The sequence below is a fragment of the Blattabacterium cuenoti genome (genome assembly GCF_014251795.1).
GTDB lineage: Bacteria > Bacteroidota > Bacteroidia > Flavobacteriales > Blattabacteriaceae > Blattabacterium > Blattabacterium cuenoti_AB.
The window spans coordinates 402,972-460,642 of record NZ_CP059201.1 but is presented as its reverse complement, the minus strand read 5'-3'; the positions used below and the strand labels follow the sequence as shown (position 1 = coordinate 460,642).

General features: G+C 25.7%; 58 protein-coding genes, 1 tRNA gene, 1 other RNA gene and 1 pseudogene (2 of these 61 cut by a window edge). 36 read left to right on the top strand and 25 right to left on the bottom strand.

The window, feature by feature from the left end:
• Together rpoB and rpoC are read left to right on the top strand one after the other, a co-directional pair.
• On the top strand, window positions 1-25 hold the 3' portion of the coding sequence (gene rpoB, locus H0H55_RS02275) for a DNA-directed RNA polymerase subunit beta (protein ID WP_185861140.1). Its footprint begins 3,791 nt before the window's first position; 25 of the gene's 3,816 nt are visible here — the last part of the coding sequence; its start codon lies beyond the left edge, outside the window; its stop codon occupies window positions 23-25.
• Window positions 26-52: 27 nt separating this feature from the next.
• Window positions 53-4,276, top strand: a complete 4,224-nt coding sequence (gene rpoC / locus H0H55_RS02270; RefSeq protein ID WP_185861139.1) for a DNA-directed RNA polymerase subunit beta' — start codon at window positions 53-55, stop codon at window positions 4,274-4,276.
• A 10-nt stretch (window positions 4,277-4,286) separates the two neighbouring features.
• On the opposite strand, the gene glnS is transcribed toward rpoC, so the two are convergent.
• On the bottom strand, window positions 4,287-5,936 hold the full coding sequence (glnS, locus tag H0H55_RS02265) for a glutamine--tRNA ligase (RefSeq protein WP_238784185.1): 1,650 nt from the start codon (window positions 5,934-5,936) through the stop codon (window positions 4,287-4,289).
• 108 nt (window positions 5,937-6,044) lie between these two features.
• Between glnS and H0H55_RS02260 the strand changes: the two genes are divergently transcribed.
• The gene (locus tag H0H55_RS02260; RefSeq protein ID WP_185861138.1) at window positions 6,045-7,301 is read left to right on the top strand and encodes a bifunctional folylpolyglutamate synthase/dihydrofolate synthase; all 1,257 of its coding nucleotides are present in this window, start codon (window positions 6,045-6,047) and stop codon (window positions 7,299-7,301) included.
• A gap of 41 nt (window positions 7,302-7,342) precedes the next feature.
• Window positions 7,343-7,418 (top strand) — tRNA-Val (locus H0H55_RS02255).
• Here H0H55_RS02255 and miaA read toward each other — a convergent pair.
• The 7 genes and pseudogenes from miaA to H0H55_RS02220 form a co-directional block, all read right to left on the bottom strand.
• Window positions 7,378-8,309 (bottom strand): annotated as a pseudogene (gene miaA / locus H0H55_RS02250) (tRNA (adenosine(37)-N6)-dimethylallyltransferase MiaA). The gene H0H55_RS02255 and the pseudogene miaA overlap by 41 nt on opposite strands.
• Window positions 8,306-9,391 (bottom strand): chorismate synthase, encoded by a 1,086-nt coding sequence (gene aroC, locus H0H55_RS02245; protein ID WP_185861137.1) that lies wholly within the window; start codon window positions 9,389-9,391, stop codon window positions 8,306-8,308. The pseudogene miaA and the gene aroC overlap by 4 nt, the downstream one beginning before the upstream one ends.
• Window positions 9,392-9,397: 6 nt before the next feature.
• Complete coding sequence (locus H0H55_RS02240) at window positions 9,398-11,014, bottom strand: DEAD/DEAH box helicase (protein ID WP_185861136.1); 1,617 nt, start codon at window positions 11,012-11,014, stop codon at window positions 9,398-9,400.
• Between the two features lie 97 nt (window positions 11,015-11,111).
• Window positions 11,112-12,365, bottom strand: a complete 1,254-nt coding sequence (locus H0H55_RS02235; RefSeq protein WP_238784184.1) for an MATE family efflux transporter — start codon at window positions 12,363-12,365, stop codon at window positions 11,112-11,114.
• Between the two features lie 146 nt (window positions 12,366-12,511).
• Window positions 12,512-13,630 (bottom strand): glycine cleavage system aminomethyltransferase GcvT, encoded by a 1,119-nt coding sequence (gene gcvT / locus H0H55_RS02230; RefSeq protein WP_185861135.1) that lies wholly within the window; start codon window positions 13,628-13,630, stop codon window positions 12,512-12,514.
• Complete coding sequence (locus tag H0H55_RS02225; protein ID WP_185861134.1) at window positions 13,614-14,027, bottom strand: 6-pyruvoyl trahydropterin synthase family protein; 414 nt, start codon at window positions 14,025-14,027, stop codon at window positions 13,614-13,616. Before H0H55_RS02225 ends, gcvT begins: the two co-directional genes overlap by 17 nt.
• Window positions 14,024-14,560: an isopentenyl-diphosphate Delta-isomerase gene (locus H0H55_RS02220; protein WP_185861133.1), complete on the bottom strand. Its 537-nt coding sequence runs from the start codon at window positions 14,558-14,560 to the stop codon at window positions 14,024-14,026. The genes H0H55_RS02225 and H0H55_RS02220 overlap by 4 nt, the downstream gene beginning before the upstream one ends.
• 80 nt (window positions 14,561-14,640) lie before the next feature.
• Between H0H55_RS02220 and H0H55_RS02215 the strand changes: the two genes are divergently transcribed.
• Both H0H55_RS02215 and H0H55_RS02210 read left to right on the top strand, forming a co-directional pair.
• A complete protein-coding gene (locus H0H55_RS02215) occupies window positions 14,641-15,078 on the top strand; it encodes a PaaI family thioesterase (RefSeq protein ID WP_185861132.1) in 438 nt (145 codons plus the stop codon).
• Window positions 15,079-15,080: 2 nt separating this feature from the next.
• Entirely contained in the window at window positions 15,081-16,133 is a 1,053-nt protein-coding gene (locus H0H55_RS02210; RefSeq protein ID WP_185861131.1) for a chorismate-binding protein, read from the top strand.
• Here the strand turns inward: H0H55_RS02210 and H0H55_RS02205 are convergent.
• Window positions 16,126-17,415 carry an NAD(P)/FAD-dependent oxidoreductase gene (locus H0H55_RS02205; RefSeq protein ID WP_185861130.1) on the bottom strand — a complete coding sequence of 430 codons (1,290 nt, stop codon included), beginning with the start codon at window positions 17,413-17,415 and terminating at the stop codon, window positions 16,126-16,128. The genes H0H55_RS02210 and H0H55_RS02205 overlap by 8 nt on opposite strands.
• An 86-nt stretch (window positions 17,416-17,501) precedes the next feature.
• Here H0H55_RS02205 and H0H55_RS02200 point away from each other — a divergent pair, with 86 nt between their 5' ends.
• Entirely contained in the window at window positions 17,502-18,200 is a 699-nt protein-coding gene (locus tag H0H55_RS02200) for a zinc metallopeptidase (RefSeq protein ID WP_185861129.1), read from the top strand.
• A 4-nt stretch (window positions 18,201-18,204) separates the two neighbouring features.
• On the opposite strand, the gene H0H55_RS02195 is transcribed toward H0H55_RS02200, so the two are convergent.
• The 4 genes from H0H55_RS02195 to nusB are packed head-to-tail and all read right to left on the bottom strand — an operon-like array spanning window position 18,205 to window position 20,203.
• Complete coding sequence (locus tag H0H55_RS02195; protein ID WP_185861128.1) at window positions 18,205-18,318, bottom strand: 30S ribosomal protein THX; 114 nt, start codon at window positions 18,316-18,318, stop codon at window positions 18,205-18,207.
• A 10-nt stretch (window positions 18,319-18,328) separates the two neighbouring features.
• A complete protein-coding gene (coaE, locus tag H0H55_RS02190) occupies window positions 18,329-18,952 on the bottom strand; it encodes a dephospho-CoA kinase (RefSeq protein WP_185861127.1) in 624 nt (207 codons plus the stop codon).
• Window positions 18,930-19,253 carry a preprotein translocase subunit YajC gene (gene yajC, locus H0H55_RS02185; protein ID WP_185861126.1) on the bottom strand — a complete coding sequence of 108 codons (324 nt, stop codon included), beginning with the start codon at window positions 19,251-19,253 and terminating at the stop codon, window positions 18,930-18,932. Before yajC ends, coaE begins: the two co-directional genes overlap by 23 nt.
• A 20-nt stretch (window positions 19,254-19,273) precedes the next feature.
• Window positions 19,274-20,203: a transcription antitermination factor NusB gene (nusB, locus tag H0H55_RS02180; RefSeq protein WP_185861125.1), complete on the bottom strand. Its 930-nt coding sequence runs from the start codon at window positions 20,201-20,203 to the stop codon at window positions 19,274-19,276.
• 106 nt (window positions 20,204-20,309) lie between these two features.
• Between nusB and H0H55_RS02175 the strand changes: the two genes are divergently transcribed.
• From H0H55_RS02175 to H0H55_RS02165, 3 genes are all read left to right on the top strand, one after another.
• Entirely contained in the window at window positions 20,310-22,028 is a 1,719-nt protein-coding gene (locus H0H55_RS02175) for an ABC transporter ATP-binding protein (protein ID WP_185861124.1), read from the top strand.
• A gap of 81 nt (window positions 22,029-22,109) precedes the next feature.
• Window positions 22,110-22,502: a DUF3276 family protein gene (locus tag H0H55_RS02170; protein ID WP_185861123.1), complete on the top strand. Its 393-nt coding sequence runs from the start codon at window positions 22,110-22,112 to the stop codon at window positions 22,500-22,502.
• Between the two features lie 127 nt (window positions 22,503-22,629).
• On the top strand, window positions 22,630-23,109 hold the full coding sequence (locus H0H55_RS02165) for a KdsC family phosphatase (RefSeq protein ID WP_394798759.1): 480 nt from the start codon (window positions 22,630-22,632) through the stop codon (window positions 23,107-23,109).
• Window positions 23,110-23,166: 57 nt separating this feature from the next.
• Here the strand turns inward: H0H55_RS02165 and groL are convergent, their stop codons facing one another.
• The 7 genes from groL to pncB form a co-directional block, all read right to left on the bottom strand.
• The gene (gene groL / locus H0H55_RS02160; protein ID WP_185861121.1) at window positions 23,167-24,810 is read right to left on the bottom strand and encodes a chaperonin GroEL; all 1,644 of its coding nucleotides are present in this window, start codon (window positions 24,808-24,810) and stop codon (window positions 23,167-23,169) included.
• Between the two features lie 48 nt (window positions 24,811-24,858).
• Window positions 24,859-25,137 (bottom strand): co-chaperone GroES, encoded by a 279-nt coding sequence (locus H0H55_RS02155; RefSeq protein ID WP_185861120.1) that lies wholly within the window; start codon window positions 25,135-25,137, stop codon window positions 24,859-24,861.
• Between the two features lie 96 nt (window positions 25,138-25,233).
• Window positions 25,234-25,422, bottom strand: coding sequence for a preprotein translocase subunit SecG (secG, locus tag H0H55_RS02150; RefSeq protein ID WP_238784148.1), 189 nt, complete (start codon window positions 25,420-25,422; stop codon window positions 25,234-25,236).
• A 76-nt stretch (window positions 25,423-25,498) separates the two neighbouring features.
• Entirely contained in the window at window positions 25,499-25,972 is a 474-nt protein-coding gene (locus tag H0H55_RS02145; RefSeq protein WP_185861118.1) for a hypothetical protein, read from the bottom strand.
• The gene (locus H0H55_RS02140; protein WP_185861117.1) at window positions 25,962-27,212 is read right to left on the bottom strand and encodes a sigma-54 interaction domain-containing protein; all 1,251 of its coding nucleotides are present in this window, start codon (window positions 27,210-27,212) and stop codon (window positions 25,962-25,964) included. Before H0H55_RS02140 ends, H0H55_RS02145 begins: the two co-directional genes overlap by 11 nt.
• Before the next feature lie 16 nt (window positions 27,213-27,228).
• Entirely contained in the window at window positions 27,229-28,593 is a 1,365-nt protein-coding gene (gene miaB / locus H0H55_RS02135; protein WP_185861116.1) for a tRNA (N6-isopentenyl adenosine(37)-C2)-methylthiotransferase MiaB, read from the bottom strand.
• Window positions 28,594-28,650: 57 nt separating this feature from the next.
• Window positions 28,651-29,823 carry a nicotinate phosphoribosyltransferase gene (gene pncB / locus H0H55_RS02130; RefSeq protein WP_185861115.1) on the bottom strand — a complete coding sequence of 391 codons (1,173 nt, stop codon included), beginning with the start codon at window positions 29,821-29,823 and terminating at the stop codon, window positions 28,651-28,653.
• Between the two features lie 181 nt (window positions 29,824-30,004).
• Between pncB and H0H55_RS02125 the strand changes: the two genes are divergently transcribed.
• From H0H55_RS02125 to H0H55_RS02105, 5 genes are all read left to right on the top strand, one after another.
• A complete protein-coding gene (locus H0H55_RS02125) occupies window positions 30,005-30,277 on the top strand; it encodes an RNA recognition motif domain-containing protein (RefSeq protein WP_185861114.1) in 273 nt (90 codons plus the stop codon).
• A gap of 92 nt (window positions 30,278-30,369) precedes the next feature.
• Window positions 30,370-31,242, top strand: a complete 873-nt coding sequence (gene dapA, locus H0H55_RS02120) for a 4-hydroxy-tetrahydrodipicolinate synthase (protein WP_185861113.1) — start codon at window positions 30,370-30,372, stop codon at window positions 31,240-31,242.
• 37 nt (window positions 31,243-31,279) lie between these two features.
• The gene (locus tag H0H55_RS02115) at window positions 31,280-31,783 is read left to right on the top strand and encodes a ferritin (RefSeq protein WP_185861112.1); all 504 of its coding nucleotides are present in this window, start codon (window positions 31,280-31,282) and stop codon (window positions 31,781-31,783) included.
• Window positions 31,780-32,319 (top strand): outer membrane protein assembly factor BamD, encoded by a 540-nt coding sequence (locus H0H55_RS02110; protein ID WP_185861111.1) that lies wholly within the window; start codon window positions 31,780-31,782, stop codon window positions 32,317-32,319. The genes H0H55_RS02115 and H0H55_RS02110 overlap by 4 nt, the downstream gene beginning before the upstream one ends.
• A complete protein-coding gene (locus H0H55_RS02105; protein ID WP_185861110.1) occupies window positions 32,316-32,627 on the top strand; it encodes a hypothetical protein in 312 nt (103 codons plus the stop codon). The genes H0H55_RS02110 and H0H55_RS02105 overlap by 4 nt, the downstream gene beginning before the upstream one ends.
• Here the strand turns inward: H0H55_RS02105 and fsa are convergent.
• Entirely contained in the window at window positions 32,624-33,289 is a 666-nt protein-coding gene (gene fsa / locus H0H55_RS02100) for a fructose-6-phosphate aldolase (protein ID WP_185861109.1), read from the bottom strand. The two genes, H0H55_RS02105 and fsa, sit on opposite strands and share 4 nt — an antisense overlap.
• Window positions 33,290-33,369: 80 nt before the next feature.
• Here fsa and lpdA point away from each other — a divergent pair, with 80 nt between their 5' ends.
• The 3 genes from lpdA to obgE all read left to right on the top strand — a co-directional run bounded on the left by lpdA (window position 33,370) and on the right by obgE (window position 36,538).
• The gene (gene lpdA / locus H0H55_RS02095) at window positions 33,370-34,761 is read left to right on the top strand and encodes a dihydrolipoyl dehydrogenase (protein ID WP_185861573.1); all 1,392 of its coding nucleotides are present in this window, start codon (window positions 33,370-33,372) and stop codon (window positions 34,759-34,761) included.
• 182 nt (window positions 34,762-34,943) lie between these two features.
• Entirely contained in the window at window positions 34,944-35,528 is a 585-nt protein-coding gene (locus H0H55_RS02090; protein WP_185861108.1) for an adenylate kinase family protein, read from the top strand.
• A 17-nt stretch (window positions 35,529-35,545) separates the two neighbouring features.
• Window positions 35,546-36,538 carry a GTPase ObgE gene (obgE, locus tag H0H55_RS02085; protein ID WP_185861107.1) on the top strand — a complete coding sequence of 331 codons (993 nt, stop codon included), beginning with the start codon at window positions 35,546-35,548 and terminating at the stop codon, window positions 36,536-36,538.
• Here obgE and clpX read toward each other — a convergent pair.
• Both clpX and ffs read right to left on the bottom strand, forming a co-directional pair.
• A complete protein-coding gene (clpX, locus tag H0H55_RS02080; protein WP_185861106.1) occupies window positions 36,535-37,788 on the bottom strand; it encodes an ATP-dependent Clp protease ATP-binding subunit ClpX in 1,254 nt (417 codons plus the stop codon). The genes obgE and clpX overlap by 4 nt on opposite strands.
• An 18-nt stretch (window positions 37,789-37,806) precedes the next feature.
• Window positions 37,807-37,907: signal recognition particle sRNA small type (ffs, locus tag H0H55_RS03135), an RNA gene on the bottom strand.
• 117 nt (window positions 37,908-38,024) lie between these two features.
• Between ffs and H0H55_RS02075 the strand changes: the two genes are divergently transcribed.
• Together H0H55_RS02075 and H0H55_RS02070 are read left to right on the top strand one after the other, a co-directional pair.
• Window positions 38,025-39,650, top strand: a complete 1,626-nt coding sequence (locus H0H55_RS02075; protein WP_185861105.1) for a CTP synthase — start codon at window positions 38,025-38,027, stop codon at window positions 39,648-39,650.
• Window positions 39,647-41,410: a YidC/Oxa1 family insertase periplasmic-domain containing protein gene (locus tag H0H55_RS02070; RefSeq protein WP_185861104.1), complete on the top strand. Its 1,764-nt coding sequence runs from the start codon at window positions 39,647-39,649 to the stop codon at window positions 41,408-41,410. The genes H0H55_RS02075 and H0H55_RS02070 overlap by 4 nt, the downstream gene beginning before the upstream one ends.
• Before the next feature lie 11 nt (window positions 41,411-41,421).
• Here the strand turns inward: H0H55_RS02070 and H0H55_RS02065 are convergent, their stop codons facing one another.
• Window positions 41,422-42,186 carry a biotin--[acetyl-CoA-carboxylase] ligase gene (locus tag H0H55_RS02065; protein WP_185861103.1) on the bottom strand — a complete coding sequence of 255 codons (765 nt, stop codon included), beginning with the start codon at window positions 42,184-42,186 and terminating at the stop codon, window positions 41,422-41,424.
• A 117-nt stretch (window positions 42,187-42,303) separates the two neighbouring features.
• Here H0H55_RS02065 and rsfS point away from each other — a divergent pair, with 117 nt between their 5' ends.
• From rsfS to H0H55_RS02045, 4 genes are read left to right on the top strand one after another with little or no spacing between them, the layout of a single operon-like run.
• Window positions 42,304-42,642 carry a ribosome silencing factor gene (rsfS, locus tag H0H55_RS02060; RefSeq protein WP_185861102.1) on the top strand — a complete coding sequence of 113 codons (339 nt, stop codon included), beginning with the start codon at window positions 42,304-42,306 and terminating at the stop codon, window positions 42,640-42,642.
• Window positions 42,643-42,682: 40 nt separating this feature from the next.
• Window positions 42,683-44,623, top strand: coding sequence for an ATP-dependent zinc metalloprotease FtsH (gene ftsH, locus H0H55_RS02055; RefSeq protein ID WP_185861101.1), 1,941 nt, complete (start codon window positions 42,683-42,685; stop codon window positions 44,621-44,623).
• Window positions 44,624-44,639: 16 nt separating this feature from the next.
• Entirely contained in the window at window positions 44,640-45,458 is an 819-nt protein-coding gene (locus H0H55_RS02050) for a phosphatidate cytidylyltransferase (protein ID WP_185861100.1), read from the top strand.
• 29 nt (window positions 45,459-45,487) lie between these two features.
• Window positions 45,488-46,159 carry a phosphatidylserine decarboxylase family protein gene (locus tag H0H55_RS02045; protein ID WP_185861099.1) on the top strand — a complete coding sequence of 224 codons (672 nt, stop codon included), beginning with the start codon at window positions 45,488-45,490 and terminating at the stop codon, window positions 46,157-46,159.
• 22 nt (window positions 46,160-46,181) lie between these two features.
• Here H0H55_RS02045 and dnaK read toward each other — a convergent pair whose 3' ends face one another.
• On the bottom strand, window positions 46,182-48,080 hold the full coding sequence (dnaK, locus tag H0H55_RS02040) for a molecular chaperone DnaK (protein WP_185861098.1): 1,899 nt from the start codon (window positions 48,078-48,080) through the stop codon (window positions 46,182-46,184).
• A gap of 199 nt (window positions 48,081-48,279) precedes the next feature.
• Here dnaK and rplM point away from each other — a divergent pair, with 199 nt between their 5' ends.
• The 12 genes from rplM to rplD form a co-directional block, all read left to right on the top strand.
• On the top strand, window positions 48,280-48,720 hold the full coding sequence (gene rplM / locus H0H55_RS02035) for a 50S ribosomal protein L13 (protein ID WP_185861097.1): 441 nt from the start codon (window positions 48,280-48,282) through the stop codon (window positions 48,718-48,720).
• 17 nt (window positions 48,721-48,737) lie between these two features.
• Window positions 48,738-49,115: a 30S ribosomal protein S9 gene (gene rpsI, locus H0H55_RS02030; RefSeq protein ID WP_185861096.1), complete on the top strand. Its 378-nt coding sequence runs from the start codon at window positions 48,738-48,740 to the stop codon at window positions 49,113-49,115.
• Between the two features lie 13 nt (window positions 49,116-49,128).
• Window positions 49,129-49,854, top strand: a complete 726-nt coding sequence (gene rpsB, locus H0H55_RS02025) for a 30S ribosomal protein S2 (RefSeq protein WP_185861095.1) — start codon at window positions 49,129-49,131, stop codon at window positions 49,852-49,854.
• Window positions 49,851-50,666, top strand: a complete 816-nt coding sequence (tsf, locus tag H0H55_RS02020) for a translation elongation factor Ts (RefSeq protein ID WP_185861094.1) — start codon at window positions 49,851-49,853, stop codon at window positions 50,664-50,666. Before rpsB ends, tsf begins: the two co-directional genes overlap by 4 nt.
• A 12-nt stretch (window positions 50,667-50,678) precedes the next feature.
• Entirely contained in the window at window positions 50,679-52,229 is a 1,551-nt protein-coding gene (gene gpmI / locus H0H55_RS02015; RefSeq protein ID WP_185861093.1) for a 2,3-bisphosphoglycerate-independent phosphoglycerate mutase, read from the top strand.
• A gap of 8 nt (window positions 52,230-52,237) precedes the next feature.
• Window positions 52,238-53,065 carry a type I methionyl aminopeptidase gene (gene map / locus H0H55_RS02010; protein WP_185861092.1) on the top strand — a complete coding sequence of 276 codons (828 nt, stop codon included), beginning with the start codon at window positions 52,238-52,240 and terminating at the stop codon, window positions 53,063-53,065.
• A gap of 76 nt (window positions 53,066-53,141) precedes the next feature.
• Complete coding sequence (rpsL, locus tag H0H55_RS02005; RefSeq protein ID WP_185861091.1) at window positions 53,142-53,519, top strand: 30S ribosomal protein S12; 378 nt, start codon at window positions 53,142-53,144, stop codon at window positions 53,517-53,519.
• Window positions 53,520-53,527: 8 nt separating this feature from the next.
• Entirely contained in the window at window positions 53,528-54,004 is a 477-nt protein-coding gene (gene rpsG, locus H0H55_RS02000) for a 30S ribosomal protein S7 (RefSeq protein WP_185861090.1), read from the top strand.
• Between the two features lie 10 nt (window positions 54,005-54,014).
• On the top strand, window positions 54,015-56,129 hold the full coding sequence (fusA, locus tag H0H55_RS01995) for an elongation factor G (RefSeq protein WP_185861089.1): 2,115 nt from the start codon (window positions 54,015-54,017) through the stop codon (window positions 56,127-56,129).
• Window positions 56,130-56,151: 22 nt separating this feature from the next.
• Window positions 56,152-56,457 (top strand): 30S ribosomal protein S10, encoded by a 306-nt coding sequence (rpsJ, locus tag H0H55_RS01990; RefSeq protein ID WP_015429998.1) that lies wholly within the window; start codon window positions 56,152-56,154, stop codon window positions 56,455-56,457.
• Window positions 56,458-56,466: 9 nt separating this feature from the next.
• On the top strand, window positions 56,467-57,105 hold the full coding sequence (gene rplC / locus H0H55_RS01985) for a 50S ribosomal protein L3 (protein ID WP_185861088.1): 639 nt from the start codon (window positions 56,467-56,469) through the stop codon (window positions 57,103-57,105).
• Window positions 57,096-57,671: the 5' portion of a 50S ribosomal protein L4 gene (gene rplD / locus H0H55_RS01980; RefSeq protein ID WP_185861087.1), read on the top strand. 57 nt of this gene lie beyond the right edge of the window; only the first 576 of its 633 coding nucleotides appear in the window; it begins with the start codon at window positions 57,096-57,098; the stop codon falls past the right edge of the window. Before rplC ends, rplD begins: the two co-directional genes overlap by 10 nt.

The following is a 57,671-nucleotide window of genomic DNA, read 5'->3' as shown; positions in this document are numbered from 1 at the left end:
ATTAGATATACGTTTAGAAGAATAGATTTTAATTATTCCATATTTTTATGAAATGAATAGAAAAAAAAACAACAGATTTAATAAAATAACTATTCGATTAGCTTCTCCGGAAGTCATATTGAAAGAATCTCATGGAGAAGTATTAAAACCAGAAACAATTAATTATAGAACTCACAAACCGGAAAGAGATGGACTTTTTTGTGAAAAAATTTTTGGTCCAGTAAAAGACTATGAATGTGCTTGTGGTAAATATAAAAGAATTCGTTATAAAGGTATTGTTTGTGATAGATGTGGAGTTGAAGTTACTGAAAAAAAAGTAAGGAGAGAACGTATGGGACATATAAGTCTTGTAGTCCCCGTTGCTCATATTTGGTGTTTTCGATCATCTCCTAATAAAATTGGATATTTATTAGGGTTACCTTCTAAAAAACTTGAAATGATTATTTACTATGAACGATATGTTGTTATTCAAGGAGGAGTTGGGGTTCGTTCAGATGGATCTTCATTAGAAAAAGGAGATTTTCTTACTGAAGAAGAATATTTACAAGTTTTAAATAAACTTCCAAAAGATAATCAATTATTAGAAGATTCTGACTCGAATAAATTTATAGCTAAAATGGGAGCAGAATGTATAGAAGATCTTTTAAATCGAGTTGATTTAGATATTCTATCTATAGAATTAAGAAATCAAGCTCATAATGAAACATCTAAACAAAGACGAATTGAAGCATTAAAACGTTTACAAGTTGTTGAATCTTTTAGGGAAGGAAAAAAAAATGGAGGAAATCCATCTTGGATGATTATTCATGTATTATCAGTAATACCTCCTGAATTACGTCCTTTAGTTCCATTAGATGGAGGACGTTATGCTGCTTCTGATATGACTGATTTATATCGTCGCGTATTGATAAGAAATAATCGTTTAAAAAGACTTATAGAAATTAAAGCTCCTGAAGTAATTTTACGAAATGAAAAAAGAATGTTACAAGAAGCAGTGGATTCTCTTTTTGATAATTCAAGAAAAATTTCTGCTGTTAAATCAGAAGCAAATCGTCCTTTAAAATCTTTATCTGATGCATTGAAAGGGAAACAAGGTCGTTTTCGACAAAATCTTCTTGGAAAAAGAGTAGATTATTCAGCTCGATCTGTTATTGTTGTAGGACCACATTTGAAATTACATGAGTGTGGATTACCTAAAGATATGGCTGCAGAGCTTTATAAGCCTTTTATTATACGTAAATTAATTGAAAGAGGAATTGTTAAAACAGTAAAATCTTCAAAAAAAATTATTGATAAAAGAGATCCTATGATATGGGATATTTTAGAAAATGTTTTAAAAGGACATCCTATATTATTGAATAGAGCTCCTACGTTACATAGATTAGGAATTCAAGCTTTTCAACCTAAATTGATAGAAGGAAAGGCTATTCAATTACATCCTTTAGTTTGTGCTGCTTTTAATGCAGATTTTGATGGAGATCAAATGGCAGTTCATTTACCATTATCTCATGGAGCTATATTAGAAGCTCAACTTTTAATGTTAGCTTCTCAAAATATATTAAACCCGGCTAATGGATCTCCTATTACTGTTCCTTCTCAAGATATGGTATTAGGATTATATTATATGACTAAACCTTTATTATCAAATAAAAAAATAAAAGTAAAAGGAGAAGGACTTATTTTTTATTCTCCAGAAGAAGTTGAAATAGCATATAATCAGAGAGTTGTAGATTTACATGCTTCAATTAAAGTTAAAGTTCTTATTCGTGAAGAAAAAAAATTTTTTTCTAAAATCATAGAAACTACTGTAGGAAGAGTATTATTTAATCAAGTAGTACCTAAAAAAGTAGGATTTATTAATGAATCTCTTACAAAAAAATCTCTTAGAGAGATTATAGGAAGAATATTACATCTTACAGATGTACCTACTACTGCTAATTTTTTAGATGACATTAAAGAATTAGGTTTTTATAATGCGTTTAAAGGTGGTTTATCTTTTGGATTAGGAGATATAATTATTCCTGATAATAAAAAAGATATGGTAAATCATGCAATTAAACAAGTAGATAATGTAAAAACGAATTATAATATGGGATTAATTACAAATAATGAACGTTATAATCAAGTAATTGATATATGGACTACTACTAATGCTATGCTTACGGAAAAAGTAATGAAATATATGCGAGAAGATAGAAAAGGATTTAATCCTGTATATATGATGTTAGATTCTGGAGCAAGAGGTTCTAAAGAACAAATACGTCAGCTTTCTGGAATGCGTGGTTTAATGGCAAAACCTAAAAAAGCAGGGTCTTCTGGAGGAGAAATTATTGAAAATCCTATTTTATCCAATTTTAGAGAAGGGCTTTCTATTTTAGAATATTTTATATCTACTCATGGTGCTCGTAAAGGATTAGCGGACACAGCATTAAAAACTGCAGATGCTGGATACCTTACAAGACGTTTAGTAGATGCAGCTCAAGATGTTATTATAAAAGTGGAAGATTGTCAAACTTTAAGAGGATTAGAAATTTCTGCATTAAAAAAAAATGAAGAAATAGTGGAAACCTTATTTAATAGAATTTTAGGACGTACATCTTTAAATGATATTTATAATAAAAAAAATCAATTGATAGTTTCTTCAGGAGAAATAATTGATGAAAAAATAGCAGAAGTTATTGAAAAATCTGGAATAGAAATAGTGGATGTTCGATCTCCTTTAACTTGTGAAGCTAGAATGGGTATTTGTTCTAAATGTTATGGTCGTAATTTATCTACAGGAGAAATTGTTAAAAAAGGCGAAGCAGTTGGAGTAATTGCAGCACAATCTATTGGAGAACCAGGAACTCAATTAACTTTACGTACTTTTCATGTTGGAGGAACAGCAGGAAATATTACAGAGTCATCACAAGTAAAAGCAAAATATGATGGAATAGTAGAATTCGAAGATTTAAAAATTGTGAAAACAAAACGGGATCCAATAGGAATAGTGGTTTCTCGATCTACAGAAATGAAACTTTTCAAGTTTAATAAATCATCTGTTTTAATGATGAATAATATACCTTATGGTGCATCTTTATATGTGAAACATGGGGATCAATTAAAAGCAGGAGATATAATTTGTAAATGGGATTTATATAATGCAGTTATTGTTTCAGAATTTTCTGGTATAATATCTTATCAAAATTTAGAACAAGGTGTTACTTTTCAAATAGAAATTGATGAACAAACTGGATTTCAAGAAAAAGTAGTAATGGAGGTTAGAAATAAAAATTTGATCCCAACGCTAAAAATTATCAATGAACAAGATGAAGAATTAAAAGTATATAATTTACCAGTAGGTGCTCATTTGATGGTAGAAGATGGAGAAAAAATAGATGTAGGAAAAATATTAGTTAAGGTACCAAGAAGAAGTGCTAAATCAGGAGATATAACAGGTGGATTACCCCGTCTTTCTGAATTATTTGAAGCTCGTAATCCATCTAATCCAGCTGTAGTATCAGAAATAGATGGAATAGTGAGTCATGGAAAAATTAAAAGAGGAAATAGAGAAATTATTGTAGAATCTAAAACAGGAGAAATCAGAAAATATCTTGTTAAATTGTCTAGTCAAATATTGGTGCAGGAAAATGATTATGTAAAAGCAGGAATGCCTTTATCAGATGGAGCAGTTACTCCTAATGACATTTTAAATATAAAAGGACCTAGAGCTGTTCAAGAATATTTAATAAAAGAAATACAAGAAGTATACCGTTTACAAGGTGTAAAAATTAATGATAAACATTTTGAGGTCATCGTTTTACAAATGATGAGAAAAGTAGAAGTTATAGATGTAGGGGATACAAAATTTTTAGAAGGTAATATTGAATATAGAGATGATTTTATAGAAGAAAATGATAAAATATCTCAAATGAAAGTAGTTGAAGATCCTGGAGATACTGAAATCTTTAAAAAAGGAGATATTGTTAATTTGAGAGATCTTAGAAATGAAAATGCAGTTTTAAAATATAAAAATAAAAGATTAATAATAATGAGAAATGCAATTGCTGCTACAGCAAGACCTATATTACAAGGTATAACAAAAGCAGCGTTACAAACTAAATCTTTTATATCTGCAGCTTCATTTCAAGAAACAACAAAAGTTTTAAGTGAAGCTGCTATAAGTAGTAAAGTTGATTACTTACATGGATTAAAAGAAAATGTTATTGTAGGACACAAAATACCAGCAGGAACTGGATTAAGAGAGTATGAAAATCTTTCTCCAGATATTTTGTAAAAAGTTTAGTTTATAAAAAATTTTTTATCACTTTTTTCCATTGATTTTTTATAGATACCGTTTTATTGAAAACAATTTCATTTTTTTCATTATCTACATAAAAATAGCCAATTCTTTGGAATTGAAAATGGTCTCCCTTTTTAGCCTTTTTTAAAAAAGGTTCCGCATAAGCTATAATTTGATTTTTTGATTTAGGATTCATATATTTATGAAAAGTATCTATATCTGGATTTTTCTTTAAAAAAAGAGGATTATATAAATTAATTTTTATGGGAAAAAAATGTTTTATAGAGACCCAGTGTAAGGTGCTTTTCACTCTTCCTTTTTCTTCAATTTGATTTTTTTTACCAGATTTACTTTTAGGATCATAAGTACAATGTATTTCTTTTATTTTTCCTTTTGAATTTTTGATGACATAATTCGCTTTTATGATATAAGCATTTTTTAATCTTACTTCTTTTCCAATACAAAGACGAAAAAAATTTTTTTCTTCTTTTTCTAGGAAATCATCTTTTTCAATATATATAAATTTGGAAAATGGAACTTTTCTGCTTCCGTAATTATTATTTTCTGGATTATTTTCTGCTTCTACCCATTCAGTAGTATTTAAATAATTATCAATAATTAATTTAATTGGATGTAAAACTACCATAACTCTAGAAGCTATTTGATTTAAATGTTCTCTAATACAAAATTCAAGAAAAGATATATCAATTATATTGTTTCTTTTTGTTATTCCTATTTTGTGAATAAAATTTTTTAAAGCAATAGAAGTGTATCCTCTACGACGTAACCCTGATATTGTGAGTATACGAGGATCATCCCAAGATTGAATAATATTTTTTTCAATTAAATATTGAATTTTTCTCTTACTAGTTATAGTATGGCTTAAATTTAATCTTGAAAATTCTATTTGTTTGGGGATAATTTGATTTTTTTTATCAATACAAATTTGATCTAAATACCAATTATATAATGGACGTCTGTTTTCAAATTCTAAAGAACATAATGAATGAGATATTTGTTCTATATAATCACATAATCCATGTGTCCAGTCATAAGTAGGGTATATACACCATTTATATCCAGTTTTGTGATGTTTTCTTTGTAAAATTCTATACATAATTGGATCTCGCATATTCATATTTGGAGAACTCATATTGATTTTAGCTCTTAAAACACAAGATCCTTCTTGAAAAAATCCGTTTTTCATTTTTTCGAAAAGAAACAGATTCTCATCTGTAGATCTATTTCTGTAAATACTATTAATACCAATTTCTAAGGGATTTTTCCTTTGTAATTGGATTATATTTTGAGATTGATCATCTACATAAGCTTTATTTTCTATAATTAATTTTATAGCCCATTCATAAAGTTTATGAAAATAATCTGAAGCATAACTTTCATGATCCCAATTGAAACCTAGAAAAAGGATATCTTTTTTTATGGAATCTATAAAATTTTTGTTTTCTACTATAGGATTAGTATCATCAAATCTTAAATTAATTGGAGATTGATATTTTTTACTTAATTCAAAATTTAAACATATAGCTTTTACATGACCAATATGAAGATATCCATTAGGTTCAGGAGGAAAACGAAATTTAATTTTTTTTATAGGAAATCCATTTTTTATATCTTCCTCTATAATTTTTTCAATAAAATGTACATATGATTTTATTACGAATAATAATTATAAATTTGATACGAATATAATTAATTTTTTGAAAAAAATATATTTTTGTTATATTATTTTAATAATTATTATTTGAATTACACAAAAACAATTCAATGGATTTTTGATCGTCTTCCAATTTATCAAAAAATTGGATTGAAATCATATAAGCCAGGATTAGAAAGAATACAAAATTTTTGTTCTTATTTAGGAAATCCACAAAATTATTTTAAAAGCATTCATGTAGGGGGAACAAATGGAAAAGGATCAACAGTGCATATGTTATCTTCTATTTTACAAGAAGAAAAATATAAAATAGGGTTATTTACTTCTCCTCATTTAGTAGATTTTAGAGAAAGAATAACTTATAATGGTATTTTCATAGAAGAGGATTTTATCGTAGACTTTATAAATAAAAATAAAAAATTTATAGAAGAAAAAAAAATTTCATTTTTTGAAATGAATACGGCTTTAGCTTTTCAATATTTTAAAGAAAAAAAGGTAAATATAGCAATTATTGAAGTAGGGATGGGAGGAAGATTAGATTCTACTAATCTGATTATTCCAGAAATATCTGTAATTACAAACATTAGTTTAGATCATACAGAAACACTCGGAAACAATCCATTCAAAATTGCTTTAGAAAAAGCAGGAATTATAAAGAAAAATGTAACAGTAATAATAGGAAGAAAAATATCGAAACATATTCGATTATTCTTTCTTAAAGAAGCTTTAAAAAAAAATGCTCCAATTTATTTCTCTATCAAATCTGAAAAAGATTTTCAATATAAAATGCCTTTTCAAGCAAATTATCAAAATTTAAATAGAAGTATAGTATTAAAAATTATAAATATTTTACATCATAGAAAAAATATAATAATATCTAATGAATCAATAAAAAAAGGATTTAAAAATGTAATAAAAAATACTTCCTTTAAAGGAAGATGGCATATTTTACAAAAAAAAAGACCAAAAATTATTTGTGATATAGCTCATAATGAAGAAGGTATATATTTGATAAATAAACAATTAAAAAAAGAATCATATGATGAATTGCATTTAATTTTAGGTTTTGTGAAAGAAAAAAAAGTGGATCAGTTGTTAAGATATTTTCCTATTGAATCTTTTTACTATTTTTGTCAACCCAATATAGATAGAAAATATTCTATTCATAATTTGAAAAAATTAGTCAATAAAATATTTAAAAATCGTAAAAAAATAAATTTTTTTACTTCTGTCAAAGAAGCTTTTTTGCATGCTAAAAATAAAGCAAATGATAACGATTTAATTTTTATCAGTGGAAGTACATTTGTTGTATCAGAGATACTACTAGATACTAGTATATTATAATTATAAGAATTTTTTTTCTTACATTTGATAAAAAAAAATAGGGGCAATTAGCTCAGTTTGGTTTAGAGCATCTGTTTTACAAGCAGGGGGTCACTGGTTCAAATCCAGTATTGCCCACTATTTTCAAAATGAAGTTTAAAATTTCATATTGATCTTTAGGATCAAACCATGTAATTGACATGTCTTTTTTATACCATGTTAATTGTTTTTTTGCATATTTTCTAGTATTTTTTTTTATTTTTTCTATACTTTCATACAAATTATTTTTTTCAGAAGAAAGAAATTCAAATATTTCTTTATATCCTATGGTTTGTAAACTGTTCAAATTTCTATAATGATAATATAATTTAGCTTCATCTAATAAACCTATTTTTATCATTTTATCTACTCTATTATTAATTCTAGAATAAATCTCGCATCTAGGCATTGTTAACCCTATTTTTATAATGACAAAATTTCTTTTTTTTTTTTGTAAAAAAAAGAAGGATTTTTACCTGTAGATTTAACGATTTCTAAATATCGAATTAATCGTCTAGGATTAAAAATATCTATTAGATCGTCTGATTTTTTTAGTTTAAAAAATTCTTTTTGTAAAAAGGAAATTCCTTTTTTTTTAAAATGATAAATTAAATGATTTCTAAAGTTTAAATTAATTTCAGGAAAATCAGATAATCCTTCTGTTACAGCTTTTTCATACAAACTAGATCCTCCTACCATAATTAATATGGAATATTTATTAAATAATTCTGATATTTTATTCAAAGAATCGGTTTCAAATAATTTAGCATTGTATACCTGATGAATACTTAAATTTCCAATAAAATGATGTGGAATACGAGATAGTTCTTCTACAGTAGGCATAGAAGTCCCTATTTTTAATTCTTTATAAAATTGTCTAGAATCACAAGATAAAATTTCAGTTTTTAATTTTTCAGCTAAAAATAAAGATAAATGAGTTTTACCTATACAGGTAGGACCTAAAATAAAAATGATAAATTTTTGTTTCAATTTGAAACGGAAGAATATTTAGACAATTTATTATACATCCAATAATCTGCTAAAACTAAAGCGGTCATAGACTCAACAATAGGAACGGCACGAGGTAAAACACAAGGATCATGTCTGCCTTTTCCTTCTATAAAAATCAAATTTCCGTTTTGATCTATAGTTTTTTGTTTTTTCATGATTGTAGCTACAGGTTTAAATGCAATTCTAAAATAAATATCCATTCCATTTGAAATTCCTCCTTGTATTCCTCCGGATAAATTTGTTTTTGTAGTTCCATCTGTTTGAAATAAATCATTGTGTTGAGATCCTGTAAGATGAGTTCCATAAAATCCACTTCCATATTCAAATCCTTTTACTGCATTAATTGAAAGCATAGCTTTTCCTAGTTCAGCATGTAATTTTTCAAAAATAGGTTCTCCTATTCCTATAGGAACGTTTTTAACAACACAAGTGATAATTCCTCCTATAGTATCTCCTTGATTTTTTATTTTTTTGATTTTTGATATCATTTTTTCCGCAGTATCTGGATCTGGACATCTTATAGGACTTCTTTCTATTGATTCTCTAGATAAATTTAATTCTTTATAAGATTTTTTGATAGATATATCTCCGACAGATGAAACATAAGACGTTATTGTAATATTTTGTATTAATTGCTTTGCAATTGCACCAGCCACAACTCTACATGTTGTTTCTCTTGCGGAAGAGCGTCCTCCTCCTCTATAATCCCTTATTCCATATTTTTTTTCGTATGTCAAATCTGAATGCGATGGACGATAAACTTCTCGAATATGACTGTAATCATCTGATTTATGATCTTTGTTATAAATAATAAAACCTATAGGAGTTCCTGTGGTTTTATTATTAAATATTCCAGATAAAAAATTGACTTCATCAGATTCATTTCTTTGAGTAACTATAGATGATTGTCCAGGTTTTCTTCTATTTAATTCATACTGAACTTCTTGAAGATTTAATTTTATTCCAGCTGGACATCCATCAATAATTCCACCTAAAGCTGTTCCATGACTTTCACCAAAAGTACTAACTCGAAATAAATTTCCAAAAACATTTCCTGCCATAAAATTTTAGTTTTTAATTTCTATAGAAAAAGGTCTTCCTAAATGATTTATTCGACTCATACCCATTAATATTTTATTTCTATAACGTTTCTCCACTTCAAATAATGAAGAATTTGATAAAATTTCTATATGACCGATGTTGATACGACGTGAGTTCTTCACTGCTTGATTGATTAAATTAATCAAACCTAATTTCGTTAAATTATCTTTAGAACCTATATTTAGAAAAAGTTTTGAAAAAGATTTTTTTTTCTTATAATGATGATTATCTTTATTGGAAATAGGAATAGGATTTAAATCTTTTGAGTTTTTGTAATAATTTATAAAATGATTAAATTCAATCCAATAGAAACGTTTAATTAATTCTTTTTTATCTAAAAATTCTAGATTTTTTTGTATTTCAGGAAGAAATTTCGTCATTAGTTTATCATCTACAACTACTTTTTTTACTTTCTCTATAAAATAGAATAATTGTTTTTCGCATATTTCTTCTCCAGTAGGAAGCATGAGACGATTAAAATTTTTTCCAATTTTTTTTTCAAATTCTCTTAAATTTCGAATTTCTTTAGTTTGAATTATACAAACAGAAATCCCTGTATTTCCAGCTCTTCCAGTTCGTCCGCTTCTATGAACATAGATTTCACTTTCTTTTGGAATACTATAATTAATAACATGTGTTATATTATTTACATCTAATCCACGAGCGGCTACATCTGTAGCAACAAGAAATTGTAAATTTTTATTTCTAAATCTATTCATAACAGATTCACGTTGTGTTTGTGAAAGATCTCCATGTAAAGCATCAGCGTTATAACTATCTTTTATTAAGATTTCAGCTATTTCTTTAGTTTCTTTTTTTGTGCTACAAAATATAATTCCATAAATATCAGGATTTATATCAACAATTCTTTTTAAAGCTAAATATTTTTTATTCAAGTTTTCTATGACATAATAAACATGTTTTACATCATTAGAACCTATATTTTTTTTTCCTATTACAATTTCTACAGGATTTTTTAAATATTTATGGGCTATCACATTCATATATCTTGACATTGTTGCCGAAAACAATAAACTTTGTTTTTTCTTTGGTAATTTTTCTATAATATAATCTAATTCATCTTTGAATCCCATATTCAACATTTCATCTGCTTCATCAAGGACTAAATATTTAATTTTGTTAAAACATAATTTTTTTCTTTTAATTAAATCAATAATTCTTCCCGGAGTTCCTACTATAATATGAGTTTTACTTTTCAAATATTTTATTTGAGTGTTGATATTAGCTCCTCCATATAAAGAAACAATTTTTATAAATGACGAAAATTTTGAAAAACGAAAAAGATCTCGTGTAATTTGTATACATAATTCTCTTGTTGGACATAAAATTAAAGCTTGAGGAAGAATAGATTGAAAATCTATTTTTTGAATAATTGGAAGTCCAAAAGCCGCCGTTTTTCCTGTTCCAGTTTGAGCTAATGCTATAATATCTTCTCCTGAAGATAATAAAAAAGGAATAACTTTTTCTTGTATTGGAGTGGGATATTTAAATCCAATATCTTCTATAGCTTTAATTATATTTTCGTTAAAAAAATTGTATTCTTTAAATGTTTTGTTTTTCATAAACAAATGGTAAAAATACTATTAGAGTTCATATGTTTTATAACAAATATAGATATTTAATATGAACTAGAACATCGTATAATTATTTAATTGAATATTAAGCACTTATTGTATTTTTTTTTATAATTTTTTCGATTATAGTTTTGTATCTTATAAAAAGTAACAGAGCTGATATAGTTAATCCTAAACCTAATCCAATCCATATGCCTACACCTCCCATTTTGATAGTAATAGACAAGAACCATGCTGATGGTATAGCAATAATCCAATAAGAAAAAAAACTAATCCACATAGGAATATGAACATCTTGTAATCCTCTTAAGGCTCCAAGAATAATTCCTTGCAATCCATCAGATAATTGAAAAAAACTAGCAACAACAATCATTTTCTCTGCAAGTTTAATAACCTCTTCATCATTTTGAATATAGATATAAGGAATGTAACTTTTAAATAAAAAAAAGAAAAAACTACAAATTAACATGAAAATAATACCCATAAAAAAAATAGATCTTCCTATTATTTTTAATTCTAAATAATTTTTTAACGCTAATTGGTTTCCTATTCTAATTGTAGCAGCTACAGAAAAACCTGTGCTTAAAAGAAAGGTAGAAGAAACTAAACTAATAACTATTTGATGTGCAGCTAAGACTTTAATTCCGCATTTTCCTGATATAAAAGAAGAAATAGCGAAAGCACTAACTTCAAATAACATATGTAATCCAGAAGGAATTCCTATTTGTAATATTTTTTTTATATATTTTTTTTTGAAAAAAAAACATTTTAATTCATTATAATAATTATGTACTTTTTTATACTTATACAATAAAATAAAAATACCTATAAGCATAATTATACGAGATATTAAAGTTGCATAAGCAACTCCAATAATGCCTAATTTAGGAACGATAAAAACTCCCTTTATAAAAACATAATTTAATATAATATTAATCAATGCAGAGATCCAAGTTATAATAAGACCAGGAAATACTAAGGATAATCCTTCTGAAAATTTTCGAAAAACTTCGAATATCATCCAAGGAATGAAAGAGATTGAAACGATTCTCAAAAAAGAAATAGTTTCATTTAATATTTCTTTAGGTTGCCCTAAATAAGGAAAAATGTAACAAAATATATATGTTAATCCATACATTAATACGGATAAAATCAAGTTTAAAATTAATCCATGATGAAAAATAATAGCTCCTTTTTTGTATTCTTGTCTTGCATCCGTAGATGCAATTAAAGAAGAAATAGCAATGGATATTCCTAATCCAAAAATGATCATAATAAAAAAAACAGCATTAGCTAATGATACTGAAGCTAAAGCTTGTTTCCCTAAAATTCCAACCATCATATTATCAGATAGGCCTATACATATTACTCCCAGTTGAGTAAAAAAAACAGGAACGGCTAATAAAAAATTTTCTTTAATATGTTTTAAATATATTATGCTTTTTTCCTTAAAAAGAAGATATAATTTTTTTAAAATTAATAAATTCAGTTTGATACTTTTATAAAAGGCAATTTTACAATTTGAATAGGGATTTTTTTCTTTCTTATAAGAATAAATACAGAATTTCTTTTATTGTGATTTATTAAATATCCTAATCCAATCCCTTTTTTTAAAACTGGAGAATAAACACCAGAAGTTACATGACCAATATTAATATTATTTTCATCTATAAATAAGTATCCTTTTCTAGGAATTTTGTTTTTATCTTCGATAACAAAGGATATAAATTTCTGATATGTTCCTTCTTTTTTTTGTTTCTGTAATATTTTTTTTGCTATGAATTCTTTATTGAATTTTACTATCCATGATAAATGAGCTTCTATAGGAGTTATTGTTTCGAAAATATCTTGTCCATATAAACGGTATCCCATTTCTAATCTCAAAGAATTTCTACTTGCTATTCCACAAGGAAGTATTTGATCTTTGTCCATTTTTAAAATATCATTCCATATTTTTTCAGCATTTTTATTAGAAACATAAATTTCTATTCCTTTAGATCCTGTATATCCTGTACGAGAAATTAATACATCTTTTATTCCTGAAAATTTACCAATTTGAAAATGATAAAAAGAAATTTTATCTAAAAAAATATCTGTTAATTTTTGGGCATAAAATAAAGATAATGGGCCTTGAATAGCTAAAAGAGAATATTCTAGAGATGTGTCTATCAATTTTAAATCATCATATTTATATTTTTTTATATGATCATTAATCCATTTTTTATTTTTTTCAATATTGGAAGCATTAACTATCAGCAAAAATTCATGATATGAAATTTTATAAATAACTAAATCATCAATAATTCCACCTATATTATTAATGAAACAAGTATATTGAGCTTGTCCTATTTTTACTGTAGATAAATCATTTGTAGTTAGATATTGAATTAATTTTTCAGAATTTTTTCCTTTTAAAATAAATTTTCCCATATGACTGACATCAAAAATACCAGCACTGTTTCTCACAGACATATGTTCAGCTAAAGAAGAATTATATTGAAGAGGCATGTAAAATCCAGAATAATTTACCATTTTAGCACCTAAACAAATATGATTATTATATAAAATTGTTTTTTTAATAAAACTTTTATTGGTTACCGTCATATTCAACAAAATTATTTTTCGTTTCGTACAAAGTCATTTTTAGATCTAAATTAGAAGATATCCTTTTTTTTATTTTTTTCCACATAAAAATAACAATGTTTTCTATAGTGGGATTAATAGATGAAAATTCTTTAATATCTAAATTAATATTTTTATGATCAAAAAGTTTTTCTATTTCATCAGAAAGAATATATTTCAATTTTTGCAAATTGAAAACGAATCCTGTTTCAGGATCTATTTCTCCTGTTAGACTTACAATGTATTTATAATTATGTCCATGATAGTTTAAATGAGCACATTTTCCAAATATATCAATATTTTTTTTATAGTCCCAATGACTGTTGTAAAGTCTATGAGCCGCACTAAAATATCCTTTTCTATTTATAGTAGCTATCATATTCGTTTTAATTGATTTAAATAATCTCTAACAATAATTTTTAACCAAATCGTGTAAGAGTTTGGATAAATATGAATATTCTTAATTAATTCATTTAATGAAATCCATTTCCAATTATCTACTTCTTTGAAATTTATAATTGGAGATTTTTCATAATATCCGACAAATACATGATCTAATTCATTTTCTATTAAACCATTACTTAAAAATCCATGATAAGTAAAGCTAAATTTTTTTTCTAAGAAACAATCAAAACCCATTTCTTCTATCAAACAACGATGTGCTGCTTTTAAAACAGATTCATTTTTTCTAGGATGACTACAACAGGTATTAGTCCAAAGTAAAGAAGAATGATATTTTATTGAAGATCTTTTTTGTAACATTAAATTATTTTCAAAATTAAAAATAAAAACGGAAACAGCACTATGCAATAATCCTTCTGCATGAATTTTTTCTTTTTTTTCAAATCCTATAATTTCATTTTTCTTTCCTACTAAAGGAATAAGATCTTCATAATACTTTTCCCTTTTCATAAATATGAACTAATTTTTGTATTGATTTTGATATAGATAAGATAATATAATGTAAATTTGTGTTGTTTGTTTTTTAATTTATGAAAAAAGAAATTCAAGAATTACTAAATGAATTAAATAATTTAAAAAAAAACACATTGATGAACATGATGAGAATTCAATTTGTTTTTTTATCTCCTCAATTAAATATATTAATAGCAAAAATGCCCATAAACCAAAAAATATTTCAACCTTTTGGATATCTTCATGGAGGAGCTGTTATGACTTTAGCTGAAAGTGTCGGAAGTTCTGTTTCCTTTATCAACATTAAAAACGAAAGAAAAAAAAATTTTAAAATTTTTAGCATTGAAATTTCTGCAAATCATGTTCAATCTATAAGAAAAGGTATTTTATTTGCCAAAGCTCAAATTTTTCACAAAGGAAATACTTTACATTTTATTCAAATTCATATTTATAACGAAAAAAAAAATATCATTAGTTTTTGTAAACTAACTAATATCATAATTATTAAAAATTAATTATGTCAAAAGAAATTAATATTTTCTCTTTATACAAAAAAATCATAAAAAGTTATTACAATAAAAATAGTTTTGTTCTCTTTAGGAAGCCTAACGAAAAAAAAATCTTTTTTTACCTTCATTACAATTCCATAAAAGATGAAACAAAAAAATTTTTTTTAATTAAAAATTTTAATAACAATCATACCATAAAAATACAACCAAAAAAAATTTATAGTACAAATATACAAAAATATAAAGGTAAAATTTTTCCTTCTTTTTGGGAAAAAAATTCATCATTATTGACATATTCTTATAGATATAAAAAACTGATAAAAAAAGCTATTGAAAATATCAAAAAAGGATTTTTTAAAAAAGTTGTTTTATCTAGATCTATCAAAATTCCTTTTCAGAATTTTGATTTTAAAAATACGTTTGTAAAATTAATTTATACTTATCCAAATGCTTTAATTAGTCTTTGGTATGATTTTAAACATGGGTTTTGGATTGGATGTTCTCCAGAATTATTAATGAAATGTCATAATAAACAATTAAAAATTTCAGTTTTAGCAGGAACTCTTTGGAAAGAGACCAGCAAGTGGACAAATAAAGAAATAGCAGAACATAAAATTGTTATAAAATATATTTTGAATATGTTAAAATCTTATAAAGGGTCTATTCGCATAAAGAATACTAAGATCAAGAAAATCGGTCATTTAAAACATTTAGAAACTTCAATTTATTTTTTTTTTGATGAGATTCCTGATTATAATGAAATATTAAATCGTTTACATCCAACTCCTTCTGTATGTGGATATCCAAAAGATCAATCATTAGATTTTATTCATAAGAATGAAGAACACAAAAGAAATTTTTACACAGGATATTTTGGAATAGTTGATAAAACTAATATGGAATTGTATATAAATTTAAGATGTGTAAGAATAAAAGAGGATAAAAAAGAAATGACTTTGTATGCGGGCAGTGGAATCACTGTGGATAGTAATGTCCATCAAGAATGTATAGAAACAGAAAATAAAATAAAAAATATTCTTTCTCAACTCATTTTTAAATAATTTTTTTCTTTCTATGAAATGGCCTTATAATTAAACGTACACTTTTGTGATAATGAAAATATTGAATAATCCAATTGGTTAAAGCAATTACTCGATTTCTAAAACCAACTAAACTAACTAAATGAATAAACATCCAAACAATCCAAGCTAAAAAACCTTTTAATTTCAAATAAGGAAAATCACATACTGCTTTATTTCTACCAATAGTAGCCATTGATCCTAAATTTTTATAGACAAAAGGTTTAATATTTTTATTTTCACATAAAACACAATTTAAATTTTTAGCTAGATAATTTCCTTGTTGTATAGCAGGTTGAGCTGTCATAGGATATCCATTAGGATAATGTTTATTGGAATTCATGTAAGAAACATCTCCTATTGCAAAAATATTTTTATATCTTATAGTTCTAAGATAATCGTTCACTAAAATTCTACTTCCTTCTATATCTTCTTCTGAAAAACCCTTTATAATAGCACCTTTAACTCCTGCAGCCCATATTACATTGGAAGATTCTATTTTTTTATTTTTTTCCATAGAAACTATTTCTCCATTATAATCTTTAACTAGACAATTTAACCAAATAATAACGCCTAATTCTTTTAAATTATCATAAGCTTGTTTAGCTGATTTTTGAGACATCCCATCTAATAATCTAGATGTAGCTTGTAATAAGTGAATATTCATATGTTGAATATCTAAATCAGGATAATCATATGGTAACACATATCTTTTCATTTCTGCTAAAGCACCAGCTAATTCCACTCCAGTAGGTCCTCCTCCAACAATAACAAAAGTCATCAATCTTTTCTTTTCTTTATCATTTTTTGTTAATAAAGCGGATTCAAAATCTTGTAAAATGAGACTTCTTAAATTTAAAGCTTCTGGAATAGATTTCATAGGTAACGCAAATGATTCTATATTCTTATTTCCAAAATAATTGGTAATAGATCCTGTTGCTAAAATTAAATAATCATAGGATAAATTACCTACATTTGTATATATTTTTTGCTCTTTTGTACTTATATAATGAACAAAAGCTAGTCTAAAAAAAAAGTTTTTTGTTTCTTTAATTATATTTCTGATAGAATGTGCTATAGAATCTGGTTCTAAACCTGCTGTAGCTACTTGATATAACAAAGGTTGAAAAGTGTGATAATTATTTTGGTCTATAAGTACCACTTGAAATTTATCTCTTCTCAATTTTTTCGCCACCTGTAATCCAGCAAATCCAGCTCCAATGATTATGACTCTTTTTAAGTTGTTTACTTTTGGTATATTCATAGTCAAAAATTTGACATAATAAGCTAATTTATATATATTTTCATTTTAATTTATAAATTAATAATTTTGTTTAAAAATAGATTTTTATGACTTATTATTTTATTGTGGGAACTACCTTTTTATTAAGCGTTGTTGTTAATACAATGTTAAGAAATAAGTATATATCTTATTCCAAGATTTACATACACTCACGTATGAGTGGAAAAGAAATAGCAGAAAAAATGTTAATGGATCATGGAATTTCAGATGTTCATGTTCTTTCTGTAGAAGGAGAATTAACTGATCATTATAATCCTATCAATCAAACCATTAATTTAAGTGAAAAAGTTTATAATGAGAGTACTGCCGCTTCAGTTGCAATAGCAGCACATGAATGTGGTCATGCTTTACAACATAGATTAGGTTATAATTTATTAAAATTACGGAATCATTTAATCCCTATTTTAAATTTTACTTCTAAGTTTATCAATCTATCGATAATGGCTGGATTAACTATTTTTTACAGTTCAGGAGGAAAAGATTCTTTCATCCTAAAATTAGGAATAGGATTGTTTTTTTTAGTAGTGATATTTTCTGTTCTTACATTACCTATAGAATTTGATGCAAGTAATAGAGCTTTAGTTTGGTTAAAAAATAAGAATGTAGTTAACTATCAAGAATATCATAAAGCAAAAGAATCATTGAATTTAGCAGCTATGACTTACGTTATTTCTGCTTTAGGAAGTTTGTCTCAATTAATATATTTTTTGTCTCTTTTTACAGAGAAAAAAGAGGAAAATCTTTAATTCTTTAATTCTTTATTTTTTTCTTCTTTTTTTTGGTATTTCTAGGATTTGGACGAAGATTTCCGTATGTTTTATTTATTATTTTTCCTCTCCGAGTTTTTTTATCTCCTTTTCCCATATAGTATGATTTATAAAAATTTTTTTAGTAATTCATATGTTCTATTTGCTTCTTCTTGAAAGTGATATGTGGATAAATCATTTTGAATTATGAAATTAGATGCTTTTTCTCTTTTTTTATTAGATATTTGATTTTTTAAACGATCTATAATTTGATTTTCATTCAAATTATCTCTTTTAATTACTCTATTGATCATATTTTCTTCAGATGAAATTATAGTTATAATGAAATTACATTTTTTGTAACTTCCACTTTCAAATAGTATGGCAGATTCCTTTATTGCACACATAATTTTTTTTTTTTGTACAGATGATATCCATTGTTTGAAATCAAGTGATATCCATGGATGAACAATTTTGCATAGCAATTTTAATGCAGTAGGATTTTGAAATACAGTTTCAGATAAATAAAATTTATTTATTTTATTTTTTTTATAAGATTTTTTTCCAAAATATTTTATGATATTTTTTTTTATAATTTCTATTTGATTCATTAATATTTTTCCTCTTTGATCTGAACAGTAAATAGGTATTCCTTTTTTTCTTAGAAAAGAAGAAAATAAACTTTTCCCACATCCCATTTTTCCCGTTACACCTACTAATGTTAATTTTTTATACTTTACTTTTTTGATCATGATCATTATTATTACTGTAACGTAATTGAGTTAATTCTTTTGATATTGTATTTTTTTCAATTTTTATTTTTCCTGAAAGAGTTTCCAATACAAGAAAATGATCTGTAACATCTATAATTTTTCCATGTATTCCTGAATTTGTTACTATATGATTTCCTTTTTTTAAATTTTCCTGAAATTTTTTTTCAATTTTTTGTTTCTTTATTTGAGGACGTATCATAAAAAAATAAAATATAATAAAAATTAGCACAAACATCAAAATAGTGTTTGCTATAGAATTTTGTTGTAATGAAAAAAACATAATAATATTTTTATATAGGTTTACATAAGTCCTTTTCCTATTTTGAATATTTTATTCTTTTTATATAAGAATTTAAATATTTGATCTAATATTCCATTAATAAAAACTTTACTTTTATCCATACAAAAAATTTTTGTAATTTCTATGTATTCATTCATAGTTGCTTTAGGAGGAATATTCGGAAAATATAAAAATTCACAAATAGCCATTTGCAATATAATCAAGTCTATGATTGCTATTCTTTTTATATCCCAATTATCTGATGTCTCTTTAATTAAATCATTAAATTCTTCTCTATGAAAAATAGTGTTTCTATACAAATCAATAATAAATTTTTTATTATCGTTATTTTTATAAATGTTATATAATTTAAAATTTTTAGGTGTAGAATAATTGATAAATTGTAAGGTTTTACATACCATATTATGAGCTAAATATAAATCCTCTTCTCCATTAATATAATATAAATCTTCTATATATTCTATTAATTTTTTATTTGGAATTACAAAACTTTTATAATAGTTAATTAGAAACATTTTTTCTCCTTCAAAAGAAGAAGAGGATTGTCTGAAATCTTTTTTGAAAAAATTTGATTTTTTTTGCATTTCTTTTAATAATATAAAGATATATTCATCTTGTTGATTCCATAATATTTTTTCAGAATTTTTTGTATAGTGATATTCTTTTATTAAATATTTGTTTTTGGATAATATTTTTATCACTGAATTATATGCAAATTTTTGAGTGATTTCTGTTTGATAATAAAAATTTTTCTCCAAAACATTTTCTCTAATTTTTAAAATTAAATAAAGAAGAAAAATATATAAATGATGCAACAATTCAATATTTTGAAGCATTTTTTCTTCAACTTTATTTGAATCCATTTTAGATAAATGTTGAGCATATAAAAATTGTAAACTTCTTATTCTAAAGAGACGTCTTATTGACATTTTTTTATTATAATAATGTTGATTTTATGCACAATAAAATTTTTATAGTATGTATAATTATATAAATAAAAATCAAACTTAAAAAGTTTGTATTTTTGCATGTTATATGAGTGATTTATTTTCGTTTAGTAAACGATATTGCCAAAAATACAAATTACGTTTATGTATAGGATTTTTATTAATATTAATATCAAATTTTCTAACTTTATTTCCTATTCCATATATAGGAAAGTCTGTTAATACTATAAAAGATCTATTTACGAATTTTTCAAATGCATCAGATTCTTTTTCTTTAAAAAAAGATATTTGCATTTGTACCAGTATTATATTAATAATTCCAATTATAGGTGGATTTGTTAAATATCACATGCGACAATGTATAATTACTACATCTAGGATGATAGAATTTGATATAAAAAATGAAATTTTTTCACATTATCAAAAACTGAGTTTATCTTTTTATAAAAAAAATTCTACAGGGGATTTAATGAATCGTCTGACAGAAGATGTTTCTTTTATCAGACAATATATAGGTCCTGGAATGATGTATTTTTTAAATCTTTTTGTTCTTTTTGTCATGGTATTTATGCAAATGTTTCGCATTAATAAAATATTAACTTTTTATGTCATATTACCTATTCCTATTCTTTTTATTTCTATTTATTATATTAGTATTTATATTACTAATAAAAGCGAAGAAGTTCAAAATTTTCAATCTTTTATTTGTTCCTTTATACAAGAAACTTTTTCAGGAATTCACATCATCAAATCATTTGTATCCGAATCTTTTTTTCAAGAAAAACATAGGAAAATTATATTAAAATATCAAAAAAAAAATATAGAATTAGCGAAAATTGATACTATATTATCTTCTATTATTACATTTTTTATAGGAACTTGTCATTTGTTGATTCTTTTCTTTGGAGGAAAAAAATACTTTGATGGAGAAATAAAAGAAATTGGAACTATTGCCGAATTTTTCACATATATAAATATTTTGATTTTTCCTTTTATTATATTAGGATGGGTTGTTTCTATTGTAGAAAGAGCTAAAGTTTCACAGGTTCGTATTAACGAATTTTTAAAAGAAAAACCTGAAATATCAAATAATAATTTGATAAAAACAAAAATTTTTGGAGAGATTCAATTTAAAAATGTAAGTTTTTATTACGACAAAATAAATGATCAAAATCATATAGTTAGTAAAATATCCTTTACTTTAATGAAAGGAAAAACTTTAATTTTAACAGGAGAAACAGGATCAGGGAAAACGACCATAGGAAGATTAATTTCTCGTTTATATGACCCATCTCAAGGAGATATATTAGTAGATAATTTATCTTTAAAAAATCATAATTTATATGATTTTAGGAATCATATTGGTTATGTTCCTCAAGAATCTTTTCTTTTTTCAGATTCTATTTATAATAATATAGCTTTGGGAAGTGTCAATAAAGTAGCTCCGTGTAAAGTATATGATGCTGCTAGAATAGCTATGATAGAAAATGAAATTTTCAATTTTAAAAATGGATATGAAACTGTCATAGGAGAAAGAGGAATTACTTTATCTGGAGGACAAAAACAAAGAATATGTATAGCTAGAGCTATAATAAGAAATCCAAAAATTATTATATTTGATGATAGTTTTTCTTCTATAGACCAAAAAACTAGAAAATTGATTATTCATTATATTAAGAAAAAAATGAAGTATAGTACTATTATTATTATAACTCATGATACTTCTTATATTTCTGATTTTGATTTATTTATTGTTTTAAAAAATGGAAAAATATCAAGAATAGAAAATAAAAAATTTTTTTTGTGAAAATTTATTTCGAATAATTATATAGTACGGACCATTTTTTTTGTTTAGATTTGCTTAATTAGGATTATAATATTTTTTGAAATGGAAGAAAAAGAAAATATCAAAGAGAGAAATGAAATTTGTTCACGAACTCTAAAAACTGGTAGTCGAACTTATTTTTTTGATGCAAGAGAAACAAGAGCTGGTGATTATTATTTGACTATAACTGAAAGTAAAAAAAATTTTTCTGAAACAGGAGAAATAACTTATAAAAAGCATAAAATATATTTGTATAAAGAAGACTTTTCAAAATTCCAGAGTATACTTGATGATATGATTCGATTTATTATTAATGAAAAAGGTAGAGAAGTTATTTCAGAACGTCATCAAAAAGATTTTAAAAATCATACTACATACAATCAAGAAATTAAAGAGGGTCATAAAAAGGCATCAGAAATGAAAAATTTCACAAATATTAATTTTGAGGATATTTAATAAATATATTAGAGATTTGTATGTTGTTTAATTTTCTTTTGTGAATGTGAAGTTGTTTTTCTTGTTTTCAAAACAACGATCGTTTTTATTATGTTTAATGGAATATATGAAAAATTATATAAGTATAATGAATGATATTAATACTTTCATATTTGATGTGGATGGAGTATTGACTAATTGTACTTTAAATCTGTTTCCGGATGGAAATATGGTCCGTCAAATGTTTGCTAAAGATGGTTATGCTATACAATTAGCAAAAAAAAAAGGATATAATTTATGCATTATAACAAGAGGATCTGATCTAATGGTTTTTAAACGTTTGAGAAGATTGAATATTCGTTATATTTATCAAGGAGTAGATGATAAAAAAAAGTATTTAGATAAATATTGTAATATTTTAAATATTACTAAAAAGAAAATTCTTTATATGGGGGACGATATTCCTGATATCGAAATTATGAAATCAGTTGCTTTGCCTTGTTCTCCTATAGATGCGGTTCAAGAAGTTAAAGATATATCCAAATATGTTTCTCCTAAGAAAGGAGGGAGAGGATGTGTTAGAGATGTCATTGAACAAACTTTGAAAATTCAGAAAAATTGGTTTTGATTATATTTTAAAAAAAAATAGTGTCCTTTTACAAGACACTATTTTTTTATTTTTACATCACATCATTCCACCCATTCCTCCTCCTCCAGCTCCTGGCATTGGAGGTGCAACATTAGGTTCCTCTTTTTTTATTTCTGTTACAACACATTCAGTAGTTAATAGCATTCCTGAAACAGATGCAGCGTTTTCTAATGCAACTCTAGCTACTTTAGTTGGGTCTATAATACCTGCTACTATCATATTTTTATACTCACCAATTTTTGCATCATACCCAAAATCACCTTTTCCTTCTGCTACTTTAGCTACAACAACAGATCCTTCCCCTCCTGCATTAGCCACAATTTGACGTAAAGGTTCCTCGAGTGATCTTCTAACTATTTGTATTCCAGTATCTTGATCTACATTATCTCCTTTTTTATTTTCTAAAGATTTAATAGCACGAACTAAAGCTACACCTCCTCCAGCCACAATTCCTTCTTCTACTGCAGCTCTAGTAGCATTTAAGGCATCATCAACACGATCTTTTTTTTCTTTCATTTCTACTTCAGAAGCTGCTCCAACATATAATACAGCTACTCCCCCAGCTAATTTTGCAAGACGTTCTTGTAATTTTTCCTTATCATAATCTGATGTAGTAGATTCAATTTGAGCTTTAATTTGATCAACACGTGCTCTTATATCTTTTTTACTTCCACCTCCATTTACAATAGTAGTGTTATCTTTATCTATAATAACTCTTTCTGCTTTTCCTAACATGTGTAATTTGACGTCTTCTAACTTGCTCCCTGTTTCTTCTGAAATTACAGTTCCTCCTGTTAATATAGCAATATCTTCCAACATAGCTTTTCTTCTGTCCCCAAAACCAGGAGCCTTAATGGCTGCTACTTTTAAAGTTCCTCTAATTTTATTGACTACTAATGTAGCTAATGCTTCTCCTTCCACTTCTTCTGATATAATTAATAAAGGTTTTCCGGATTGTGCTACAGGTTCTAATATAGGCAACAAATCTTTCATTGCTGCTATTTTTTTGTCAGATAACAAAATTTGAGGTTGATCGAATTCTGTTATCATTTTTTCAGTATTTGTAACGAAATAAGGAGATTGATAACCTCTATCAAATTGCATTCCTTCCACTACATCTACAGATGTGTCTGTTCCTTTTGCTTCTTCCACTGTAATAACTCCTTCTTTTCCTACTTTCTCAAAAGCATCAGCAATCAAAGCACCTGTTTTTTCATCATTATTTGCAGAAATAGAAGCTACTTGTTTGATTTTTTCTGTGTTTCCTCCCACTTCTCTAGATTGTCTTTTAAGATCTATGATAACTACTTCTAAAGCTTTATCTATTCCTCTTTTTAAATCCATAGGATTAGCTCCAGCTGCTACATTTTTTAATCCTTCTCTGACAATAGCTTGAGCTAATACAGTTGCAGTTGTAGTTCCATCTCCTGCTACATCATTAGTTTTGGAAGCAACTTCTTTAACCATCTGAGCTCCAAGATTCTCTATAGAATCCTCCAATTCAATTTCTTTAGCAACAGTAACTCCATCTTTAGTGACTTGAGGTCCTCCGAAAGATTTTTGTAACACAACATTACGACCTTTTGGTCCCAAAGTCACTTTAACTGCATTAGCCAATGCATCCACTCCTTTTTTTAATTTATCTCTTGCTTCAATATCGAATTTAATATCTTTTGCCATAATTTTTAAATTTTTAATGAATTTACCTTTTTAATAAAGTTATATGAATCATATAATAGCTATAACATCAGATTCTCGCATAATAAGATATTCTTTACCTTCCCATTTTAATTCTGTTCCAGAATATTTACCGTACAAAACTCGATCTCCTTCTTTTAGACTCATAGGTTCATCTTTTTTTCCCCTTCCTACTGCTATTATAATCCCTTTTTGTGGTTTTTCTTTTGCCGTATCAGGAATAATGATACCTGAAGCAGTTTTGGTTTCAGCAGGATCAGGTTGCACAAGAACGCGATCTGCTAAAGGTTTAATCTTTACTTCCACCATATTATAAATAATTTTAAAGGTTAACGATTCTAATCGTTTAGAGCCAAAAACATGCCAAATGAAGAAAATTTCATATTGAAATCATATTAAATGTCATTATGACATATTCAATTTTAATAAAAAATTAAAAAATAGAGTCAAAAGAAATATCATAATAGATAAAAACCAAGTCACATTTTCCAAAAATGTATTTGTTCTTTTAATTCCAAAAAATCTGAAATTTTTTTCCATAAAAGATTGATGGATACTTTCTCTTTTTGGATTTTGTATTAGAATTACCAACATAAGTAAAAAACATATTATAACAATAAATAAGCTCAACATGATCATAGACGTATTTTTCATTAATATTACCAAAATATTACCAATTGTTATTAGAATCAAATATTTTATTATATACTTTGATTGTTAATTTTTCTATGATTTTATCAATAGTTTCTTTCGGAAAAAGATTTTTTTTATTTTTATAAAATTCTTCAGAAACAACAAAATTTTCTTCCCAATTTTTTTCTGGTTCATATTGATCTTTATAAGATATTCTTGCTGTAACCTTAATTTTTTTTAATGGATAATTTTCCATTGGAATGATTGCATAATTAAGAAACACCCCTTCTAAAACAGAATCACCATTTCTTAAAACTAAATTGGAAGGATTATGTTTCATAATATAATCTTCAACACTTCTTTTAAAATCAAAAGAAATGGATCTTTGAGGAATATTAACTACTTCTGAAAAAGTTCCTATTTCTATTGTTTTTTTTATATCTAAAAAAGAAGAATGATAACAACTAGTTAAAAATAATATGAAAATAAAGATAAAATTTTTATAAGCCATATTGTTTAATTTTTCTATATAATGTTCTTTCCGAAATACCCAATTCTTTTGCTGCTTTTCTTCTCTTTCCATTATTTTTTTTTAAAGCTTTTTGAATAAATTTTATTTCTCTCTCTTCTAAAGAAAAAGAAGATAACTCATTTTTAGATAAATCCTCTTCAACTTCTTCATAATCTAAATCTTCTTCAGATTTAGAAGAATCTTCTAATTGAAAAATTGAATTATCTCTATTATGAATCATTTTTCCAAATACTTTTTTCATAAGTTGTTGATTCTCTTCTATAAATCTAGTATTAGAATTATTTTTAATCAATTGAAAAGTAATATCTTTTAAATTATTCAAATTTTTTTTCATGTCAAATAAAATTTTATAAAGAAAATCTCTTTCTCTTTCATGAAAAGATGTTTGTATAACTTCATTGTCATGATTAGAAAAAGATACAGATGGAATATTTTCTGGAATATATTCTTTTAATTTATCTACAGAGATTTCACGTTTAGTTTCTACCACAGAAATTTGTTCTGTAAGATTTCTTAATTGTCTGATATTACCAGGCCAAGAATAGTTTTCCAAATATTTCAAAGACTCTTCATTAAGTGTTACTGGAGGCATATGATATTTTTCTGCAAAGTCATTGGAAAATTTTTTAAATAAAAATTTAATATCGTTTTTACGAAAACGTAAAGGAGGAACATTAATTTGTACTGTATTTAAACGATAATATAAATCTTCTCTAAACTTTCCTTTTTGTATTGATTCTGTCATATTTAAATTAGTAGCTGCAACAATACGTATGTTTGTTTTTTGGATTTTAGAGGATCCTACTTTAATAAATTCTCCTGATTCTAATATTCTCAGAAGACGAACTTGTGTGGTTAAAGGTAGTTCTCCTACTTCATCTAAAAAAATAGTTCCTCCATTTGCTCCTTCAAAATAACCTTTTCGCATGCTCGTTGCTCCTGTAAAAGATCCTTTTTCGTGTCCAAAAAGTTCACTGTCAATTGTTCCTTCTGGAATAGCTCCACAATTAACTGCAATGTAAGTATGATGTTTTCTAGAAGAATATTGATGTATAATTTTTGGAATAAATTCTTTTCCTACTCCGCTTTCTCCAAGAACTAATACAGAAATATCAGTAGGTGCTACTTGTATTGCCTTTTCTAAGGCTCTATATAAAGTATAATCATATCCAATGATTCCAAATTTTTTTTTTATATTTTGGATAGAAACGGATTCCATGTTTTTATTTTTTACATCATTTGCAATATTTTCCTATTAAAGTTGCAGATGTAGCATCTACTATTTCTACATGAGCTAAATCTCCTATATTTATTGAGGATTTTTTAGGAAAAACTACAGTTAGATTTTGTGTATTTTTTCCATACCAATGTTGACTATCTCTTTTTGATTCTCCTTCTATTAAAACTTCTTCTACATTTCCCAAATGTTCTTGCATTCGATCAAAAGAGTGTTGGGTTTGCAAATCAATAATTTCTTTTAGTCGTCTTTTTTTTGTATTTACAGGAACATTATCTTTTAATTTTCTATATGCATAAGTTCCAGGTCTAGGAGAATAAGAAAACATATATCCATAATTATATTTTATCTCATTCATTAAACTTATAGTTTTTTGGTGATCTTCTTCATTTTCATTACAAAATCCAGTCATAATATCATGAGATATAGAACATTCAGGTATTATATTTTTAATTCTTTTGACTAAAGAAAGATATTTTTCTCGTGTATATTTTCTATTCATTAATTTTAATATTTTATTGCTTCCAGATTGAACAGGCAAATGAATGTGTTTACAAATATTTTCATGTTTAGAAATCACTTCTAATACTTGATTAGACATATCGTGAGGATTAGATGTAGAAAACCTTATTCTCATAGAAGGAATTTCTTTCGCTAAAAGATCTAAAAGTTTTGAAAAATCTACAACATTAATATTTTCATTTTTTTGGTTTTGAATCATTTTTTTTTCTGTCCACAAATAAGAATCAACATTCTGTCCTAAAAGAGTTATTTCTTTGTATCCATTTTGATATAAACGTTTACATTCCTCTATTATAGAATATGGATCACTACTTCTTTCTCTTCCTCTAGTAAAAGGGACGATACAAAATGTACACATATTGTTACAACCTCTTGTTATACTTAAAAAAGTTGTTATTTTTTTATTATTATGTAATATTTGTAATGTTTTTACCAAACTGACATCTGCATAAGTTTCATCTTTTTTCGCATTATAAAAATAATGTTTTCCCATTACAGAATAATCAATAAAATTATGGATTTCTTTATAAGAATCTGGATTAACAAAAAAATCAACTTTTTTTTCTTGTAAAAAAGAATTTTTAATTTTTCTTGAAAAACATCCTATAATTCCAATCCAAATTTTTCTCTTTTTTTTGATAAATTTGAGTTGTTCCAATCTTTTCTTTATAGTTAATTCTGCTTTTTCTCGAATAGAACAAGCATTTAGTAATATTATGTTTGCTTTATTAAATTCAGATAAAATAAAACCATTTTTTAATAAAATTGAAACAATAACATGACTATCTGATATGTTCATTTGACAACCATAATTCTCAATATAAAAACTTTTTTTTTTCATAATACATATTTTTATAAAAAAAAACATAATGTCATTATGACATAAATACATACGAATTTATATACGAAGTATTTTTTTTGCTAAAAAAATCATATTTTTTTTTCCTGTAGATTTTTCTTGGACATTAGAAAGTTTTACTACTGATATCCATTTTTTTTTTGTAAAAGCTTTTACCATTTTTATTACAATATTCATTTTAGGGAAACCTACATCGTTCGTAAAATTGCTTCCTATTCCAAAACAAGCATTTATCTTATTTTTACAAAAAGAAGAAATATAAGAAACTTTATATGGATTTAGATTATCTGAAAATATAATTTTTTTTCTTATGGGATTTATTTTCAATTTTTTATAATGTTTTATAGTTTCCTTAGTAAAATAAATCGGATCTCCACTATCATGTCTGACTCCTTTAAAAATACTTGAAAGTTTTTTATTAAAATTTTTAAAAAAGATAGAAGAAGTGTATGTATCAGATAAAGCTACTCCTAAATTACCATTGTAAATGGTTAACCAATTTTCCATAGCTATACGATCAGCTATATTAAATCCATATTTTGCTGCATGAAACATAATCCATTCATGTCCTTGAGTTCCTATTGGTTTTATTGAAAAAACATGAGATAGATGAACATTACTGCTTCCTATAAAGAAAGGTTTTCCTTCTTTTTTTAAAATTTCCAATACCAATTTATGTATTCTATAAGAAAATCTTCTTCTTGTTCCATATTCTCCAATTTTAACTTGCAATTTTTTATACTTTTTTAATTTTTCTTTTGTTATACTTTGAATTTTCTTTTCCGATATATTTTGAGCTCCTGTTAATTTATAATATAATTCAGATATGATAGCCATTAAAGGTACTTCCCATAATATAGTTCTGCTCCATAATCCTTCTATGTACATTTGTATATTTTTACCTTCTTGAAAAATATTTACTTCTTTTGGGTTGTATTGATATTTATTTAAAAAATCTAGATAGGAGGAATCTAGATAGGGACAATATTGTTCTAAATAAATTCTTTCCTCTTTTGAAAGTTTTAAAAGAGCCATTTTGTTTAAATTTTCTTGAAGAATTTTAGCAAAATTTTTAGGAAAAGTGTGTTTTCCTCTATTTATAAATTCATATTTAGCTTTTGCTAGTGGAAATAGTTTAATTACAGCATTTTGCATTGTGAATTTATAAAAATCATTGTCTAATAATGATGAAACAATAGAAAAATTATTCATTGGTAAGATATTCTTTATAATTTTTAAAAAAACTTTCCAGATTAATATAAAAAATTTTCAATTTTTTAATAATAAAATGCATGATTATTTCAACTTCTTTTAGATTAAGTAGTATATTTTTCTTTATTTAGAAAAAATATTTTTCTAAATTTGCTTTTAATTAAAACAATTAATTTTTAATATGGACAATACGAAATTATACGTAGGTAATTTATCTTATGATATGACAGAACAAGAATTGAAAAAATATTTTGAATCTGTAGGAGAAGTAACTCATGCTAAAATAATTTTTGATGAATCTACATCAAGTAAAAGAAGTAAAGGATTTGGATTTGTAGAAATGTCTAATGAAGAAAATGCAAAACAGGCTATAGAAAAATTAAATGGAACAGAGTTTATGGGTCGAAATATCATTGTATCTGCAGCTAGGCCAAGAACAAAAAAAGATTATTAATCATTTTTTATGCGCTGACATCTGTTATTATTTTTTTAAAGTATATGGTTAATTAACACATACATTGAAGACATAAAATATCAAAATAATCTATGAAAAAATTAGATGGAACAGGTGTAGCGTTAGTTACTCCTTTTAAAAAGGATGGAAAAATTGATTTTAATGGACTTGAAAAACTTGTAAAATATGTTGTGAATAATAATGTTGATTATTTAGTCGCGTTGGGAACAACAGCAGAAACAGCAACATTAAGTTATGAAGAAAAATTGGATGTAGTAAAATGTATTCAAAGTTCGAATTATAAGAAAATTCCTGTAATTCTAGGAATAGGAGGAAATGATACAAAGGATGTTATAAAAAAAATAAATAGCATAAAAAATTTGTCAGATTTTTATGCTATTCTTTCAGTTTCTCCTTATTATAATAGACCCTCTCAGGAGGGGATCTATCAACATTTTAAATCAATTTCCAATTGTACAAAAGCAGATATAATTTTATATAATGTTCCTAAAAGAACAGGATCTAATATTATACCGGATACTGTTTTGCGTTTAGCTCATGATTATAAGAATATAATAGGAATTAAAGAAGCCTCAGGAAATATTTTACAGTGTTATAGGATTTTTGAGAAAAAACCGGAAAATTTTAATGTAATATCAGGAGATGATTTTACAATTTTGCCTTTTATATTAGGTGGAGGAAAAGGTGCAATTTCAGTAATTGCTCAAGGTTTTCCCAAAAAAATCTCTCATATGATATCCTTAGCTAAAAAGGATAATGCAAAAAAAGCCTTTTCTATTTTTTATGATATTATTAAAATAATAGATCTTGTTTATGAAGAAGGAAATCCTACAGGAATCAAAACTTTATTGAACATAATCGGAATATGTGATCCATATGTAAGATTACCATTACTAGAGGGAACTAATTCTTTAAGAGAAAAAATATTACATGCATTAAAATAAAGTAAGTAATTTATAACAATTAAGTTAATTGAATAATATGCTCAGTAAAAAAATACAACTAGGGTTAGTCAAACAATTGAATAGAGAATTGGAATCTTCTTTACTATATTTATCGATGGGTTCTTGGGTTGAAAGAAAAGGTTATGATGGAATATGTGAATTTTTGTATGATCATTCGAATGAAGAAAGAATGCATATGTTAAAATTGATTAGATATCTTAATAGAAGAGGAGGAGAAGTGACTTTAGATAAAATATTGATTGAAAATATAACATATCCGTCTTTAAAAGAATTATTTCTGAAATTATTTGAACATGAAAAAAAAATTTCTGATGAGATAAATTTATTAGTCGAAATTTCTTTGCGAGAAAAAGATTTTTTTACATATAATTTTCTTCAATGGTATGTTGAAGAACAGACAGAAGAAGAAGCTGTAAGCAAAATGATTTTAGATAAAATCGAATTAATAGGAGAAGACAAGGGGGGATTATATTTCTTCGATAAAGATATGAAGAATTTTCATAAAAATAAAAAATTTTGATTAGAATTATTTTAGTAATCTTTTTTATTTTCATTGGTTCTATTTTAGATTTAGAAGGATGTTTTTTTTTTCAGGATAAGAAATCGTTTTTGTCAGAAGAAGGAAGTTTTTTTGAAAAAGTGAAAAATCATTATTTATCATCTTTAGATTTTAATTTAGATCAAACAAAAACTGATGTTGCAATTGATAAACTGAATCAGTTTATTCAAAAATATCCTGATGGATCTAAAATTAAAGAAGCTTATAGGTTGCTTAATAATTTGTTAGAAAAAATAGAAAGAAAAAATTATTGTATTGCTAATTCTTATTTTTTGATGCATAGATATCGGGCTTCTTTAATTTATTTTCAAGATCTTATTAATGATTTTCCAGAGAGTAGTTTCAAAGAAAAAATTATGTATAAAATTTGTGTATCCCAATATCAACTTTCTAAAAAAAAAGATTTTGGAAAATCATATGAAAAATACATGGACAATTTTCCATATTCTTCTAATGCAAAAAAACTAAAGGTTTTATATAAAAAATTAAAACAATGAATTCTTTAAAAGAGATAAATGCTCCAATAAACACAGAAACTATAGATCGTATTCATCTGGAAAAACAATCTGGAAAAAACATATATGAAACTATATGCATTTTAGAAAAAATAAGTATAAAAATACATGATAAAATTAAAGAGGATTTAGATAACAAACTGGAAGAATTCAACATCATGAATAAAAATAATTTAGAAGAAATTTTTGAAAATAAAGAACAAATTGAATTATCAAAATTTTATGAAAAATTACCGAAATCTACATCTATTTCAATTCAATATTTGCTAAACGGGAAAATAAAGATTTAATTATTTATTTTACTTTGATAATCTTTTATAAATTGTTCTAGTCCTATATCAGTTAACGGATGATTAAACAAAGAATTGATAACTTTTATAGGAGAGGTTATAGCGTGTATCCCTATTTTTGCACATTCTATGACATGTAGAGAATGACGTATAGAAGCAGCTAATATTTTGGTTTTGAAAAAATAATTTTCATACACATTTTTTATTTCTCGTATTAATTTTAATCCATTGTAAGAGACATCATCTAATCTTCCTACAAATGGAGAAACGTAGTAGGCTCCAGCTTTAGCTGCTAAAAAAGCTTGTCCTGCAGAAAAAACAAGAGTGCAATTAGTTTTAATTCTTTTATTAGATAAGTATTGAATAGCTTGAATTCCGTTTTTTGTCATAGGTATTTTGACCACAATTCTTGGATGAAGAAGAGCTAGTTTTTCTCCTTCCTGAATCATATCAATATAATTACTACTGATAACTTCTGCACTTACATTTTCATCGTTTTTTAAACGTTCACATATAGATATGTAATGTTTTTGAATTTCTTTTTGATTGAAAAGAGATTCTTTTGACATTAAAGATGGATTTGTTGTAACCCCATCTAACATTCCTAATGATCTTGCCTGGTCAATTTCCTTTAAATTGGCTGTATCTATGAAAAACTTCATATTATTTTATTTTTAAACAAATGTAAAATATTTATATTTTTTTTTCTGTAAATTTAATGAATGTATGTTATATTATGTCTATGCATTTTGATGTTATTATTTTAGGTAGCGGACCTGGTGGTTACATTGCTTCCATACGTGCGGCACAACTTGGAATGAAAACAGCAATAGTGGAGAAAGAATCTATTGGAGGTGTTTGTTTAAATTGGGGGTGTATTCCTACTAAATCACTTTTGAACAGTGCTAAAATTTTACAATCCATAAAAAAAAATGGAGATTTATTTGGCATAAATCATGAAAATATTGAAATAAATTATGCTAAAATTATTTCTAAAAGTAGAAAAGTTGTAGATCAAATCAGAAAAGGAATTTCATTTTTAATGAAAAAAAATGGAGTTCATGTAATTTATGGAAATGCAAAATTAAAAAAAAGAAAAAGAATAGAAATTTTTAAGAACGAAAAAAGTACAGAAGAACATTCTGCTTCACACATAATTATTGCAACTGGTGCTATTCCTAAAATAGATGAAAAAATTAAGTATAATACAAAAAAAATTATAACATATAAAGAAGCATTATCTTTATCTTCGTTGCCGAAAAAAATGATTATTATAGGTTCTGGTTCTATAGGATTAGAATTCGCTTATTTTTATCATTCTATGGGAACCAAAGTTTCTATCATAGAAGTATGTCCTAAATTATACCCTAATGGTGATGATGAGATATCTGATTATTTGAAACGTTATTTTGATAAAATAGGAATAGAAAATTATGTGTCTTCTAGTATAAAGAAAATTGCTTATAAAAATAATGAAGTTGTTGTTGATGTTCAAACATCGTTTAAAAATATTGAATTAAAAGCAGATATTATTTTATACGCAATAGGAGTTATTCCAAATATTCAACATATTGGAATAGAAGAAATTGGAATTCAAACAGAAAAAGGATTTATAGTTGTAGATGAAAATTATCGTACAAATATAGGTGGATATTATGCTATTGGAGATGTTGTTCCAACCCCTTCTTTAGCTCATGTTGCTTCGTTTGAAGCCATAAATTGTGTTGAAAGTATTAAAGGGTTAAATTGTCATGAAATAGATTATAATAATGTTCCGAAATGTGTTTATTCACTTCCTGAGATAGCTTCAGTAGGTTATACAGAAAAAGAGTCTATAAAAAAAGGTTTCCAAATCAAAGTGTCTAAATTTCCTTTTAGCGCTCTTGGTAGAGCGATCACTGATGAAAATACTGATGGTTTTGTAAAAGTAATTTTTGATGATAAGTATGACGAATGGTTGGGATGTCATATGATAGGAGGTCATGTTACAGATTTAATTTCAGAAGTAGTAGTTGCTAGAAAATTAGAAGCAACCAGTTATGAAATTTTGAGTAGCATACACCCTCATCCTTCATTAAGTGAATCTATTGTGGAATCTATAGCTCATGCTTATGGAAAAGCTATTCATTTATAATTCAAAAATATATTTTTTGATATTTCCACATCATATCAATATTTTTATAATATTATTATAATATTATTATGTACTTAGTGTATATGTGGATAATTGGATAATAAAAAACTTCTTTTCTTAATTTCATTTTAGATCTAGTGTATTTCTTTACATAACATAAAATTCATAATTTTTATTGTTTTATGATACATATTATATTGTTTGGCCCACCGGGTTGTGGAAAAGGAACTCAAGCTCAAATTATATCAAAAAAGTTTGGTTTTATACATTTATCTACTGGAATGATATTTAGGGATCACATAAAAAGGCAAACTCATTTAGGAAAATTAGCAAGTTTTTATATTAATAAAGGAATATTAGTACCTGATATAATTACTACAAATATGTTAAATATAGAGATACAAAAACATTTGAAAGCTAAAGGAATTATTTATGATGGATATCCTAGAACTAGGAATCAAATTTTATCTTTAGAAGAAGTATTAAAAAAATTTTTTTTAGGAAAAATTGATATAATTTTTTATTTTTTTATTCAAAAAAATTTAATAATAAATAGATTATTAAAAAGAGGAAAAACAAGTCATCGTGATGATGATATAGATATTATGACAGTTCAAAGAAGAATAAAAGAATATGATAATGAAACTTCTATGATATGGAATAATAAAAAATGGAACAATAGTATAATAAAATTAAATGCATCTTTATCTGTAGAAAAAATTTCTACTTTGATAAACAATAAAATTATGAATTTATTATATTCATAATTATTTATGACATATGTATGATAAACGATTTTGTTGATTTTATAAAAATTTTTTGTAAAAGTGGAGATGGAGGAGCGGGTTTTGTTCATTTTTATAGAGATAGATCTATAACTAGGGGGGGTCCTGATGGGGGGACAGGAGGTAAAGGAGGTGATATTATTATTCAAGGAAATTCTCACATTCATAATTTTTTACATTTAAGATATCATAAACATTGGATAGCTCAATCTGGTTTTCCTGGAAAAAAAAATAACATAACTGGAGCAAAAGGAAAAGATATTTTAATAGAAGTTCCTGTAGGAACTGTGATAAAAAACGAAAAAAAAGATATAATAATGGAAATAACTAAAAATTTTCAGAAGAAAATTTTATTTGAAGGAGGAAAAGGAGGGAAAGGAAACACTTTTTTTAAAAATTCAATTCGTCAGTCTCCTTATCATGCACAACCAGGAATTAAAACAAAAGGAAATTGGATTTTTTTAGAATTAAAAATCCTATCTGATGTAGGATTCATAGGTTTTCCTAACACTGGAAAATCTACTTTGCTTTCTGTTATTACAAAAGCAAAACCTAAGATAGGAAATTTTGCTTTTACAACTAAAATTCCACATATAGGGGTGGTATATATCGATTATAATTCTTTTTTAGCGGCTGATATTCCTGGAATAATAGAAAAGGCTTCTGAAGGTAAAGGATTAGGCCATCGTTTTTTAAGACATATAGAACGAAATTCCGTTTTGTTATTTTTAATCTCCTCGGATACAAGAAACAAAAAGAAAGAATATTTTATTTTATTAAATGAATTGAAAAAGTTTAATTCAAATCTTTTAAATAAAAAACGTCTATTAGCAATATCAAAATCGGATTTAATAAATAACGAAGAAAAAAATAAGATAAAAAAATCATTTTTAAAATTAAAAGAAAATATCATTTTTTTTTCTTCTTTTACACAAGAGGGATTATCGGAGTTGATAAATAAATTGTGGAAATTAATCAGAGATAGAGATTAAGAGTAACAAAGTTTATGTTTTACAATATCTTTATCTATATTTAATGTGGATTGAACATCTTCAATATCGAACATATAGTCCAGAAATATTTTTTCACAAAAAGTTCGCAAGCCTCTAGCACCTAAACCTAATTTAAATGTTTTATCTACTATAATGTTTAATGCTTCGTCTGTAATATTCAAAGATATTTGATCCATACCAAATAATTTCTGATACTGTTTTATTAAAGCATTTTCTGGTTCTATTAAAATTTTTTTCAACATATTTTTGTTTAATGGATTTAAATAAGCAACAATAGGAAATCTTCCAATAATTTCAGGTATTAATCCAAATTTTTTTAAATCTTCAGAAAGAATATTTTTTAAATAATTTTTTTTTTTCTTTTTGTTTCTTTTATTATTAGTAATAAAACCTATGGACATTTCTTCTATTCTATCAGATACTATTTTTTCGATTCCATCGAAAGTTCCTCCAGCTATAAATAATATGTTTTCAGTATTTATTTGTATCATTTTTTGGTCTGGATGTTTTCTTCCTCCTTGTGGAGGTACATTAACCATAGATCCTTCCAATATTTTGAGTAGGGCTTGTTGTACTCCTTCTCCAGATACATCTCTTGTAATAGAAGGATTATTGCTTTTTCTGGAAATTTTATCTATTTCATCTAAAAAGATAATTCCTTTTTCCGCAGAATTTATATCATAATTAACGGATTGTAGTAGTTTTGTTAAAATAGATTCTACATCTTCACCTACATATCCTGCTTCAGTTAAAGTGGTTGCGTCAGCTATAGCAAAGGGAAGATTGAGTAGTTTTGATATGCTTTTGGCCAACAAAGTTTTTCCTGTTCCTGTTTTTCCAATCAATAATACATTAGATTTTTCGATTTCTATATTATTCTCATTTTTTTTGTTGTATTGAATACGTTTGTAATGATTGTAAACAGATACGGAAATAATTTTTTTTGCTTCATCTTGTCCAACAATATATTTATCTAAAAAAGATTTTATTTCTTTTGGTTTTTTTATTTTGATTGAATCTGAATCATTATCATTATCGTTATCATTGTTATTACTGTTAGGATTTTTTTTGCTGATATTGATGTTTTTTCCTAAAAATTTTTTATGAATTATGGAATAAGTTTTTTCTATGCAGAAATTGCAAATATGTCCATTAACTCCTGATATGAGAAAAGTAATATTGTTATCTTTATTCCTTCCACAAAAGTTGCATTTTAACGAATCTTCCATAAAACCAGACACTTTTAAAAGGAGCAAGCTTAACTACATCACATCGCTACAACCTGATTCCCTTTGCTGTGTTCCCACCCTGGAGGATTAATAGGGAGCTGATTGTGTAGGACTTGCTCCAAGTTTAGTAAATATAAAAAAAAAATTATAAATTCCCAATGATCATTATCTAATTAGAAGAACAATTTTTAATTTTAAGATCTATTAAATTTGGTTTTTTATTTTTTTTATTTTATATGGAAACAAAATATATTTTTGTTACAGGAGGAGTAAGTTCTTCATTAGGAAAAGGAATTGTTTCGGCTTCGTTAGGGATGTTATTAAAGGCGAGAGGATATAAAGTTTCAATGTTAAAATTGGATCCTTATTTTAATATAGATTCAGGAACTTTAAATCCGTATGAACATGGAGAGTGTTTTGTGACTCAAGATGGAGCAGAAACAGATTTAGATTTAGGACATTATGAACGTTTTTTAAATCAACACATGACTAAAGAGAATAATGTAACATCGGGGTTAATATATAAAACAGTGATAGATAATGAAAGAAAAGGAACCTATTTAGGTACAACAGTTCAAGTAATTCCTCATATTACCAATGAAATTAAAAGACGGATTAAAATTTTTGGAGAATCAAAAAATTATGATATTGTTATTACTGAAATTGGAGGGACTGTCGGTGATATAGAAAGTTTACCTTATATTGAATCAGTACGTCAGTTAAAATGGGAATTTGGAAAATTTAATGGATTAGTTATTCATTTAACATTGCTTCCACATATTATAGCAACTGGAGAAGTTAAAACCAAACCAACACAACATTCTGTTCGAAATTTAATGGAAAAAGGAATACAAGCAGATATCATAGTGTGCAGAACGGAAAAACATATATCCGATGATGTTAGACAAAAATTAGCTTTATTTTGCAATGTTAAACCAAAGCATGTTATTGAATCAATAGATACTAAAATTATATATGAAATTCCTTGTTTATTACATTTACAAAGTTTTGATGAAGTAGTATTAAATCATTTAAATTTATCTACTATTACTATTCCTAATTTAAAGGAATGGAAAATTTTTATTAAAAAATATAAAAATCCAAAATTTGAAACAAAAATAGCATTAGTTGGTAAATATGTTTCTTTGCATGATTCTTATAAATCAATTATAGAAGCTTTGATTCATGCAGGAACGAAAAATGAAGTTTTTGTTAATATAAAATGGATTTATTCGGATATGATTAAAGAAAAAAATATAAAAAAATATTTTAAAGGAATTTCAGGTATTTTAGTTGCCCCAGGATTCGGAAATAGAGGAATTGAAGGAAAAATACTTGCGGCAAAATATGCAAGAGAAAATCAAATTCCATTTTTTGGTATATGTTTGGGGATGCAAATTGCCGTCATAGAATTTGCTAGAAACGTGTTAGGATTAAAAAAAGCTGAAAGTCATGAAACCAATCCAAATACATTTCATCCAGTAATAAGTTTAATGAAAAAACAAAAAAAATTAATTAAAACAGGAGGAACGATGCGTTTAGGAAATTGGAAGTGTTCTCTTATGGAAGGTTCTAAAATATTTTCTATTTATGAAGGAAAAAAAGAAATTTTTGAGAGACATCGTCATAGGTATGAATTCAATAATAATTATTTAGAACGTTTTTCTAATGCTGGAATGAAAGCGGTAGGAACTAATCCAGAGACAGGTTTAGTAGAAGCATTAGAATTAGAAGGACATATTTTTTTCTTAGGAGTTCAATACCATCCAGAATATCAAAGCACAGTAACGAATCCACATCCTTTATTTACTACTTTTATACAAGTATCTATAAATACTCAATATTATCAGAATTCTTCATGAAGGATAAAAGCTTAGATTATAATTCTATAATAGGATTCATTCTTATATTATTTGTTTTGATAATTTTTACTTATTTCAATAACAATAATAATAGTAATTATAAAAAATTAAATTCTAATCGCAAAGAATTTTCTATAAAAAAAGAAATTCTTAACAAGAAAAATGATTTTTTTTCATTAGAAAATGATGTTTTAAAAATTAAAATATCAAGTTTGGGAGGAGGAATTCAAGATGTTATTTTAAAGAAATATAAAGCATATGATTCTTTATTAGCATATCATGCTAAAAAACTTCATCTAATAAAAGATTCGAGTTTGATGTATAGATTCTCATTCTTAAATCAAGAAGGATTGAATATTGACACAAGCACTTTATATTTTCAACCTTTTTTATTCAAAAGAAATAAGATATCGGGAATTCAAACTCTTGTTATGAGAGCTAAAAATCCTTATGGAAAAGGATTTTTAGATTATATATATACAATAGGAAAAAAAGATCGATATGATGTTGGTTTTTCTATACAAACTCATCGTTTTTCTCCTTTTTTTTTACAAAAAAAAGAGGGATTTTATCTAAATTTTGAACATAAAATTCTATCCTTAGAAAAGGATAGAGATTGGGAAAATTCTTATACTCAAGTTTATTATTCCATTTCTGATAATCATTCGAATTATGTTAAATATTTATCTGACAAAAAAACGGAAGATAAAAATATATCTGGAATTAATTGGATAGCGGATAAACAACAATTTTTCTCTTTTATATTTATTCCAGAAAAAATATTAAAAAATGTTTTTATTAAATCTGAAAATTTTTCTTCAGGATATTTTTTAAAAAAAGTTCAGTTTCAAATATTTATAAATTCAAAAAAAAATGAAGAATTTCGTTTTTCTTTTCGTTTTTATTTCGGTCCTTTAGATTTAAATTTTTTAAAAAAATATCAAAATGGATTTGAAAATATTATTCCATTTGGATGGGGATTTCTGAAATGGATTAATAAGTATTTCTTTTTAATAATTTTTCAATTTCTAGAAAAAACAAATTTAAATTATGGTGTTATTATTATTTTAATGACTATAGTTGTAAAACTTATATTATACCCAATTACTTATAAACAATATAAGTTAAGTGCTATAATGAAATTGATTCGTCCAGAGATAGATAAATTAAATCACAGATATAAAGAAAATGTTTTTAAAAGACAAAGAGCTATAATGGAATTATATCATAATGTTGGAATTAATCCGATGTCTGGATGTATTTCTACATTATTTCAGATTCCTATTTTTTATTCTTTATTTAAGTTCTTTCCTACTATAATTAATTTGAGAGGAAAATCTTTTTTATGGGTCGAAGACCTGACATCATACGATTCAATTTTAAAATTACCTTTTTTTATCCCTTTTTACGGAAATCATGTCAGTTTGCTTACTTTATTATATTCTTTAGCATTGTTAGTTTATACAAGATTAAGTAATGATGGAAAAAGAAATTTTTCTCAAAATGAGAATGATGTTCCTAACATGAATTTTATATTATATTTAATGCCTATTGTCATGTTATTATTCATAAATAGTTATGCTTCTGCTTTATCTTTGTATTATTTTACATCTAACATAATTAATATTGTATTTTTCTTTTTTATTAAAGAACTAATGTTAGACGAAAAAAAAATTCTAATAAAAATTCAAGAGAAAAAAATTATAAAACGTAATTTTTTAAAAAACATTATGAATATGAAATCAAAAATACAACAATAGTATTATTGATATTATGAAATCAGGAATTTTATTTCTTTATAAGAGAAAGAATATAATTTTTCATTAAATTCAATGATTAATATTCCTTGATCTGTTACAGACCGTATTTTTCCAAAAATGTAATTTTTAGTTTTGTATATATAAAAAAGAGAAATTTGATCTTTTAAATATAAATGATTGATATAATATTCTCTTATAAATTTTTCTCCATGAGTTATAAAAAGGAGATATTCTTTTTGAATAAAATATATAATCTTGTAAAAAAGATAATCTAAATCAAAATTTAAATTAAAAATTTCCTTCAGAGAAGAAGCATTCCACTCTTTTTTAAATTCTTTTTGGTAAATATTTAAACCTATTCCAATAATAATAGTATGAATTTTTTTTGAAAAAACACTATTTTCTATTAAAATTCCACCTATTTTTTTATTATTTATAATAATGTCGTTAGGCCATTTAATCCAAATTTTTTCTTTATTTCTTTTATTATAATATTTATATAAAATTTTATGAATGGCATTACTTACAATAACATTAATGATATATATTTTTTGTACATATAAAATTTTAATAGATTTTAAAACAATGCTGAAAGTTAAATTTTTTTTTTTCTCTGTATTCCATGAATTTTTATGCATTCCTATACCTTTAATTTGATTCATTGTCCAAATAACTATCCAGTTATGTTTTTCATCAACATATTTTTTAGCATATTGATTTGTAGAAGTAATTTCTTTTAATGCAATCAGATTTATAGGCCAAATAAATTTTTTCAAAATGTTTTTATGTTAAAAATTGAACTTCTTTAAATCGAAAACCTTATTTTTGTTTATTGTTTATTTGCAAATAAATTTAAAATAAAAAATACTTGTTATTAAAAAATAATTTTTATTTTGTTATTAGATAAAATCATAGAAGGGATTCAAATGGTTAAAGGAAAAAATATATCTATCGTAAATTTAAAAAATAGAGAAAATTTTATTTGTGATTATTTTGTGATTTGTAATGGAGATTCTCATAATCAAGTGCATGCTATTTCTCAATCTATAGAAAAAATAACGATTGAAGAATTAGAAGAAAAACCTTGGCATATAGAAGGATTGAAAAATAAAGAATGGATTTTAGTTGATTATATTTCTGTTGTTGTTCATATTTTTCAAAAAAAATTCAGAATTTATTATAATATAGATGACCTTTGGAATCAGAATCAAGAATCAATTCATAAAATATAACTAAGGTTTTTATTTAAAATTAAGCAATGAAGAAACCTATATGATAAATAAAAAAATAAAAAGTAAAAACAACTTTTTTTGGGTATATGCAGTCATATTTGCTATATTTTTAGGAATATTTTTTTTTAAATCTTCTTTTTCTAATCCTAGAAAAATAGATCAGGATACTTTTTTTGATATTTTATCAAAAGGAGAAGTACAGAAAATTATAGTGAAACACAGAGAAATAGTATATGTTTATTTAAAAAAAAAATTTTTACCCTTTAATCGTAATAAAAATAATGAAAATGAAAAAAAAATTATAACACAATCACTACAATATGAATTTGAAATAGGAGATTTACAATTTTTTCAGAAAAAATTTGAAGAATATAAGAAGAACTATAATTTAGATACCATTATTGATTTTAAAAATCAACAAGAATATACGATAACTAAATTTTTATTTGATTATGGTATATTTTTTATATTATTAATTGTTTTTTGGATTTTTTTATTTAGAAAAATCGGATCTCCTAGTGGAGGTCCCGGAGGGCAAATATTTAATATAGGAAAATCTAGAGCTAGATTGTTTGATGAAAATGAAAACGTTAAAATAACGTTTAAAGATGTTGCTGGATTAGAAGGAGCAAAAGAAGAAGTTCAAGAAATAGTAGAATTTTTAAAAAGTCCTCAAAAATATACTAAACTTGGAGGAAAAATACCTAAAGGAGCTTTACTCATAGGTCCTCCAGGAACGGGAAAAACATTGTTAGCAAAAGCTGTAGCTGGAGAAGCAAAAGTTCCGTTTTTTTCTTTATCAGGATCAGATTTTGTAGAAATGTTTGTAGGAGTGGGAGCATCTAGAGTGAGAGATTTATTTGAAAAAGCAAAAGAAAAATCTCCATGTATAATATTCATTGATGAAATAGATGCTATAGGAAGAGCTCGTGGAAAAAATAATATAGCTGGATCAAATGATGAAAGGGAAAATACTTTAAATCAACTTTTAACAGAAATGGATGGATTTGGAACTCATACTAATGTCATAGTATTATCTGCTACTAATAGATCTGATATTTTAGATAAAGCTTTACTTCGTCCTGGACGTTTTGATCGTACTATATTAGTAGACCCTCCTGAATTAAATGAGAGAAAAGAGATATTTCATGTACATTTGAAAAGATTAGTATTATCTGATAATGTTGATATAGCATTTTTAGCAAGACAAACTCCAGGGTTTAGTGGAGCAGATATTGCTAATGTTTGTAATGAATCTGCCCTCATTGCTGCAAGAAAAGACAGGTCTCAAATAGAGAATCAAGATTTTCTTGATGCAATAGATCGTATTATTGGAGGTTTGGAAAAGAAGAATAAAATTATAAAACCAAATGAAAAAAAACGAATAGCTTATCATGAAGCGGGTCATGCTACAATCAGTTGGTTATTGGAACATGCTGCTCCTTTAGTAAAAGTAACTATAGTTCCAAGAGGGAGATCTTTAGGATCAGCTTGGTATTTACCAGAAGAAAGACAATTAACTACTCCAGAGCAAATGAAAGACGAAATATGTGCATTGTTAGCAGGAAGATCAGCTGAAGAAATTATTTTTAGTAATGTTTCTACTGGAGCTCTAAATGATTTGGAAAGAGTGACGAAACAAGCTCAATCTATGGTAGTTATTTTTGGATTAAATGAAAAAATTGGAAACATTTCTTATTATGATTCGACAGGACAAAATGAATTTTCTTTTTCAAAACCTTATAGTGAAAAAACAGCTCAGATTATAGATGAAGAAATATCTAAAATTATCACAGAACAATATCAAAGAGCTAAAAATATATTAAAAAACAATGAAAAAAAATTATCAATCTTGGCTAATGAATTATTGGAAAAAGAAGTTATTTTTAGAGAAGATTTAAAAAAAATATTTGGAGAAAGACCTTATCCTGATGAAATAGGTGATATGTTAAGTTCTGTTAGTAATGCTTCTTCTACTTAAAATTTATAATTTAGAGATGAATAAAAAAAAATTTTTAGACTTTTTCATCAGATTTATTACCGGATTGATTTATGTGGGTTTGATTGTTTTTTCTATTGAAAAAGGAGAAAAAACTTTTAGAATTGTAATGATGATTTTATCTTTTTTTTGTTTACTTGAATTTTTGTTAATATTAAAAACAAATATAATTTTAATTAAAATTACCTCTCTATTTTTTTTGTTTCCCATTCTTATAGATTTTTTCACGGAAAAAGGATTCGTTTTGTATATAATTTTTTTCATTCCTTATTCTATAATTTTTCTTTTTATTCAATTACTTTCTAAAAAGTATTCACATAGAGATAAAATAATACAAGTAAATCATTTAATTTTTGGATTGGTATATGTTATAATGCCATTTTATTTAGCATCTTATATATATGCTATAGTTCATCATGGAAAACAATTAATTTTAGGTGTATTTATTTTAATATGGACAAATGATTCTTTATCTTATTTGATAGGAAGAAAATGGGGAAAAAGAAAAATAGCTATATCTATTTCTCCTAATAAATCAATAGAAGGAATTGTTGGTGGATTATTTTTTTGTATCATGTTAGGATTTTTATTGTATGAAATATGGGGGAAAAAATATTGGTTTATTTTATCTTTTACTATTCCTATTTTTTCCATTGTCGGAGATCTTGTAGAGTCTACTATTAAAAGATCTTTTAATGTAAAGAATTCAGGGACTTTTTTTCCTGGACATGGTGGTTTTTTAGATAGATTAGACAGTTTTATTTTTGTGATTCCTATTATAGCTACTGTGGTTATTAGTATTATTTACATTTTATAAATATTTTTTATTTATAGAGTTTTATAATTATGATTCATAAAGAAGGAATTTCATTTTTAGTGTATACACTAGTAATAATACTATTGTTATTGATTTTTTCTTTTTTATTATTATCTAGATTAATTTGTATTTTTTTATCTATTTTTTTTGTTATACTTTATCTTTTTTTTATTTTCTTTTTTAGAAATCCAAAAAGAAATTTTTATGAGAATTATGAAAAAGATCATAATCAAGATATAGTTATATCTCCTGCTGATGGAAAAATTTTAGAAATCAAAAAAATTTTTGAAAATGAATTTTTAAAAAAAAACTGTATATGTATTTCTATTTTTATGTCACCTTTTGATGTACATGTTAATAGATTTCCTGTTTCTGGAAAAATTATTTATGTAAAATACTATTACGGAAAATATGCCATAGCTTGGCTTCCTAAAGCTTCATCAAATAATGAACATACAACAATAGTAGTAGAAACAAATAAAGGAAAAAAAATATTATTCCGACAAATAGCTGGTTTTTTAGCTAGACGTATTATTTTATATGCAAAAAAAAATTCTTTGGTAAAAAAAGGAGATGAATTTGGATTTATTAAATTTGGATCTCGAGTCGATGTTTTCTTACCATTAAACTCTGTTATTTTAGTGAAAAAGGGAGAAAAAGTTGTTGGAGGAGAAACTAAAATTTCTATTATTCCATTATGATAAACTCCCTTTACTAATTTTTTTATTTTACTTCTTCATAATCTACATCTTGCACATTTTCATTTCCTTTGTTACTTTTTTCTTCATTTTCTTTTTTATTTGATTGATTATTTTTATTTATATTTTCTTGATAAATTTCTTGAGAGGCATTAGTCCAAGCTTCATTAAGTTTTTTCATGTATTTCTCAATAGAGGAAAAATCTTTTTTTGAGTGAGCTTTTTTTAATTCTTCTAAAGAATCTTTTATATTTTTTTTATTGTTTTCAGATAATTTACTTCCGTAATCTTTCAATTGTTTTTCAGATTGAAAGATTTGATTATCTGCTGCATTTAATTTTTCGATTTCTTTTTTTATTTTTTCATCTTTTTGTGCATTTTCTTTTGCTTCTTTTTTCATTTTTTCTATTTCTTCTTGATTTAAACCTGAAGAAGTTTCGATACGTATAGATTGTTCTTTTCCTGTTCCTTTTTCTTTTGCAGAAACATGAAGGATTCCATTAGCATCTATATCAAAAGTTACCTCAATTTGAGGAATACCTCTAGGTGCTGGAGGAATATCTACTAAATCAAATCGGCCTATTTCTTTATTGTCATTGAACATTGGTCTTTCACCTTGTCCTACACGTATAGTTACTGCTGATTGATTATCAGATGCAGTAGAAAAAACTTCTGATTTTTTAGTAGGAATTGTAGTATTAGATTCAATAAGTTTAGTAAAAACTCCTCCTAAAGTTTCAATTCCTAAAGATAAAGGTGTGACATCTAATAATAATACATTTTGTACATCTCCTGTTAAAACTCCGCCTTGTATAGCTGCACCAATTGCTACAACTTCATCTGGATTCACTCCTTTAGATGGTTTTTTTCCAAAAAATTTTTCGACTTCTTCTTGAACTTTCGGTATCCGGGTAGATCCTCCTACTAAAATAACTTCATTTATATCCTTAGTTGTTAAATTTGCATCTTTCAATGCTTGAGAACAAGGATGAATTGACCTCTGTATTAATTTCTCTGATAATTGCTCAAATTTTGATCGTATTAAGGTTAATACTAGATGTTTAGGTCCTGATTCTGTTGCCGTAATATACGGAAGATTTATTTCCGTTTGATTAGAAGAAGATAATTCTATTTTAGCTTTTTCAGATGCTTCTTTTAAACGTTGTAATGCCATAGGATCCTTTCTAAGATCTAAACCTTCTTTATATTTAAATTCGTTTGCTAAGTAATTAATAATAACTTGATCAAAATCGTCTCCTCCTAAATGAGTATCCCCATTGGTCGATAGAACTTCAAATACACCATCACCTAGTTCTAAAATAGAAACATCAAATGTTCCTCCTCCTAAATCATATACTACTATTTTCTTATTTTGATTACTTTTATCTAAACCATAAGCTAAAGCTGCTGCTGTCGGTTCATTGATAATTCTTTCTACTTTTAATCCTGCTATTTCTCCAGCTTCTTTAGTAGCTTGTCTTTGTGCATCATTAAAATAAGCAGGAACCGTAATGACTGCTTTACTAATTTCCGCTCCTAGATAATCTTCAGCTGTTTTTTTCATTTTTTGTAAAATCATTGCAGATATTTCTTGTGGAGCATATAATCTTTTTTCTATATCAACTCGAGGAGTATTATTTCCTCCTTTGATAACTTTATAAGGAATGTGTTTTAGTTCTTCAGTTACTTCCGAATACATTCTTCCCATGAATCTTTTGATTGAAAAAATAGTTTTTTGTGGATTAGTTACAGCCTGTCTTTTAGCAGGGTCTCCTATTTTTCTTTCTCCTCCTTCTACAAAAGCAACTATAGATGGAGTAGTTCTTTTTCCTTCTGAGTTAGGAATCACAATAGGATCATTAATTTCCATAACAGCAACACAAGAATTTGTTGTTCCTAAATCTATGCCTATAATTTTACTCATTTTTATTACGTTTTTTCATATGTTAATTTCATTGAATAGCACTCCAATCATTATGCCATAATGAAAATAAAACTTTTATAAATAAAGTGACCAGAAAGTATGACAAAAAAAAGCTTTTATAAAAAATGTTTTTTATGACAAAAAGTCATTTATTAAAATTTTTAAATTTCTTATATTGGAAGAATAAAAAAAAAGTAATATGGATTTTTTGAGTTTAAAGACGATTTCTGCTAAAAAAAGCATAGTAGTAAAATATTGGATGATTATAGATGCAACTAATCAAATCTTGGGAAGATTATCCACTAAAATCGCTTGTATTATAATGGGTAAACATAAACCTTTTTATTCTCCACACATAAATTGTGGAGATTATGTTATCGTGATTAATTCTAATAAAATCAAACTTTCTGGAAAAAAATGGATCAATAAAAAATATGTGTATCATACTGGTTATCCAGGTGGTCAAAAAACTATTTCCATTCAAAATATGTTCAATAAAGACTCAAGAAATATAATATATAAATCAGTAAAAGGGATGTTACCTAAAAACCGTTTAGGAAGATTAATAATTAAAAATTTATATGTATATCCTGAATCGGAACATAAACATAAAGCTCAAAAACCTATTTTATTAAAATAAATAAAATTAAAATAATTATGATACATACCATAGGAAGAAGAAAAAGGTCTTTAGCACGTATTTATTTAAAAACAGGGAACGGATTAATAACTATCAATTCTTTAAAATTAGATCAGTATTTTCCAGAATATCTTCATAAAAAAATATTGTATCCTATTGAAATAGTAGAAAAAATAAGTCAGTTTGATATAAATGTGAAAGTGTTTGGAGGAGGATTTAATGGTCAAGCAGAAGCAATTCGTCTAGCTATATCTCGTGCACTTTGTCTAGTTGATATAAAAAACAGAAAAAAATTAAAATCTGAGGGATTATTAACACGCGATTCCAGAGAAGTAGAAAGAAAAAAATTTGGTCAAAAAAAGGCCAGAAAAAAATATCAATTTTCCAAACGTTAGAAAAATTCATATAATGAAAATCAATATTGAAGACTTATTAAAAGCTGGAGTACATTTTGGACATATTGCACGAAAATGGAATCCTAACATGCGTCCTTTTATTTTTATGAAAAAAGGAGGAATTCATATTATAGATTTATCAAAAACCATTTTAAAATTAAAGGAAGCTTGTGAAGAATTAAAAAAAATAGCAAAAAATGGAAAAAAAATATTATTGGTAGGAACAAAAGCTCAAGCTAGAGAAAAAGTTTTTTCATATGCTAAAAGTGTTAACATGCCTTGCATAACAGAAAGATGGTTGGGAGGATTACTAACAAATTTTACAACAATTCGCAAGTCTGTAAAAAAAATGAGTAATATAGAAAAAATGAAAAAAAATGGAACTTTTGATACATTATCTAAAAAAGAAAGATTATTAATAGACCGATTGTATGCTAAATTATATAAAAATTTAGGAAGTATTTCAAATATGAATCACATACCAGGTGGTATTTTTTTGATAGATCCAAATCAAGAAAAAATAGCTTTGACTGAAGCCATAAAATTAAAAATCCCCATTTTTGCAATGGTAGATACTAATACAAATCCTAACGATATTCAATATCCTATTCCTTCTAATGATGATTCTTCTAAATCTATAGATATTATTTTGAAATTTGTGTCAGAAGCAATTCAACATGGAATTTATATCCATAAAAATGAACGAGAAAATAAAAATTTTATAAATAAAAAATTATGAAAATTTCTGTAGAAGAAGTTAATAAACTTAGAAAAATAACAGGAATTGGAATTATGTCTTGTAAAAAAGCATTGATTCAATCTAACGGAAATATTAATGATGCTATTTATATTTTAAGAAAAAAAGGAGAAAAAGTAGCAATCAATCGTTCATTATATGAAATGAAATATGGGGCTCTTATTGCTTCCGTTAATTCTAATCATTCTTGTGGAACAATTATAGGAGTTAGTTGCGAAACTGATTTTTTATCTAAAAATTCTGAATTTTTAGATTTTTTATCCATTCTATCAAAACAATCATTGTTATTCAATAACAAATTTGACTTTTTACATAGTTCATATAACAAATACAAAAGTATACAAGAAATGATTGTAAATCAAATGGGTATCGTAGGAGAAAAATTAGAATTAAAAATATTTGAAAAAATAGATTCTCCATTTGTTATGAACTACACTCACAACACTAATAAAATTGCAACATTAGTTGGTTTTTCTAATCAAACAAACATATTTGTCGCAAAAAATATAGCTATGCATGTAGCTGCTATGAATCCTATAGCTATTAATGAAAAAGGAATTTCTAGTTTATTAATTGATGAAGAAATTAAAATTATTGAATATCAAATAAAAAAAGAAAATAAATCTGATCATATCAAGAAAAAAATAATTCAAGGTAAAATTGAAAAATTTTTATTAGAAAACACTTTACTTAATCAAAAATTTATAAAAGACAATAAAATAACTGTTCAAAGATATTTAAATCAAAATGATAAAAATTTAAAAATAAATCTCTTTAAGAGAGCTAGTATTTAATTATCAAATTGAATGAAAAAATTAATGTTAATAATTTTAGATGGTTGGGGAATATCTAACCATAAAAACTGTTATTATTCTGCAATAGAACAGGCTTTTACTCCATTTATTGATCACTGTTCTATACATTATCCTTATAGTCAATTAAAAGCATCAGGATCTGATGTTGGATTACCTAAAGGACAAATGGGTAATTCAGAAGTGGGTCATATTAATTTAGGATCTGGACGTAAAATAATTCAAAGTCTGGAAAAAATTAATATTTCTATTAAAAATAATTTTTTTTTAAAAAAAATAGATGTTTTTTTTAATAAAATCTCTATTTCTAACAAAAGAATTCATTTTATTGGATTATTATCTGATGGGGGAGTTCATTCACATATGGACCATCTATTTTATTTACTTAAAATAGCCAAAAAAAAGAAAATAAAAGATGTTTTTATACATGTTTTTACAGATGGAAGAGATTCTTCTCCAAAAAAGAGCATTTTTTATATCAAAAAACTTTTAAATGTGACTAAAAAATATGTTGGAAAATTGTCTTCTGTTATTGGAAGATATTATTCAATGGATCGTGATCAAAAATGGGAACGAACTAAAAAAGCATATGATGCAATGGTTCATTCAAAAGGAATGTATACTAAAAATATTCTTTTATCTATAGAAAAATTGTATCAAAATGGAATAACAGATGAATTTATATCTCCTTTAATAATTGTTGATGAAAATGAAATTCCTATTTCTAGAATTAAGGATGGAGATGCTGTTTTTTGTTTTAATTTTCGTTCTGATCGTTCTAGACAAATTACAGAACTTTTAACGGAAAATGATATTTCTTCTTCATTTTCAAAAATGAAGAAATTAAGTTTATCTTATTATATAACTATGACTTGTTTTAATTCTAAATACAAAGGAATTCATGTTCTTTTTGAAAAAGAATATTTATCAAATACTTTAGGAGAAATTTTAGAAAAAGAAGGAAAACAACAAATACGTATAGCTGAAACAGAAAAGTATCCACATGTTACCTTCTTTTTCTCTGGAGGAAGAGAAAATCCTTTTGATAAAGAAGTCAGGATTTTATGTGAATCACCTAAAATTCCTACTTATGATTTAAAACCTGAAATGAGTGCAGAAAATATTGTGAAAAAAATTATTCCAGAATTGAAAAGAAAACAATCAGATTTTATTTGTTTGAATTTTGCTAATCCGGATATGGTTGGCCATACTGGAAAAATGAAAGAAACAATACAAGCATGTGAATTTGTTGATAAATGCGTTAAATTTTGTTCTGAAGAAGCTACAAAAAATTCGTACGCCGTTATTATTGTTGGAGATCATGGAAATGCAGATTACATGATAAATCCAGATGGAACACCTCATACAGCTCATACTACATCTTTAGTTCCTTTTATTCTTTTAGATAGAGATATCAAAAAAAAAGATGTTCTTTTAAAGAAAGAAGGAGTTTTATCTGATGTTGCTCCTACTATTTTGGAATTAATGAAATTACCGATTCCTAAAATTATGAGTGGAACTTCTATAATCATAAATAAAAAATAAAAATTATTTTGATACAATTAAAGACTATTGAAGAAATAATCCTAATCAAAAAAAGTGCTTTTTTAGCTTCCAAAACATTAGGAATGTTAGCAAGAGAAATTAAACCAGGAATTAATACGCTTTATTTAGATAAACTTGCAGAAAATTTTATTCGTGATCATGGTGGTAAACCAGCTTTTTTAGGATTATATGACTTTCCAAATACTTTATGTGTTTCTCCAAATCATCAAGTTGTACATGGAATTCCAAATCAACTTCCTTTATGTGAAGGAGATATTTTATCTATAGATTGTGGTGTTTACATGAATGGATTTTATGGAGAACATGCTTATACTTTTGAAGTAGGAAAAGTATCTTATAATACAAAAAAATTTTTAGATTTTTCTAGAAAATCTCTTTATATTGGAATCTCTAATTGTAAAAGTGGAAATAGAATTGGAGATATAGGTTATTCAATTCAATCTTTTATTGAAAAACATGGCTACAATGTGGTAAAAAATCTTGTAGGCCATGGATTAGGTAAAAATATGCATGAAGATCCAAAAGTACCAAATTTTGGAGAAAAAGGAAAAGGCCTGAAATTAAAAGAAGGATTAGTTCTTTCTATAGAACCAATGGTAAATATTGGTACATCTAAAGTTTTTTTTCACAAAGATGGATGGACAATAACGACTTTAGATAAAAAGATTTCATCTCACTATGAACATAATGTAGCTATTGTAGATGGATCTCCTTGTTTACTTTCAACTTTTCGTTATATTTATAAAGAACTTAATATTAACACATTAGAAGAAGAACCTTTTCAAAATAAAAAAATTTATATTGATAATATTTGATATGAAATTTTTGTTTTTATTATTAAGTTTTGTAATTTACTGTTAAATAACATAATTTGCATTTCAAATATAGGATATGCCTACTATACAGCAGTTAATTAGAAAAGGACGTACTTCTGTTTCTAAAAAACGGAAATCTGTGGCTTTAGAATATTGTCCTCAGAAAAGAGGAGTTTGTACTAGGGTTTACACTACGACACCAAAAAAACCTAATTCCGCTATGCGGAAAGTTGCTCGTGTTCGTTTTACTAATGGAAGAGAGGTTATTAGTTATATAACAGGAGAAGGACATAATCTTCAAGAGCATTCAATTGTATTAGTGAAAGGAGGTAGAGTCAAGGATTTACCTGGTGTGAAATATAAAATAGTGCGTGGAGCCAGAGATACAGCTGGAGTTAATGGAAGAAAAAAAAGTAGAAGTAAATACGGAGCTAAAATAGCTAAAAAAGATTAAACTATTCTATGAGAAAAGTAAAAAAAAAAGAAAAAGTATATTTTCCTGATCCTAAATTTCATGATTCTCTAGTTACACGTTTTGTGAATCATTTAATGAAAAATGGTAAAAAAAATATAGCTTATAATATATTTTATGATGCTATGAAAAAAATAGACATCATTAAAGAAAAAGAAGAAAAATCTGCGTTAGAAATATGGAAAGAAGGATTAAAAAATGTAATGCCTCATGTGGAAGTTAGAAGTCGTCGTATGGGTGGGTCAAATATTCAAGTTCCTGTTCCTATCTCTTCTAAGAGTAAGATAACAAAAGCAATGAAATTATTAATATCTTGTGCTTCTATTAGACATGAAAAAAAAATGGCTAATAAATTAGCATATGAAATATGGGAAGCTTTTAAAGAACAAGGAGAAGCAGTGAAAAGAAAAGAAAATATTCACAAAATGGCAGAAGCAAATAAAGCCTTTTCGCATTTTAGATTTTAGTTATTTTTATATGGCAAGAAATTTGAAGTATACAAGAAATATAGGAATTGCAGCACATATTGATGCAGGAAAAACTACTACTACAGAAAGAGTTTTGTTTTACACAGGTATTAACCACAAAATAGGAGAAGTTCATGATGGTGCAGCTACTATGGATTGGATGCAACAAGAACAAGAGCGTGGAATCACTATAACTTCTGCAGCAACATGTTGTGAATGGATGTATAATCAAAAAAAATATCAAATTAATATTATAGATACTCCAGGACATGTTGATTTTACTGTAGAAGTAGAAAGATCTATGAGAGTCTTAGATGGTATGGTAGTTTTATTTAGTTCCGTAGATGGAGTGGAGCCTCAATCTGAAACTGTATGGAGACAAGCAGATAAATATGGGATTCCTAGGATAGCTTTTGTTAATAAAATGGATCGTCAGGGTGCTGATTTTTTTAATGTTTGTTCTCAAATAAAAAAAATTTTAGGAGCGAATTCAGTTCCTATACAAATTCCTATAGGAATTGGGGATAATTTTCAAGGTGTTATAGATTTGATAGCTAATCAGGCAATTATATGGGATGATAAAAATTATGGAATGACTTATCAAAAAATTCCTATTCCAGATAATATGAAAAAGATAGTAAATGATCATAAAAATCAACTTATTGAAGCATTATCTGAATATGATGACAAAATAATGGAAAAATTTTTGTATTCTCCCCATTCTTCTATATCACAAAAAGAAATAATTCTTTCTTTACGAGAAAATACAATAAAAATGAAAATAATTCCTATTTTGTGTGGTTCTTCTTTTAAAAACAAAGGAGTCCAAACTATGTTAGATGCCATATGTAAATATTTGCCTTCTCCTCTTGATGTTAAAGATATAGTAGGAATAAATCCCATTAATCAAAAAGAAGAAAAGAGAAAACCTAACGAAAATGAACCTTTTTCCGCTTTAGCTTTTAAAATTTCAAGTGATCCTTTTGTTGGTCGACTAGCTTTCTTTAGAGTTTATTCTGGAAAAATAGAATCAGGTTCTTATAGTTTTAATGTTAGATCGGGAAATAAAGAACGTATTTCTAGGATATATCAAATGCATGCAAATAAACAAAATCCGGTTAGTAAAATCGGAGCAGGAGATATTGCAGCTGTAGTAGGTTTTAAAGATATTAAAACGGGAGATACTTTATGTGATGAGAAACATCCAATTTTACTGGAAAAAATATTTTTTCCTGAACCAGTAATTGGTTTGGCTATTGAACCTAAATATAAATCAGATATAGATAAAATGAGTTTAGCATTATCAAAATTAATGGAGGAAGATCCTACTTTTCAAGTTAGGACAGATAATTACACAGGTCAAACTATTATTTCTGGTATGGGAGAACTTCATTTAGAAATAATTGTTGATAGAATGAAACGAGAATTTAAAGTAGAAGTCAACCAAGGGAAACCTCAGGTAGAATATAAAGAAGCTTTAAGAAATTTAGTAGAACATAGAGAAATTTATAAAAAACAAACAGGAGGAAGAGGAAAATATGCAGATATTTTATTTAGACTTGAACCCGGAAATATAGGGGAATCTGGTTTAACTTTCATTAATAAAATAAAAGGAGGAAATATTCCAAAAGAATATATTCCTTCTATAGAAAAAGGATTTAAAGAAATGATGAAAAGTGGTCCTTTGTCTGGATATGAAATAGATAATGCAAAAGTAACCGTTTTAGATGGATCTTATCATTCTGTTGATTCTGATCAATTATCTTTTGAATTAGCAGGAAAGTTAGGTTTTAGAGAGGCTGCTAAAAAAGCTAAACCAATTCTTTTAGAACCAATTATGAAATTAGAAGTTTTAATTCCAGAAGAAAATATGGGAGATATAATAGGAGATTTAAATCGTAGAAGAGGAATTGTACAAAATATGAAGACTAAAAATAATATAAAAGTAATTCAAGCTTTGGTTCCATTATCGGAAATGTTTGGATATGTTACCGTATTACGAACACTATCTTCTGGTAGAGGCACCTCTGTTATGGAGTTTTCTCATTATGATATAGTTCCTGAAGCTGTGATGGATAATGTAATTGTAGAAAATAAAAATCAAAATAAAAAAGTAAAAAAATAATAGTGTAAAAAATTGACATGTTATGGGTCATGATATAAAAATTAAATTGAAATCTTATGATTATAATTTATTAGATAAATCAGCTGAAAAAATTGTAAATTCGGTTCTTCCTACAGGAGTAGTATTAAATGGACCAGTACCTTTACCTACTGAAAAAAAAATATTTACAGTGTTACGTTCTCCTCATGTAAATAAAAAATCGAGAGAACAATTTTTTCTTCCTACTCATAAAAGATTATTGCAAATCCATAATGCTTCGTCTAAAACAGTAGATGCATTAATGAAGTTAGAATTGCCTAGTGGAGTGGAAGCAGAAATAAAAGTATAAAATTAAAATATGTCTGGATTAATAGGGAAAAATATAGGGATGACTAGTATGTTTTTAAAAAATGGTGAAAATGTTCCATGTACAATTGTGCAAGTAGGTCCTTGTTATATTGTTCAGATAAAAACAATAAAAAATGATGGATATTCTTCTGTTCAGTTGGGTATAGATGATAAAAAAATAAAAAAAACAAACAAATCTTTATTAAATCATTTTAAAAAAGCAGGATTATCTCCTAAAAAAAAATTATTAGAGTTTAGAATGAATCAAAAGATTCATAGTAATTTTACTATGGGGAATTTGATCAGTATTAATTTTTTTAAAGAAGGAGAATTGGTTGATATAAAAGGAATTTCTAAAGGGAAAGGTTTTCAAGGCGTAATTAAAAGACATAATTTTTCAGGAGTAGGCGAAAAAACTCACGGACAACATAATCGTTTGAGAGCTCCAGGATCTATAGGAGCAGGATCTGATCCTTCACGTGTTTTTAAAGGTAAAAAAATGGCTGGTAAAATGGGAAAAAAAAGTGTGACTATTAAAAATTTAGAAATATTAAAGATAGATTTTGATTATAATATTATGTTTTTAAAAGGTTCAGTTCCAGGTAACAAAAATTCATATTTGATGATTCAAAAAAAAGAATGGAATTAAAAGTTTTAGATATTAAAGGTAACTATACTGAAAAGAAAATAAAATTTAATGATAAGATTTTTTTTAAAAAATCTTATCGTCATCCCTTATATTTAGAAATAAAAAGATATTTATTAGCTCAACGTCAGGGGACACATAAGTCTAAAGAAAGAGGAGAATTGTCTGGAAGCACTAAAAAATTACATAGACAAAAAGGAACAGGAGGTTCTAGAAAAGGAAATATAAAAAACCCTATTTTCAGAGGAGGAGGAAGAGTATTTGGTCCTAAACCAAGGAAATATTTGACAAAATTAAATAAACGTACTAAAAATATAGTTAGAAAATTTCTTATTGAACAAAAATTAGTACATAATAAAGTACTCATTATAGAGGATTTTCAATTAGAAACTCCAAAAACTAAGTTTATTTTAAAATTACTAAAATCTTTACAATTAACTAATCACAAATCATTAATGATAATTGGAGAAATAAATAAAAATTTATATTTGTCTTCTAGAAATTTAAAGAATTTTAAATTATTAATTGTAAATGAATTAGATTGTTTTTCATTAATAAATTTTGCATAT

What these genes read in the sequence shown, in the direction of transcription:
- gpmI (WP_185861093.1), top strand. Translation starts at nt 50,679, where the DNA reads ATGAAAAAATTAATGTTAATAATTTTAGATGGTTGGGGAATATCTAAC.
- H0H55_RS02195 (WP_185861128.1), bottom strand. Translation starts at nt 18,318, where the DNA reads ATGGGAAAAGGAGATAAAAAAACTCGGAGAGGAAAAATAATAAATAAA.
- H0H55_RS02240 (WP_185861136.1), bottom strand. Translation starts at nt 11,014, where the DNA reads ATGAAAAACAAAACATTTAAAGAATACAATTTTTTTAACGAAAATATA.
- H0H55_RS02215 (WP_185861132.1), top strand. Translation starts at nt 14,641, where the DNA reads ATGAAAAAAGAAATTCAAGAATTACTAAATGAATTAAATAATTTAAAA.
- groL (WP_185861121.1), bottom strand. Translation starts at nt 24,810, where the DNA reads ATGGCAAAAGATATTAAATTCGATATTGAAGCAAGAGATAAATTAAAA.
- H0H55_RS02125 (WP_185861114.1), top strand. Translation starts at nt 30,005, where the DNA reads ATGGACAATACGAAATTATACGTAGGTAATTTATCTTATGATATGACA.
- H0H55_RS02090 (WP_185861108.1), top strand. Translation starts at nt 34,944, where the DNA reads ATGATACATATTATATTGTTTGGCCCACCGGGTTGTGGAAAAGGAACT.
- H0H55_RS02165 (WP_394798759.1), top strand. Translation starts at nt 22,630, where the DNA reads ATGAATGATATTAATACTTTCATATTTGATGTGGATGGAGTATTGACT.
- secG (WP_238784148.1), bottom strand. Translation starts at nt 25,422, where the DNA reads ATGTTGGTAATTCTAATACAAAATCCAAAAAGAGAAAGTATCCATCAA.
- H0H55_RS02075 (WP_185861105.1), top strand. Translation starts at nt 38,025, where the DNA reads ATGGAAACAAAATATATTTTTGTTACAGGAGGAGTAAGTTCTTCATTA.
- rpsI (WP_185861096.1), top strand. Translation starts at nt 48,738, where the DNA reads ATGATACATACCATAGGAAGAAGAAAAAGGTCTTTAGCACGTATTTAT.
- H0H55_RS02140 (WP_185861117.1), bottom strand. Translation starts at nt 27,212, where the DNA reads ATGGAATCCGTTTCTATCCAAAATATAAAAAAAAAATTTGGAATCATT.
- obgE (WP_185861107.1), top strand. Translation starts at nt 35,546, where the DNA reads ATGATAAACGATTTTGTTGATTTTATAAAAATTTTTTGTAAAAGTGGA.
- H0H55_RS02225 (WP_185861134.1), bottom strand. Translation starts at nt 14,027, where the DNA reads ATGATAGCTACTATAAATAGAAAAGGATATTTTAGTGCGGCTCATAGA.
- lpdA (WP_185861573.1), top strand. Translation starts at nt 33,370, where the DNA reads ATGCATTTTGATGTTATTATTTTAGGTAGCGGACCTGGTGGTTACATT.
- H0H55_RS02105 (WP_185861110.1), top strand. Translation starts at nt 32,316, where the DNA reads ATGAATTCTTTAAAAGAGATAAATGCTCCAATAAACACAGAAACTATA.
- H0H55_RS02115 (WP_185861112.1), top strand. Translation starts at nt 31,280, where the DNA reads ATGCTCAGTAAAAAAATACAACTAGGGTTAGTCAAACAATTGAATAGA.
- H0H55_RS02200 (WP_185861129.1), top strand. Translation starts at nt 17,502, where the DNA reads ATGACTTATTATTTTATTGTGGGAACTACCTTTTTATTAAGCGTTGTT.
- H0H55_RS02205 (WP_185861130.1), bottom strand. Translation starts at nt 17,415, where the DNA reads ATGAATATACCAAAAGTAAACAACTTAAAAAGAGTCATAATCATTGGA.
- aroC (WP_185861137.1), bottom strand. Translation starts at nt 9,391, where the DNA reads ATGGCAGGAAATGTTTTTGGAAATTTATTTCGAGTTAGTACTTTTGGT.
- H0H55_RS02210 (WP_185861131.1), top strand. Translation starts at nt 15,081, where the DNA reads ATGTCAAAAGAAATTAATATTTTCTCTTTATACAAAAAAATCATAAAA.
- rplC (WP_185861088.1), top strand. Translation starts at nt 56,467, where the DNA reads ATGTCTGGATTAATAGGGAAAAATATAGGGATGACTAGTATGTTTTTA.
- ftsH (WP_185861101.1), top strand. Translation starts at nt 42,683, where the DNA reads ATGATAAATAAAAAAATAAAAAGTAAAAACAACTTTTTTTGGGTATAT.
- coaE (WP_185861127.1), bottom strand. Translation starts at nt 18,952, where the DNA reads ATGATCAAAAAAGTAAAGTATAAAAAATTAACATTAGTAGGTGTAACG.
- gcvT (WP_185861135.1), bottom strand. Translation starts at nt 13,630, where the DNA reads ATGACGGTAACCAATAAAAGTTTTATTAAAAAAACAATTTTATATAAT.
- H0H55_RS02145 (WP_185861118.1), bottom strand. Translation starts at nt 25,972, where the DNA reads ATGGCTTATAAAAATTTTATCTTTATTTTCATATTATTTTTAACTAGT.
- nusB (WP_185861125.1), bottom strand. Translation starts at nt 20,203, where the DNA reads ATGTCAATAAGACGTCTCTTTAGAATAAGAAGTTTACAATTTTTATAT.
- rpsL (WP_185861091.1), top strand. Translation starts at nt 53,142, where the DNA reads ATGCCTACTATACAGCAGTTAATTAGAAAAGGACGTACTTCTGTTTCT.
- pncB (WP_185861115.1), bottom strand. Translation starts at nt 29,823, where the DNA reads ATGAATAATTTTTCTATTGTTTCATCATTATTAGACAATGATTTTTAT.
- clpX (WP_185861106.1), bottom strand. Translation starts at nt 37,788, where the DNA reads ATGGAAGATTCGTTAAAATGCAACTTTTGTGGAAGGAATAAAGATAAC.
- H0H55_RS02050 (WP_185861100.1), top strand. Translation starts at nt 44,640, where the DNA reads ATGAATAAAAAAAAATTTTTAGACTTTTTCATCAGATTTATTACCGGA.
- H0H55_RS02235 (WP_238784184.1), bottom strand. Translation starts at nt 12,365, where the DNA reads ATGGTTGGAATTTTAGGGAAACAAGCTTTAGCTTCAGTATCATTAGCT.
- fusA (WP_185861089.1), top strand. Translation starts at nt 54,015, where the DNA reads ATGGCAAGAAATTTGAAGTATACAAGAAATATAGGAATTGCAGCACAT.
- H0H55_RS02170 (WP_185861123.1), top strand. Translation starts at nt 22,110, where the DNA reads ATGGAAGAAAAAGAAAATATCAAAGAGAGAAATGAAATTTGTTCACGA.
- H0H55_RS02070 (WP_185861104.1), top strand. Translation starts at nt 39,647, where the DNA reads ATGAAGGATAAAAGCTTAGATTATAATTCTATAATAGGATTCATTCTT.
- dapA (WP_185861113.1), top strand. Translation starts at nt 30,370, where the DNA reads ATGAAAAAATTAGATGGAACAGGTGTAGCGTTAGTTACTCCTTTTAAA.
- tsf (WP_185861094.1), top strand. Translation starts at nt 49,851, where the DNA reads ATGAAAATTTCTGTAGAAGAAGTTAATAAACTTAGAAAAATAACAGGA.
- H0H55_RS02175 (WP_185861124.1), top strand. Translation starts at nt 20,310, where the DNA reads ATGAGTGATTTATTTTCGTTTAGTAAACGATATTGCCAAAAATACAAA.
- rpsB (WP_185861095.1), top strand. Translation starts at nt 49,129, where the DNA reads ATGAAAATCAATATTGAAGACTTATTAAAAGCTGGAGTACATTTTGGA.
- miaB (WP_185861116.1), bottom strand. Translation starts at nt 28,593, where the DNA reads ATGAAAAAAAAAAGTTTTTATATTGAGAATTATGGTTGTCAAATGAAC.
- H0H55_RS02045 (WP_185861099.1), top strand. Translation starts at nt 45,488, where the DNA reads ATGATTCATAAAGAAGGAATTTCATTTTTAGTGTATACACTAGTAATA.
- fsa (WP_185861109.1), bottom strand. Translation starts at nt 33,289, where the DNA reads ATGAAGTTTTTCATAGATACAGCCAATTTAAAGGAAATTGACCAGGCA.
- H0H55_RS02155 (WP_185861120.1), bottom strand. Translation starts at nt 25,137, where the DNA reads ATGGTGGAAGTAAAGATTAAACCTTTAGCAGATCGCGTTCTTGTGCAA.
- dnaK (WP_185861098.1), bottom strand. Translation starts at nt 48,080, where the DNA reads ATGAGTAAAATTATAGGCATAGATTTAGGAACAACAAATTCTTGTGTT.
- rpoC (WP_185861139.1), top strand. Translation starts at nt 53, where the DNA reads ATGAATAGAAAAAAAAACAACAGATTTAATAAAATAACTATTCGATTA.
- rpsG (WP_185861090.1), top strand. Translation starts at nt 53,528, where the DNA reads ATGAGAAAAGTAAAAAAAAAAGAAAAAGTATATTTTCCTGATCCTAAA.
- H0H55_RS02220 (WP_185861133.1), bottom strand. Translation starts at nt 14,560, where the DNA reads ATGAAAAGGGAAAAGTATTATGAAGATCTTATTCCTTTAGTAGGAAAG.
- rpsJ (WP_015429998.1), top strand. Translation starts at nt 56,152, where the DNA reads ATGGGTCATGATATAAAAATTAAATTGAAATCTTATGATTATAATTTA.
- rplM (WP_185861097.1), top strand. Translation starts at nt 48,280, where the DNA reads ATGGATTTTTTGAGTTTAAAGACGATTTCTGCTAAAAAAAGCATAGTA.
- yajC (WP_185861126.1), bottom strand. Translation starts at nt 19,253, where the DNA reads ATGTTTTTTTCATTACAACAAAATTCTATAGCAAACACTATTTTGATG.